Here is a 46,535-nt window from a genome sequence, read left to right as displayed (position 1 = left end):
ACCAGCCTCGTCGGCTCCGGCCTCGGTCTCGTCCGCGCCAGCCTCGGTCTCGTCCGCGCCAGCCTCGGTCTCGTCCGCACCAGCCTCGGTCTCGTCCGCACCAGCCTCGGTCTCGTCCGCGCCAGCCTCGGTCTCGTCCGCGCCAGCCTCGGTCTCGTCCGCACCAGCCTCGTCGGCTCCGGCCTCGGTCTCGTCCGCATCCGCGATCACCGTGACGGTGGTCTCGGCCGGAGCCTGCGACTCCTCGCCGACAGCGGTGACGTCGAGCTCGCCCTCGGGCGTGCCCTCGGGAACCGTGTAGTCGACGGAGAAGCTGCCCTCATCGTCGGTCGTGGCGGTGATCTCGTCGTCGCCGATCGTGATCGTCACCGTCTCGTTCGGCGCGAAGCCCTCACCCTTGATGGTGGTGTCCTCGCCCGCCTGGAGCTCGGCGGGGTCCGCCGTGATCGAGGTGTCGTAGACGACGTCCTGCGCGCGCACGGTCGACGACGCGAGCGACACGTTGGCCACGTTCAGGCCGGGCAGCAGCGCGATACCGATCGCGTTCACCGTGAAGGACTCATCGCCCAGCAGACCCGGGGCGGGCTGCTCGTTGATCGTGACCTGCACGATCTGGTTGAGCCCCTCGAAAACCGGCGAGAGGCCCCTCAGGAGAGCCGAGAGCGGCTTCGAGATGGTCTCCTCGAGGTTGTCGAGGAGCGGCACGATTGCCGTTCCCAGCGTGCTGCCCACGGCGTTCAGCACACCGTTCAGCACCGGCGTCAGCAGGGCGTTGACCAGTCCGTCCAGGCTGATGCCAAGCGCACCCAGCAGCGTGCCGAGAAGTCCGCCCTGCTGCACATCGATCGTGATGAGGTCGGTGTCGAAGTCGTCCGCCGTGCCGAGCAGCTGACCGAGCGGTGCATTGATCGACACGTCCGCGCCCACCGTGGCAACGAGCGGAACGCGGAGCTGAAGACCCAGCTCGATGTCCACCTGCAACGAGTTCACGATGTTCTTGACCGGAACTACGACGCTCGTGACGACGTTGCCCAGCAGGTTGCTGACCGCGTCCGTGATCTGCGTCAGAGTACCGTCGTCGAGCAGCAGCGTGTTCGCCGGGAGACCATTCAGGTCTCCGCCCTGCACGAGCTTCGACAGGTCGATCGTGATGTCGCCGGAGCCCAGGTCGATCGAGAGCAGGCCGTTGTCATCCTCGATCGTGCTGTTCAGCAGCGTGTCGATCTCGTCGAGAGCGGCGTCGAGGCCGTTGACGCCGACAGATCCGGTCTGGACCGTGGTCTGGAGAACACCCAGGTTCACGTCGAGGTCGATGTCGTTGAGTGCGCCGACGAGCGTTCCGTTGGATCCGAGCGCTGCGTTCAGCGCCTGGCCGAGACCGGACGACACGCTTCCGAGCGCCGTGGTGAGGTCTCCCGCGAGCGGGCTGGAGAGGTTGAGCTCGGCACCGGCGACCGTGTAGTCCGAAGTCGTGGTGCCGCTGTTGCGCTCCGCCACAGAGGCAAGCGCCCCGAGGTTGAGCGAAAGCTCATCGATGACCGCGTCGGTCACACCGTCGAGGTTGAGCTGACGCAGCAGGTCGGTGAGGTTCACCGACGCGTAGTCCACGCTGCCCTCGTTGATCGCGTCGAAGTTGATTCCGCCATCTTCGCCGATGACGCCCGCCGCGGCCCGGGCCTGGTTCGCCGACGGCGAGTGGCCGTACGAGTTCACCAGGCCGGCGTTGCCGAGGTCGAGCAGGCCGTTCTCCTGCTCGGGCGTCTTCAGCAGCGGCAGGTTGACCGTGGGGAGCGAGACATTGAGGAGGCCGAGGGCCTCGATGCTGAGGGGGTTGAAGTTCGCCCCTTCGTCACTCGGGTTGCCCGACGTGGTGACACCCACATCGACCAGCTGGCCTCCGGTGAGGTCACCGAGGATGTCATTGAGCAGGTCCGACGAGATGACCTGCGCGAGCGACTCGGAGTCGTCGGTCTCCGCAGCGAACGCGGGTGGCGCGACGAGCGCTGCTCCGGCCATCGCGGCGGCGGTGACGACACCTCCTGCCGCGAAACTCAGTCGGCGGCGAGGAGCCGCCCGATTCGTGTGTACCTTCATGTCTTCTCTCAGTCAGGTGTAGAGGGATACAGCAACCACGCGCATGCGCAGGGACGGCACACCCGTAGCTGGCCCGAGCCTATGTGCGGCATATCGCTTTCCTGCAGGAGTTCCCGTATCACGGAGTTCACACGGAGAGATGACGGATGTCCTATGGAGATATACGGAGATCACACGACCGCAATACTGATATTCTCCTGAGAGATGCGGGAGGCGCCGATGTCTCCCTCGCACGTCGCCGACGCCCCGCCTGCCCCCGAGAGGATCCGCCGATGACCCGCACCCTCCGCGCCGACGACCTCGACCGGATCCGCGCCCTGTGCGACGAGGGCGACGACATCCTCGTACTGGGGCCGACCGGATCCGGAAGCGGGCGCCTCCTGCGCGAGCTCGCCGAGCGGCTGCGCGACGAGCAGGTGCCGTTCGCGGCCGTCAGCTGCGCCGCCGGAGACGCCCTCGACCGTCTCGCGGAGGCCGACCAGCCCCCGCTCCTCCTCGTCGATCGCTTCGAGGACGCCGACCTGCCGTTCCTCGAGGCGATCCTCGATCTCGCCCCGACGCCGACGACCGTGGTCGCCGCGCTCGAGACGAACAGCAGCACGACCCACTACACGGAGTCCCTCCAGCGGCTCCTCGCCGACTCGGCGCGCGCACGCGCTCACCTCCCGACGATCCGCCGCCACCGGCTCGCGCCCCTGTCCCCCGCCGAGATCGAGCGGATCGCCCACACCCGCTCACCCGAGCCGCTCGACGCCCGGACCGTGCACGCGATCCGCCTCCTCTCCTGGGGCCGCCCGGAGTGGGCGCTCGACCTGATCCCGCTCGCGCACGCCGGGGCGATCATCGACGGAGCCCGCATCGGGATCGACCCGCGCGCGATCCCGGAGCTCTCCCTTCCCGCGCTCGCCGACCTCGCCCGCGCGATCGGCCCGCTCAGCCCCGAGGAGGCGGCCGGAGCTCTCGTGCTCGCCGAGGTCGACCCCCTGGATCCCGCCCAGGCCGCCGATCTCGTCGGCGAGGCGACGGCGAGCACCCTGCTGAGCCGCGGCGTCCTGCTGCCGCAGGAGGAGGCCGAGCTGCACACGGTGCCGGCGTTCGCCGCCGCCGCCGTGCACCATCTCGCGACCCCGGAGGCTCTGCGACGAGCCCGCTCCCGCGCCGCCTCGCTCCTCCTCTCGGTCGAGGCGTTCGGCCTGCAGCTCTTCCCCGCGGACACCGCCTTCTGCGCACGCGCGCTCGGGACCGACATCGCGCCGGAGTCCCTCCCCGCCGACCCCGACGTGCGAACCGCCGTGGTGCAGCGCACGACGGCCGACGAGCTGCTCTTCGGATCCGAGGGCTCGCTGCGCGCGCTCCTGCTCCGCACGGCGCACCGCGGGATCGAGGTCGACAGCGCCTTCCGCGCTCGCGCCCTCACCGCGCTCGGCCAGCACCGTCAGGCCCTCGCGGCCCTCGCCCCGGCGCCCGACGCGCGCCCCGCGAGCGGCCCCACCCGGATCTCCATGCTGTTCCTCGCCTCGCTCTGCGCGGCGGAGCTCTCCCTCCCCCTCGCCGACGTCCTCCCCTTCGCCCTCGAGAGCCGCGGCGAGCGCGACGCGCTCACCGTCTTCGAGCAGTGGAACCACGGATCCGTCGCCGACCGCTCCCCCGCCGCGACGAGCGCGAGTCGGCACGCGCTCCCGGAGGTCGCGCTGCTCGCCGAGGTGCTCTCCGGCCTCGAGAGCGCGCGGCACGGGCAGACAGCTCCCGCGGCTCTCCCGAACGAGCGGCGGGCGCTGTTCCTCCGGTCCGGACTCGCGCCGGACCGGTCCCTCGAGGACCTGCTCACGACGGCGGCCGTCGGCTACGGCCTGACGCTCGTGCTCACCGGCGAGATCGGACGCCACCGCGAGGAGCTCGCATCGCTCGTCGCCAGCCTCCCGGCCGCCGCGCACCACGAGCGCTGGCTGCAGCACCTGTGCGCCGCCGGCACCGCGCTCGCCTGCGGCAGCGCGGAGCGCGCATCGCTCGAATGGCGGCGCCTCGAGCAGACGGTGCCGCGCTTCCTCCCCCTGCGCCTCCGCGCCCACCTCCAGGAGGTCGGCGCGCTGCTCGGACGCATCGCGCGGGGCGAGCCGGCGCCCGAACCCGTGGACCTTCCGCCCGAGCCCCGCACGCCGCGCCGCCCCTCGCATCGCGGAGCCGCGCCGCACGGCTCGTCGCACCGCGCGCACGACGCGGGCCCGTCCGGCATCGGGCTCACCCCCACCGAGTGGATCCTGCGCTATCTCTGCGACCGCGAGGATCCGCTGCCCCGGGCGCGCATCGACGCCCGCGAGCGACGGTCGTCGCTGCCGCTGCTCCACGTCGCCGAAGCGCACGAGGCGGCGAGCGCGAGCCAGCACCCCGCCGAGCTGATGCGAGTCGGGCAGCGCCTCGAGGAGCTCGGCATGTGGGCGCGCGCCCTCGACGCCCTCACGGAGGCGGAGCGGATCTTCATGCGCCGTCGCGCCGGAGCCGGCGCGACGCACTGCCGCACCCGGATCCAGCTGGTGCGCGAGCGCCTCGCCGCCGAGGCGCGGTGGCACGAGCCCGACGACGCGGGCGGAGCGGTGCGGGTGCGCCTCACGCCCCGCGAGCGGGAGGCCGCCCAGCACGCCGCGCGCGGGCTCAGCAACCAGCAGATCGCGACGCAGCTCGGATGCGGCGTGCGGACCGCGGAGTCGCACCTCGCGCAGGCCCGCGCCAAGCTCGGGATCGCCCACCGGCGCGATTTCGCCCGGCGACTGCGCGAGATCGGCGAGCTCGACTGACGGCGCGTCCGCCGGGGCGCCCGCGCCGCGCGCCGCGGGGCGGTCAGCGGGACGCGTCGGCGATGACCCGCAGCACCTGCTCTCCGTAGGCCTCGCGCTTCTTGGCCCCGATGCCGGAGATGCCGTCGAGCTGGTCGAGCGTCGCCGGCCGATGCTCGGCGAGGGCGCGCAGCGTCGCGTCGCCGAACACGATGTAGGCGGGCACGCCCTGTTCGCGGGCCTGCTCGGCGCGCCAGGCGCGCAGCGTCTCGAACAGGTCGCGGTCGCCCTCGGCGAGCGTGTCGGCCGCCGTCGTCTTGTGGGGCCGATCGGCGCGGGAGGGGCGGCCGATGACGTCCTTGCGCAGCAGCACGGGCGTCTCGCCCCGCAGCACCCCGGCGGACGCCGGGCTGAGGGCCAGCGTGTTGTACTCGCCCTGCGCGACGAGCAGCCCTCCCGCGAGCAGCTGGCGGATCACGCTGCGCCAGTCCTGCTCGCTGAGGTCGTCGCCGATGCCGAACGTCGACAGCTGATCGTGCCGGAAGCGCGTCATGCGCTCGGTGCTCTTGCCCCGGAGGATGTCGATGAGGTGCCCCGCGCCGAACGACTGGCCGCGCTCGCGCTGCAGTCGGACGATCGTCGACATGAGCTTCTGCGCGGCGACGAGCCCGTCCCACGTCTCCGGCGGCTCGAGGCACGTGTCGCAGTTGCCGCAGGGCCCCGACTCCTGGCCGAAGTAGGCGAGCAGGTTCTGCCGGCGGCACGACACCGTCTCGCAGAGCGCGAGCATCGCATCGAGATGCTGCTGCTGGCGCATCTGGATCGCGCGGTCGCCCTCGCCCTGCGCGATCATGCGCCGCTGCTGCACGACGTCGCCCAGCCCGTAGGCCATCCACGCGACGCTCGGCTCGCCGTCGCGGCCCGCGCGCCCCGTCTCCTGGTAGTAGCCCTCCACCGACTTCGGCAGGTCGACGTGCGCGACGAAGCGCACGTCGGGCTTGTCGATGCCCATGCCGAACGCGATCGTCGCGACGACCACGACGCCGTCCTCCCGCAGGAAGCGGGCCTGGTTCGCCTGACGCGTGGCCGGGTCGAGCCCCGCGTGATAGGGGATCGCGTCGACCCCCTGCCCGGCGAGGAACGTCGCGATCTGCTCGACGGACTTCCGGCTGAGCGCGTAGACGATGCCCGCGGATCCCTCGGGCTGCGAGCGCACGAAGCGCAGCAGCTGACGGCGCGCGTCGGCCTTCGCCTCGATCCGGTACTGGATGTTGGGCCGGTCGAAGCTCGCGACGAAGTGGCGCGCATCGGGCAGCCGCAGGCGCTCGGTGATCTCGCGGTGCGTCTCGCGGGTCGCCGTCGCGGTGAGCGCCACCCGCGGCACGCCGGGGAACAGCTCCCCCAGGTCGCCGAGCGAGAGGTAGTCGGGGCGGAAGTCGTGCCCCCACTGGCTCACACAGTGCGCCTCGTCGATGGCGATGACGCTGAGGCTCCCGCGCGCGATGAGCGCCCGCGTCGCCTCGCCGCTGAGCCGCTCGGGCGCGACGTACAGCAGGTCGAGCTCGCCCGCGACGTAGGCGCGCTCGACCTCCGCGCGCTCGGACGGGGACAGCGCGGACGAGAGGGCGGCCGCCTGCACGCCGTTGGCGCGCAGCGCGTCGACCTGATCCTGCATGAGCGCGATGAGCGGCGAGACGACGAGCCCCGTGCCCTCGCGCACCAGCGCCGGGATCTGATAGCAGAGGCTCTTGCCGCCGCCGGTGGGCATGAGCACGATCGCGTCGCCGCCCGAGACGACCTGGTCGATGATCTCGGCCTGGTCGCCGCGGAACGCCTCGTAGCCGTAGACGACCTCGAGCGCCTCGAGCGGCGACGCGAAGCGCGAGGAGCGCACGGCGGGATCCTCCGAGGGCCGCGATGCGCCGGCCGGGGCCCAGGGGATCTCGCCGCCGTCGTAGTCGGCGTACTCGACGCCCGGCGGCTCCTCCGGGGGGATCCAGCCGTCGTCGAAACCGGGGTCGTACGGCGGAGAGGTCATGTCTCCAGCGTAGGCGCGGCCTCCGACGCTCCGACGCGGGAAACGAACGGCCGGCCTCTCGCAGGACGAAGGGCCGGCCGTTCGGAGCTTCCCGACATGGGGGGTGCCGGGGAGAGCTCGTGTCCTGCTGGATGTGCTGATCCGGACACCTGTCCATTATGCCGTGCCGCCGCCCCTCCCGGCTCCCATTCCGAGCAAGTGCACACCGTGTCGTGACAATCGCGTGAGATCGGTCGTCGCGGCCCGCGGATCCCACGTCGTCCGGAGCGCTTCCCCTGGCGTTCATCGTAGGCTCGTGGGGTGCCCCGCCGCCGCCTGCTCTCGACCCGCGTCCTCCTCGTGTGCGCGGCGATCGGCGTCGCGACGGGCGCCCTCGGCGGCATCGAGGGATGGCTCACCGTGCCGGTGCTCGCCACCGCCCCGTTCCTCTACGGGTTCCTCCTCGGCGTGCACACGCTGCCGGGCATCATCGCCCAGGAGGTCTTCCGCGTGCCGGGCGTCGCGCTGCTCGCGCACGTGCTCGCCGGCCTCGTCGGCTGCGCCATCGCCCCGATCTACATCCCGCAGTTCCTCGGCACCGCGCTGCTGTTCGGCGGGATCCAGGAGGGCGTCGCCGCGCTGTTCCGCTATCGCGCGTGGAGCGGGTGGCGCTACCTCATCTCGGCGCTCGTCATCGGCGCCGCGATCGCCTTCGTCGTGGCGGTCGCCGCGCACATCGACGCGCTGCCCGTCTGGGCGCAGATCGCCTATCTCGCCCTCTCGCTCATCGGCCCCGTCGTCTGGACGCTGATCGGCCTCGCGGTCGGACGCGGGCTCGTGCGCGCCGGCGTGCGCCCCGCCGAGCGGCGTCCGGGCGGCGCGGCCGCCCGATGACGTCGGACCCCGTCCCGCTCGTCGCCCTCGAGCGCGTGAGCGTCGCGCACCTCGACGCCGACCAGCCGACCGTGCGGGATGTGTCCTTCGCGATCGGACGGGGCGAGGCGGTCCTGCTGCTCGGACCGAGCGGCGCGGGCAAGTCGACGCTGACCCTCGCGCTCTCCGGCCTCATCCCCCACTCGCTCGACGCCGAGGTGACGGGCGTCGTGCGCGTCGCGGGCTGTGACGTCGCCTCGTCCTCCCCCGCGGCGCTGAGCGCGCGGATCGGCATGGTGTTCCAGGATCCCGACGCGCAGGTCGTGACCGCGACGGTGCTCGACGAGGTCGCCTTCGCACTCGAGAACCTGCTCGCGCCCGCCGACGAGATCGAGCGGCGCGCAGAGCGCTCCCTGCGCCGTCTGGGCCTCTGGGAGCGGCGCCACGACGACCCCGCGACGCTGTCCGGCGGCGGACGCCAGCGCCTCGCCCTCGCCGCGGCCCTCGCGACCGACGCGCCGCTGCTCGTGCTCGACGAGCCCACCGCGAATCTCGACCCGGACGGCGCGCGCGAGGTATACGCCGCGCTGCATAAACTGGTCGCAGCGGGCGATCGGTCGATCCTCCTCATCGAGCACGACGTCGACGCGGCGCTTCCGCTCGCCACCCGGGTGCTCGTGCTCGACGACGAGGGGCGCCTCGCCTTCGACGGCTCTCCCGCTCGGGTGCTGGGAGAGCACAGGCGGGAGCTGGCGGCGCTCGGCGTCTGGCTGCCCCGATCGGCCTCTCATGCCTCGGAGGGAATGCGCGATGCGCGCCCGGAGGCAGACGCCGGCGAGACCGCCTCTGCCCGCGTCGAGGACCACGCCGCGCGACGCCCCGCGGCGGCCGTTCGGGAGGCGCCCGGTGGGACCCGGGCGCGCGCCTCCCGCGGCGGAGCCGCGGCCTCCGCCGACGCGATCGTCGCCGTCCACGACCTCGTCCTCGCGCGCGGACGGCGCGGCTCCCGGCGCACGGTGCTGCGCGGCGTGTCCCTCGACATCCCCCGCGGATCCTTCACCGCCGTCGTCGGGCCGAACGGCGCGGGGAAGACGACCCTCGCGCAGGCGATCGCCGGCGTGCTGCCCGCTCCCCGCGGATCCGTGCGCGTCGACGGAGACGACCCGGCGCGATCCCGTCGGGGCAGGCGCGTCGGATTCGTGTTCCAGAATCCGGAGCACCAGTTCGTCGCGCACACCGTGCGGGACGAGCTCGCGCACGACCTCCGCGGCCGGGGCCTCACCCGCGACGAGATCGACGGACGCGTGGACGCGATGCTCGGCCGCCTGGGCCTCGCCGCGCACGCCGAGCGGCACCCGTTCCGCCTCTCGGGCGGGCAGAAGCGGCGCCTGTCGGTGGGGACCGCGCTCATCGGAATCGAGCCGGGCGAGCGACGGGTGCTCGTGCTCGACGAGCCGCTGTTCGGCCAGGATCGCGCCCGCGCCTCGGAGATCATCGGGATGCTCGAGGCGCTGCGCGCGGACGGCGTCACGATCATCGTCGTCACCCACGACCCGGCCCTCGTGGACCGCTGCGCGACGCACGTCGTGGAGGTGCGGGACGGACGGGCGGTCATGCGCGCGCATCGCCCCGCGGAGGCGGATCCCGATCCCGGCGAGCGGACGCTCGGACCGACCGAGGTCTCCGCCGCCCCCGTCGTCCTCGACGACTCCTCCGCGGTCCCCCTTCCCGACACCGGTCCGGTGCGCGTCGCCGCCCCGCCGCCCGCCGAACGGCGTCGCGCCCTCGACCGGCGGGACCCGCTCGCGAAGCTCGTCGCCGTGCTCCCCGCGATGATCGCGCTCGTCTTCACCCGCGATCCCGTCGTCCCGGCGATCGTCCTCTCGCTGTCGTACGCCGTGCTTCTCGCCGGATCCCGCCTCACGCGGCGCCTCGCGCTCTGGCTCGGCCTGGTGCTGCCCGCGATCGCGGCGATCCTCAGCGTCGGGTTCTCGCTGTGGACCGACGTCGAGACGGGCATCGCGACGGGACTGCGGCTCGCCGCCCTGCTCGCGACGGCGCTCGTCGGGGGCGTCTCCACCGACGGCGCGGGCTTCGTGCGCTCGCTCACCCAGCACCTGCGCCTCCCGTACCGCCTCGGCGGCACCGCGCTCGCGGCGCTGCGCTTCGTGCCGCGCTTCCGTGACGAGCGCGAGATCATCCGGTCGGCGCACCGGGTGCGCGGTCGCCGCGGACCGCTCGCCGCCATCGGCGTCGGCGCGAGCACCCTCGTCCCGCTGCTCGCGAGCGGCATCCGGCACGCGGAGCGCGTCGCGCTCGCGATGGACGCGCGCGCCTTCGGCGCCCACCCCACCCGCACCGAGCGCCACCCGGCCGTCTGGACGCCCGCCGACACCGCGCTGGTCATCGGCGGATGGCTCCTCACCGTCGCCGCGTTCGTCGGAGCCGCCCTGCTGCCGCCGGGGTGAGCGGCGCCCCCTCCGTCCGCGGGAGAGCACCCGCCGCGCCCCGATCCCGCGCCCCGGAGCGCCGGGGTCCGGATCAGTAGCCGGGTGCCGCGGGGAGCCCGAAGAACTCCTCGAGCGTGTGGAAGCCGCCCTCGTGATAGGCCTGCGCGAGCTCGGGACCCACGTAGCGGAGGTGCCACGGCTCCGGCGCATAGCCGGTCACGCCGCTCTGGTCGCTCTCGTAGCGCACGATCCAGCCCCAGCGCCACGCGTTCTCGCGGATCCACGCGCCCTGCGCCGTGTCGCCCAGCTGGTAGATGGTGCCGCAGGCCCCGCCCTCGCACGCGACGACGTCGGCCGCGAGACCCAGCTGGTGCTCGCTGTACCCCGGCCGCGCCGATGTGAGGTCCGCCTCCGCCTCTCCGTACGCGTCGACCATGGATCCGTACGACTCCTGCTGGGCCGCGTACGAGCGGTAGCCGCTCTCGAGCGCGACGTCGCCCGCGCCGGCGTCGGCCGCCGCGGCGGCCAGGGCGTCGAGCGCCTCGGCGGCCGTCGTGGCGAGCCCCGTCTTCATGTGGTCGGGGCCCCCGTTCGGCGAGGCGATCTCGGGCGCGTAGTCGATCGGATCGATCGGGCGCTGCTTGTTGACGACGACCCACGGCCAGGCGGGGTCTGCGAGGGGCACGCAGTCGGCCTCGCCCGCCGCGATCGCGGCGCGGAACGGCTCGCCGCCGCCCGCGGCCTCGATCGCTCCCGACGCGTCGCCCGCGCCGAGCGCGGCGGTCATCGCCTCGCCGCAGATCTCCGGCTCGGGCGCGTCCTCCTCGGGAGCCTCGGCTGATTCGGCCGGCTCGGTCGGCTCGGGGGTCGGCATGGGCGGCGGCGTTCCCGGAATCCCGGCGGCCAGCTCCTCCGCGTCGCCTCCCGCCGCGCCCGCGCTGCCCGGCGAGCGCACCTCCGCGTTCAGCGGCCCGTGCGTCCCTGCGGCGCTGGGGGCCCAGCCCTCCGGCGCGACCTTGTGGTCGGTCCAGCCCGCCGTCATCGCGGCGCCCGCCACGATCATGATGCTCGCCGCGAAGCTCGCCGCGACCGTGGCGACGGCGCGCCGACGGCGGCGCTGCGCCTCCCGACGCCGCAGCGCACGGCGCGAGGTCGCTCGAGTCTCCGGGGCCACGTGTCTCATCGTCCTCCCGAAGCCCTCATCGGCCGAGCGCCACGCCCCAGGAAGCCGACCACGTCTCCCCCGGCTCCACCCAGCGCAGGCCCTGGCCGGAGTTGAGGGCGTCGGCGGGCATCGTCATCGGCTCGACGGCGACAGCGCGCGACTGCCCTGGGTAGGAGGAGGTCGTGAACACCTGCAGGAAGTCGAACGCCTCGTCCTGCCAGAGCGCGAGAACGCGCCCGTCGGGGGCCGTCAGCGTCGCACGCGCCCGGCCGTCGGCGTCGCGCCGGAGACCGCCGAACGCCGTGTCGAGCTGCGCGTCGCCGACGCGCACGCCGCCGCGCAGATCGACGGATCCGGAGACCGGGCTCTCCGCCACGGGCAGCAGGCGGTCGTCGACCTCGAAGAACGTCTCGGCCGGCACGGCCAGCACGAGGTCCTCGGTCGCGACGCCCTCGATGAAGAGGAACGGATGGGTGCCGACGCCCACCGGAGCGGCATCGGCGCCGATGTTCTCGATCTCGTGCGTCACGCGGATCCCGTCGTCCGCGAGCGCGTAGGTGACGCGCGTGTCGAGTGCGAACGGGTAGCCGCGACGCGGGAGGATCCGCGCGGACAGCGTGACGGATCCGTCGCCCTCGTCGACCTCGTAGGCCGTCCAGCGCAGCAGTCCGTGGATCGCGTTGCGCCGCGGGACCTCGTCGATCGCGAGCTGCTCGTCGTAGGCGCGGCCGTGCGGATCCACGGCTCGCCACCGGCCGTCGCGCACCCGGTTGGGCCACGGGACGAGCACGACGCCCGATCCCGACGGCGCCATGGCGCCCTCCGGGTACGGGGGGACGATGGCCGTTCCGCCCACCGCGAGGCCGCGCAACGCCGCGCCGACCTGCGAGATGTGCGCGGTGACGTCGCCGCGGGTGAGGCGGATCTGCTGTCCGGTGGGGTCGACGGGGGTGCGCGTCATGGGGTCCTTCCGAGGGGCTCGCCCCATTGTCTCGCGTCGGCGGTCGGTTCGCATCCGGGTGCGCGTCATCGACGAGCATCGCGAGCGGGTCGGGGCCGCGGACATCGCGTATGTCGCCACCTGGTGCGCGGGTGACGCGTGTGGCGAGACCCTCGCCGAGGCGATCGACAGCGTCGAGAAGAGCGGATCGATCCGTCAGCCTGGCTCCTGGAGGTCCGTCGACCAGGGAGAGCTCACGACGCTCGAACGGGTGCGCGGTGGGGAGCGACCAGCACCTCCCTGGCGAGCTCCGCATGCGCCCCGCCCGAGGACGCGTCACATGCTGACCCGGATCGGCCCCGCCGCACACGGAAGCCGAGCCCCGGGGCGGTTCATTCGCCTCCCCGTCGGGTGGCGTCGCTGACATGGACGACGGTGATGCGCATGTCCGCGACGACGAGGTGCTGTTCTTCGACGACCGCTCGCACCGCGGCCTGGACCTGTCGGATCGTCTCCACCGCGCCGACGTGCTCGTGGACGCCGATCGCGATGTCGGCCCGCAGGCCTTCGGGTGTCTGCTCGAGACGGATGAGCGGATCGGAATCGTCGCGGATGCCGATCACCCACGCACCGGCCTCGAGCACGTTCGATACGAGCGTCCCGGCGCGGAAGAGCGCGGAGACGCCGGGTATCGCTCGGGTCGCGAGCTCGATGTCGGCCGCGAGAGTGCGCTCCTGCGAGGCGGTCATCGCTCCCCCTCTGTCCGGTTCGGAAGCTGTCTCAGGTCCGAGACCGCGATGTCGATCCCTGTCACGTTCAGCGTCGTGTGCGCGCTCAGACGTGCGCCGATCTCGGAGCGGAGCTGATCGACGAAGCTCGGAATCGGCAGCCCGTAGGGGATGCTGACATCCACGCGGATGAGGATGGGCTCCCCGGGAACAGTGACGTCGCCGTCGAACCGGCACCGGCCGATCAGGACGCCGGGCACCGTGTTCTCCGCTGCGCGGATCACGCCCCGGACGGCGCCTTCGGTGATCCCCGCGTCAGCGCCTGGAGGATCGATGACGAGAGGGATGCGGCGTCCGGCTCGCGCGTCCAGGGCGATGCCGGCGAGGATGCTCTGCACCCAGGTCTCGTCGACTTCGGGCTCGGCTGCCGTGTCGGCCGCGATGAGCTCAGGGGTCAGGGCGCGCAGGCGCTCCAACGCGTCCAGAGCGATCAGACACCCTGCGGATCCGTCGATGGAGGGGTCTGCGGGGGAGCGCCCCGAGTCGAGGTAATCGGAGAGCTCCTCGATGGTGTGCCCATCGAGATCTTCCGGCTCCATACCCAGGGGGTCGGGCGTGTCCTGAGCGTTCATCGCCACTGCTCCATCCGGACAATGATGTCCTTTCGCGCCCGGGCCAACAGGCCCCGCACGGTAGAGGGGGAGACACCGAGATCGTCGGCGATCTCCTGGTACGTGCATCCGCCGATCTCCCGCAGCACCCAGCACTCTCGCTGCGGCGCCGGAAGCGCCTGCAGCGCATCGCTCAACGCGGACACCCCGGCCCGGGCTTCCACCTGCCTGGCAGGAGCGGAGCTGTCCGGAGCCGGAAGATCGACCTCCTCCAGATCGACCCGGGGGCGTGCGGCGCGGATGCGGTCGATGGCTTTGCGGCTCGTGATCCGCATCAGCCAGCTCTTCACCCTGCCCGGGTCGTCGAGCTTCGGCAGCTGCCCCCAGGCGGTGATGAACGCGTCCTGCACCACATCGTCCACATCCGCGGTGCCGGACAGGATCCGACGGGCATACGTGCGCATCATCGGCGTATACCTGCGCACGAGCACCGCGAACGCCGCGGTGTCGCCGTCGGCCGCCCGGCCGGCGACGATCGCGTCGTCTGCGGATTCCAATGGGTCACGGTCGCGACTCATCCTTCGTCCCTCTCACGCGAAGACGCCCTCCCCGACGAGGGCGAGCGCACGGCATGGTCGCCGCACGCTGACCCCATCTTGTCCCCGCAGGTGCAACGATGCCGGTTCGCTTTGTGGGTATCGTCACCTCTTCGTCCGGCGGCCGGTGAGCAGGCCGTAGATCAGCAGCACCAGGATGGATCCGCCGATGGCGAGCAGCCAGGTGGAGAGGTTGAAGAATCCCTGCAGGTTGACGTCGAAGATCATGCCGCCGAGCCATCCGCCGAGCATCGCGCCGATCACGCCGAGCAGAAGGGTCACGAACCATCCGCCGCCCTGCCGGCCGGGAAGGATGAGTTTCGCGAGCGCACCGGCGATCAGGCCGAGAAGCAGAAAACTGAAGAAGCCCATGAGAGCAGTCCTTTCGGGGAATCAGATGAGATTGCGGGGTGGGGCGGGCTGACGCCCGCCCCACGAGGTTGTCACTTCTTGAAGGCGTCCTTGACGTCTTCGACCGTGTCCTTGACCGCCCCCTTGGCCTGGTCGGCCTTGCCCTCGGCGACGAGCTTGTCGTCATCGGTGACCTTTCCGACGGTCTCCTTGACCTGACCCGCGGCCTTGTCGGCGGCGGCCTTGATCTTGTCTCCAGCGCTCATGGCGTTGTTTCCTTTCTTCTGTTCCGTCCTCGTGCGAGGACGAGTCTTTCGCGGAGCGGCTTCTCTGCGCCGACTAGCTGCCGAGAACGGCCTTGCGTGCTCTGCCAGCCGACTTCCGCAGCTTCTTCCTCATCCGTCGCCGTGCTTTCCTCGCGTCCGGGCTCGTCCACAGCCGCTCGATCTGATGACGCAGATCCCCGTAGTTCTTTCCCCGGGACTTCGCCGATTCCACGCCGACCAGGTAGGAGGCGATGACGATCACAGCGAGAATCAGAATGTTCTTACCCATCGTGTTACTCCTTCCCTCTCCCCCAGGAGAGGCCTCAGTCGACTCGCGGCTGGTCGCCTGCGAGTCGGGCTCGGACGCCGGAGCGGATCGAGATGAGCGTCGGCGTCTCGCGGCCTGTCAGGATCGCCAGGTTGTCGACCAGTCGGGTCGCCGTTCCGGCGACGTCGAGCGGTGAGGTGTTCTGTCTCGGCGTGACGCTGACATGCAGCACGTCTGTCCCTCGCACTCTGCTCGCGCTCACCCGGGAGGCGAGGATCTCCCCCCGCGAGGCGAGCGACTGGGTGATCGCGTCAGACGCGAAGCCCTGCCGGATCACCACCGGTCCCTGAACGCCGTCCCCGGCTTCATCCCGGATCACCACGCTGCTCCGCCCGCCTCCCAGCCGGGCGATCACCGTCACCGCTCCCACGATGATGACCAGCAGCACAGCCAGCACGCCGATCGCGAACCCGCTCAAGGTCGTCCCGTCCGAGAGGCGGGACGCTTCGTCCGCGTCCTGCATCCAGGACACCGCGGTCCCCGTCCAGGTGCCCCAGATCCTGGCCGCGACCGGCCACACCGACGCGAGAACCACCGCGCTGCCGGCGGCGACGAGCACCAGCCCGACAAGGAAGAGAACGGCCCGATTCACTCCTCGATTCGTCGCGTTCATGACCCGCCTTCCCTCTCTGCGGGCTGCTGCACTCGCGCCCGGACCTTCAGCCGAGGCGAGGCTCCGTACCCGTCCAATTCGTTCTCCGCGATCGAACGCACGCTCTCCCGGTCGATGACCTGACCGGGCTCCGGGCGCACCGTCACATCCGCGCTGCGGTGACCGATACCCGCGATGACGGCTCCCCTCGGAAGGTCCAGTTCGCGCCGCACCCGCTCGGCCACCGCCGACGCGATCACGCCGTTGTCCACGACCACGGCATGTCCCGACGCGTTCAGCGCATGCCGAGGACGACGGCCGGGAGCCAGCGCGAACCACAGCAGGATCGCCCCGATCACCGCGACCGCTCCGGCTCCGGCGACGACCGCCGCTCGCGGTTCAGACGCGGGCAGCGCCTCCGCCGCCCATGCGAGCGCCGCACCCGGTGCGACCAGCAGCGGCGCCGCCCCCAGCAGATGCAGCACGATCTCGGTCCCCGCATACGCCGCAGCGGCCGCGACGAGGACCAGCACGATCACCGTCATCACCGTGCGCGGAGAGTGCGTCTCACGGCGCACCACGTGCATCAGCACGGGGTTCGTCATCTACCTCACCCTCCTTCGATCCGGAGCCGCCGCACCCGTCACGGTGAACGACACTCGCCGGATGTCCCGCCCGGTCAGCCGGCCGAACTCATCTGCGAGCACCGACTGCATCTCCCGAAGTCGCTCGATCACGCTCGGCGCGGCGCGGACAGCCTCCGCGTCGTCGAGGTCGGGGATCGGCAGCCTCGCCGCGATACGCACGGCGAGGCCGCCACCCCATTCGGACACCTCGACTCCCACGTCCCCTCGCGGGATGCCGATCGTGACCGCAGACGCCTCACGAACGACCTTCTCGATCACTCGCTCCCGCACGTGCACCGAGCCCCGCACCTCGGGAGCGGCCCGCAGGGTCGGCTCGACGGTCAGCGTGCTCATGACGAGGTGCGCCTCCCCGTGAACGCCCCCGCGAGAGCCCGCAGATCCAGCTGACCGGACACCACTCGCCCGACCAGGGCGCCGATCCCCATCAGCACCGCGACCAGCAGGAATCCCCAGAAGCCGAAGATCAGCGCCGCGAAGGCGAGCACCGCCCCGACGAAGGCACCGGTCAGCGTGGTGCTCATGAGACGCGGGACTCGGCGTCGTCGTCAGCGTCATCGCTGGGAAGATGCACGTCGTTCACGTCCACGTTCACCTCCACGACCTGCAGGCCGACCAGGCGAGTGATCGCGCCGGTCACGGCCTGGCGGACGTTCTCCGCCACGTCCTGGATCGGCGCCGGGTAGGCCACCACGATCGAGATGTCGGCCGCAGCCTGGGTCTCGCCGACCTCGACCTTCACGCCCTGCGTGAGGTCCGTCGCGTTCACCGCGTCACGGATCGCGCCCAGAGCGCGAGCTCCTCCACCGCCGAGCGCATGCACACCCGACACCTCACGAGCCGCGATACCCGCGACCTTCGCCACGACGCCGTCCGCGATCGTCGTACGACCAGCCGGCTCAGACTCTCCGCCTGCCGGGATGCGCCCAGCCGAAGGCGCACGATCGACCCGCGACGCGGCAGCCGGAGTCTTCGCTGCCCGAGTCTCCGACACGGTCTCCCCGGAAGCCATCGGGTTCGTCTCATCCGTAGCCATCTGAACTACCTCCACAATCACCTAGGGCGGCGCAGAACCGCGCTTCTCACCGAGCGAAGAAGAACGCTCTACAACCAGAGACGCAGCCACGGGCGCAAACGTCACAAAAATCTGGGAGCGCACCGGATTCGGAGGCAACTGTTTGATCAACGGTGGGATCCTGAGGAGCGAACCTGCCGCCGCTTCGCTCTTCGCGCCCCTCCTTCGATCTTCTTCGGCATGCCGCCTTCCTCACTGGAGAAGATGCGGCATCGCACCTGCAGCGGGTCCCTTCTCTTGAAGAACGAAACTCAGACCAGGACGATTCACGCCGCGGTCTCTGCCCGCACAACGTGAGACACGGATCCCCGGGATCGCGCCGCTCAGCACCGTCCGACAGCACCCACCCGGAGGAGAGCGGCTCGGCCGCGGAGCCCGGACACGCCGCGAGGGCGCGCCCCGGGATGGGGGCGCGCCCTCGCGGGACGGGAGACGTCAGGCGACGGGGCCGGCGATCTCCTCGATCACGGCGTCGCCGGGGGCGGCGTCGCGGAACGGCGCGTCGATCTCGGCGCGCTGCAGCAGCTCGCCCATGCGACGGCGACGCTGACGCGGGATGATCGTCACGACGCGACCGGCGCGGCCGGCGCGGCCCGTGCGGCCCGAGCGGTGCAGGTACGTCTTGTACTCGTCCGGGGCGTCGGCTTGCACGACGAGGTCGACGTCGTCGACGTGGATGCCGCGGGCGGCGACGTCGGTGGCGACGAGCACGCTCGCGCGGCCCTTCGAGAAGCGCTCGATGTTGCGGGTGCGCTTCGCCTGGTTGAGGTCGCCGTGCAGGGCGATCGCCCGGATCTCCGCGTCCTCGAGCTGCTCGACGAGCTGGTCGGCGAACGCGCGGGTGCGGGTGAAGACGATCGTGCGGCCGTCGCGGGCGACGAGCTCCTCGATGACGTCGCGCTTGCGGCGCTGGTCGACGACGATCACCTGGTGGTCGATCGTGCCCGAGTCCTGGTCCTCGCCGGCGACCTCGTACACCGCCGGCTCCTTGAGGAACTCGTCGACGAGCGCGGTGACCTCGCGGTCGAGCGTCGCCGAGAACAGCAGCTTCTGACCGTCGTCCTTCGTGAGGCGCAGGATCCGCTGGACCGGCTCGAGGAAGCCGAGCTCGCACATGTGGTCGGCCTCGTCGAGCACGGCGATGCGCACCTCGCTGAGGTCGAGCTTGCCCTGCTTGTGCAGGTCCTCGATGCGGCCGGGCGTGCCGATGATGATGTCGACGCCCTTCTTCAGCGCACCCACCTGCTTCGCCTGGGGCACGCCGCCGTAGACCTGCGTGGTGAACAGGCCGACGCTGCGGGCGATCGGCTGCACCGTGCGGTCGATCTGCAGCGCGAGCTCGCGCGTGGGCGCCAGGATCAGCGCCTGCGGGGCGCGGCCGTACTCGCGCGTCTTGCCGGCGCGGCCGCGGAGGAGGCTCTCGACGAGGGGAGCGCCGAACGCGATCGTCTTGCCGGAGCCGGTGCGGCCGCGGCCGAGCACGTCCTGGCCCGCGATGATCGGACCGGCGGTCGCGGCCTGGATCGGGAAGGGCGTCGGCGCGCCGAGGTCGGCGAGCGCGCGGCAGATGTTGTCGCCCAGGCCGAGATCCGCGAAGGTCTGGCCCTCGGTCTCCTGCGCCTGCACGGCCTCCGCCTCGAGGCGCTCGTGCACGATGTCGATGCGCTGCTCCTGCTGGGCGGTGCGCTCGGGGCGCTGCTCGCGGTTCTCCTGCCACTTCCGCTCGCCGTCGAAGGCGGCGCGGGGCGCGCGCTCCTCGCGGGCGGGGCGGTCGTCGCGGCGGGGACGGTCGTCGCGGTTCTGGCGGAAGCCGCCATCGCGGTCGTCACGACGCGGACCCCGGTCGCCGCGGTCCTCGAAACGACGCGGACGGTCATCGCGGTCGAAGCGACGCTCGCCACGCTGGCCGCGGTCGTCGAAGCGACGCTCGCCGCGGTCATCGCGACGCGGGGCGCGGTCGTCGAAACGACGGGGGCGCTCATCGCGGTTCTGACGGAAGCCGCCATCGCGGTCATCACGACGCGGACCCCGGTCACCACGGTCCTCGAAACGACGCGGACGATCGTCACGCTCGAAGCGACGCTCCCCGCGCTGGCCGCGGTCGTCGAAGCGACGCCCACCGCGGTCGTCGCGGTTCTGGCGGAAGCCGCCATCGCGGTCGTCACGACGCGGGCCCCGGTCGCCGCGGTCCTCGAAACGACGCGGACGGTCATCCCGGTCGAAGCGACGCTCCCCACGCTGACCGCGGTCGTCGAGACGACGCTCGCCGCGGTCGTCACGCCGCGGGCCGCGGTCGTCGAAACGACTCGGACGGTCGTCGCGGTTCTGACGGAAACCGCCATCGCGGTCGTCGCGACGCGGACCCCGGTCACCGCGATCCTCGAAGCGACGCGGACGGTCATCCCGGTCGAAGCGACGCTCGCCGCGGTCCTCGCGACGCGGGCCGCGCGATGCGTCGCGATCATCGCGGCTCCAGCGGGGCTTGCGGCCCTCGTCGTCGCGTCCGTGTCCGCGGAACGGGCCGCGGGAGTTCTTGTTCGCGTAGCGGGGGTCGAAGTTCTTCGACGGACGCCCGCCCGCGGGCTTCTTGCTCTTGGGCATGCTGAGTAAGCACCTTCCAGGTGTTCATGCGGCCACAACAGGACACATCAACACCCGCGCATACGACGCGGTATCCCTCAAGCCGACGTTCCACAGTACCGACCCGCCCTGGGAAACCGCCTGGCTGGATCGGGGAGACTCCTCCGCACCGTCCTCCCCGGCTCGCGAGCGGCGCAGGAACTCGCGAGTGGCGCAGGAATCCGGCCGGATATCTGCGCCGCTCGCGATTATCTGCGCCACTCGCGAGCAGGCAGGCAGGCAGGCAGGCAGGCAGGCAGGCAGGCAACAAGCAAACCAACAAGCAGGAAAGCCAGCGAGCAAGAAAGCAAACAAGCAAACCCGCACATGAGAAGCGACCCGCCCCGGATCGGGGAGGCGGGCCGCTTCTGGGTGCGCGGGCCGGCGTGCGGTCCGGCGTCGCGCGGAACGAGGAGCCGAGTGCGGTCAGCCCCTCGCGGTCTCGAGGCGCTCGCGCAGCGCGGCGAGCTGCTCGCGCAGCTCCGCCGGCACGCGGTCGCCGAACGTGTCGAAGAACTCCTCCGTGAGCCGCGCCTCGTCGAGCCAGCTCGCGGGATCCACCCGGAACAGCTCCTCGAGGTCGGCGTCGCGCACGTCGAGCCCGTCGAGGTCGAGCGAGCCCGCGGCGGGCACGCGGCCCACCGGCGTCTCGATCGCCTCGGCCTCGCCCGCCACGCGACGGGCGATCCAGTCGATGACGCGCGCGTTCTCGCCGAACCCGGGCCACAGGAAGCGCCCATCGTCGCCCTTCCGGAACCAGTTGACCTGGAACACGGCGGGCAGGCGCGAGGCCCGGGCGCCGACGCGGATCCAGTGGGCGAAGTAGTCGGCCATGTTGTAGCCGCAGAACGGCATCATCGCGAACGGGTCGCGGCGCAGCTCGCCGACCGTGCCCTCGGCCGCGGCGGTGCGCTCGGACGAGATCGTCGCGCCCATGAACACCCCGTGCTCCCAGCTCGAGGCCTCGACCACGAGCGGCACGTTCGTGGCCCGGCGCCCGCCGAAGAGGATCGCGTCGAGCGGCACCGCATCCTCCCAGTCGGGGGAGATCGTCGGCGACTGGCTCGCGGCGACCGTGAAGCGCGAGTTGGGGTGCGCGGCGGGCCGCCCGCTGTCGGGGGTCCAGTCGTCGCCCCTCCAGTCGATGAGCCGCTCGGGCGTCTCGTCGGTGAGCCCCTCCCACCAGACGTCGCCGTCGGGCGTGAGGGCGACGTTCGTGAAGATCACGTTCTCGCGCAGCGCCTCGACGGCGGCGGCGTTGGTCGACTCACCGGTTCCGGGGGCGACGCCGAAGAACCCGGCCTCGGGGTTGATCGCCCAGAGCCGTCCGTCCTCACCCGGGCGGATCCAGGCGATGTCGTCGCCGATCGTCTCGACCCTCCAGCCGGGGAGCGTCGGGCGCAGCATCGCGAGGTTGGTCTTCCCGCAGGCCGACGGGAACGCTGCGGCGATGTGGAACGCGCGCCCCTCGGGGCTGACCGCCCGGATGAGCAGCATGTGCTCGGCGAGCCACCCCTCGTCGCGGCCGATGACCGACGCGATGCGCAGGGCGAAGCACTTCTTGGCGAGGATCGCGTTGCCGCCGTAGCCGGATCCGAACGACCACACCTCGAGGGTGTCGGGGAAGTGCACGATGTGCTTGTCGGGGTTCGAGGGCCAGACCACGTCGGCCTCGCCCTCGGCGAGCGGGGCGCCGACCGAGTGGACCGTGCGCACCCACGGGGCGCCCTCGGCGATGAGCTGGGCGACCTCGTCGCCCACACGGGTCATGACGCCCATCGAGGCGACGGCGTAGGGGCTGTCGGTGAGCTGCACGCCGATGTGGGAGAGGGGTCCGCCCGTGCGGCCCATCGAGAACGGCACGACGAACAGCGTGCGGCCGCGCATGGATCCGCGGAACAGGCCGGCGAGGGTCCCGCGCATCTCGGACGGGTCGCGCCAGTTGTTGGTCGGCCCCGCGTCCTCCTCGCGCTCGGAGCAGATGAACGTGCGCGATTCGAGCCGCGCCACGTCGTCCTCGGTGGAGCGGGCGAGGAAGCTGTTCGGCCGCTTCTCGTCGTTCAGCCGGATGAGCGTGCCCTGCGCGACCATGCTCTCGAGCAGCGCCGCGGTCTCGTCGGGCGAGCCGCTCACCCAGTGCACGCGGTCGGGCTGCATGAGCGCGGCGATCTCGTCGACCCAGTCGACGAGCCTGGCGAAGGCGACGCCGGAGAGCGCAGGACGCGCGCCGTATGCGGAGAGACCGGTCGTCTGCGTGTCGTTCTGTGCGTCGATCATCACCATCGTGCTCTCCTTCGGGCGATTCTCCGGTGCGCGGCGGGTGCCGCACACCCAGATTCCTTCATGGTCGGGATTCCTTTCGTCCATATCGGCCTGAAAGAAGAGGCGTTCTTTCGTTAATATGAAGGAATGAGCAACGGCGCCTCCGATCACATCGAACTCGCGACCCTCGGCCACCGGATCCGGCACTTCCGCACCCAGCGCGGGCTGACCCTCGACGACCTCGGCGGGATCGTGGGCGTGGCCGGCAGCCAGCTGAGCCTCATCGAGAACGGCAAGAGGGAGCCGAAGCTCACCCTCCTGCAGCGGATCGCCGAGGGCGTGGGCGCCTCGGTGACCGACCTGCTCTCCCTCGAGCCCCCGAACCGGCGCGCGGCGCTCGAGATCGCCCTCGACCGCGCCCAGCAGCGCGACACGTTCCGCCGCCTCGGCCTGCCTCCCGTCCGCGCCTCGAAGGGCCTCAGCGACGAGGCGATCGAGACGATCCTCGGCCTCCACGAGGAGCTCCAGCGCCGCGACCGGGAAGCGAACGCCACCCCGGAGGAGGCGCGCCGCGCCAACACCGAGCTGCGCCTGCGCATGCGGGAGCTCGACAACTACCTGCCCGACATCGAGAAGCTCGCCGAGGATCAGCTCGCGGCGGCGGGCCACACGCGGGGCGCCCTCACCCACCGCACGGTGAGCCTCATGGCGCAGCGGCTGGGGTTCGAGCTCATCTACGTCAACGACCTGCCGCCGTCGACCCGGTCGATCACCGACCTCGAGAACGGCCGCATCTACCTGCCGCCCGCATCGATCCCCGGCGGCCACGGGCTGCGCTCCATGGCGCTGCAGGCGATGGCGCACCTGCTGCTCGAGCACCAGCCGCCGACGTCCTACGCCGACTTCCTGCAGCAGCGGCTCGAGATCAACTACTTCGCCGCCTGCTGCCTCATCCCCGAGACCGCGGGCACCGCCTTCCTGCGCGAGGCGAAGGCCGACCGCAACCTCGCCGTCGAGGACTTCCGCGACGCGTTCGGCGTCACCCACGAGGCCGCGAGCATGCGCATGACGAACCTCATGACGCGCCACCTCGACATGCGCCTGCACTTCCTGCGCGTCGGCGGGAGCGGACAGATCGAGCGCGTCTACGAGAACGACGGCCTCCCTCTCCCCCAGGACGTCACGGGCGCCGTCGAGGGCCAGATCGTGTGCCGCCGCTTCTCCGCTCGCCAGGCGTTCGAGCAGCAGAACCGCACGACCGAGCACTACCAGTACACCGACACGTCCGCCGGGACCTTCTGGTGCGCGACCCAGACCGGCACGACCGAGAACGGCGAGTTCTCCATCACCGTCGGGGTGCCCTTCGACGACGCCCGCTTCTGGCGCGGCCGCGAGACCCCCATGCGCGCGCAGTCGACCTGCCCCGCCGAGGCGTGCTGCCGTCGGCCGGATCCCGAAGTGGCCGACAAATGGGCCGGACGCGCCTGGCCGAGCGCCCGCGTGCACACGCACATCTTCAGCCCGCTCCCCCGCGGCAGCTTCCCCGGCGTCTCCGAGAGCGACGTGCTCGATTTCCTCGAGAAGCACTCCGGGTGAGGGGCGTCGGGCTCTACGCCGCCCGCTCCGTCTCGTCGGCACCGCGGTCGATCCCCACCGGGTCGACGTAGAAGCGCCCGGGTCGCATCGCGGCCAGCTCGGGGACGTCCTCGCCGTGCAGCAGCTCACGGGCGGCCACCCACCCCCAGAGCGGGCCCCACCCGATGCCGCCGTGCGACACCGTGACGTAGAAGTTGGGCAGCCAGGGAACGGCCCCGACGATCGGGCCGCCCGGAGGCATCGGGCGGATCCCGACGCGGGATCCCGCAGGCTCCATCCCCGCGAATGCGGGAAGGGTCCGCGCGACCTCCGCCATGAGCGCGGCGCCGGACGCGATGTTGCTGCCGTGGTGCGCCGTCTGCGAGTGGCCTCGCCAGTGCACCGCGTACCCGCCGGAGGGGTCGGGGCGGCCGCACCACGACGGCGTGTTGATGACCCTGGTCGGCCCCTCGCCCCGCGGAAGGGGCGGCGTGTAGAACACGCGGCCGGGAACGAGATCGACGGGGATCGCGAGGTCGGCCATCGCCGAGATGTGCGACGCCCAGCTTCCCGCGGCGTTGACGACGGCATCCACGCCGATCGCGCTGCCGTCGCCGAGGTGGACGGCCGTGACGCGCTCCCCCACCCTGTCGAAGCCCACGACGGGAGCCCCCGTGCGCAGGACGCCTCCCGCGGCGGTGAAGACGTCGACGAGCGCGGCGATCATGGCGGGCCCGTCGATCCAGCCGGACCCCTCCTCCCAGAAGACCACCTCGTCGTCGTCGATCCGAACGCCGGGCTCGAGGGCCCGCGCGGCGTCGGCGTCGAGGATCTCGACCCCGACGCCCCGATCGCGGGCGACGTGCGCGTGTCGCGTGAACTCCTCGCGCTCGGACGCATCGCCCCAGAGCAGCGTGCCCGACCAGCGCAGCCAGTCGCCGGGGACCTCGCGCTGCAGCTCGTGGAAGAGCAGGTCGATCCGCGGGCGGAGAGCGGCCTTGCCCGCTTCCTCCCCCCACGCGCGCTGCGGGAACGACGAGAGCCACGCGATCGAGGTCGCCGACGTCCCGCTGCCGGGCGTCGTCGCCTCGATCAGCACGACCTCCGCGCCCTGCTGCTGCAGCCGGTAGGCGACGTGGGCGCCGACGGCGCCGGCGCCGATCACGGCGATCTTCATCCGCTCCCCCTTCCGTCAGGCGTCGACGACGACGGGGGTGCGGGCGAGCTCCGCGGCCGGTTCGCCGAGAACGCTGCGGGCGATCGCGTCGCCGAGGAGCGGCCCCATCGTGAGCCCGGCGGCGCCGTAGCCGCCGACCATCCACAGTCCGTCCGCTCCGGGCACGGCTCCCGCCTGAGGGATCCCGGTGTCGCTCATCGGGCGGATCCCCACGCGCGTCTCGAGGAACGTCGCGTCGCGCAGCCCCGGCGCGACGCCCAGCGCCTTCCGCAGCACGTCGAACTGGCCGCCGGCCGTCACCCGCGCGTCGAAGCCGCTGCCGGTCTCGCGCGTCGCCCCCACCGCGATCCGACCGCCGTCGAACGGCGTCATGTAGTGGTCGGAGAGGGGGTGGATCGTCGGCCACGGCGACGTGTTCACGCCGCGGAGAGCGAGGTGGATGATCTGGCCGCGCTGCGGGCTGATCCCGACCCGGACGCCGAGGCGCGACAGCAGGTCGACGATGCGCGCACCGGCCGCCACCACGACCGCGTCGGCGTCGAGATGCGTACGGAGGGTGGTGACCCGCCATCCTCCACCCGCGCGCTGCTCGACGGACACGACCGCGTCCGTCACCGTCGTCGCGCCGCGCATCCGCGCTCCGGTCACGGAGGCGTCGCGCAGAGTCCGCCCGTCGACCCGGCCTCCCCCCGTCACCAGCACACCGGAGAGGTCTTCGGCGAGCGCGGGGAACAGCTCTCGGGCGCTCGCCGCGTCGAGACGCCGGACCTCCCCTGCCACGTCGCCCGCCTCCCGCACCCGTGCCGTCACGCGATCCGCGGTGCGATCGAGCTGCGCGTCGTCGTCCGCGACCACGAGCGCGCCCGAGCGCCGGTACCCGAGCTCCGGGATCCCGAGACCGCTCAGCCTCGACAGGTACTCCGGGTAGAAGCCGCCGCCCGCGGCGTACACGTCGTAGAACGGCCCCTCGACCGACGAGACCCACGGCGCGATGATGCCGGCGCTCGCGGCCGTGGCCTGTCCCGCGCCACCGTCGTCGACGAGAGCGACGTCCGCTCCGCGTCGCGCCAGCGAGAATGCCGTCGTCGCTCCGGCGATCCCGCCGCCGATGACGACGACCGATGCGCTGCTCATCCCTGACCTCATCTCCTTGTTCGCTCCTCGTAGGTGAGAGGGACGGATCCCGTCGTGCGACAGGATCCGTCCGCTCCCCGGGTTCCTGCTACTGCTGTTCGGCGTCGTCGGCGTGGCGGCCGACTTGCGAGGGGTTCAGATAGAACCGCTCCGGACGCATCGCCGAGAGCTCTTCGACGCGCTCGCCCCTGAGGAGCTCGCGCGCGACCATCCACCCCCACATCGGCCCCCAGCCGATGCCGCCGTGCGAGAGCGTGTGATAGAAGTTCGGCGCCCACGGCAGCGCGCCGAGAATCGGCCCGCCCGGCGGGATCGGGCGGATGCCGACCGACTGCCGCGCGGGCAGCGTGTCGGCGAGCGCGGGGATCACCGCCGCGACGTCGGCCATCATCTGCGCGGGATCGTCGATGTTCTCCCCGTGGCGCGCGGTCTGCGAGTGGCCCCTCCAGTGGATCGCGAGCCCGCCCGACGGGTCGGGGCGGCCGCACCAGGCCGGCGTGTTGATGATCCGCTGCGGCGCCTGACCGGCCTCGAACGGCTGGGTGTAGACGATGACGCCGGGGATGAGGTCGAGGGCGATCGCCTGCCCCGCCATCTGGGCGATGTGCGAGCCCCAGCTGCCGGCCGCGTTGACGAACGCGTCGGCGTCGATCCGCTCGCCCGAGTCGAGCGTGACGCTCGCGATTCGGTCGTCCGTCCGGCCGATCGCGACGACGCGAGCGCCCTGCAGGAGGGTTCCGCCCAGCTCGACGAACCGGGCGTTGAGCGCGCGGACGATGCCGGGGCCGTCGACCCATCCGGAGTTGTTCTCCAGGTAGACGGTGCCGCTCTCGGCGAAGACCACGCCGGGCTCGAGCTCCCTGGCCCTGGCGGGGGTGATCGCCTCGACCTCGACGCCGCGCGACGTGGCGACCTCGGCGAGGTCGCGGAACTCCTTCTCCTCGGCCTCCGAGACCCACATGAGCGAGCCGCTCAGGTGCAGGTAGTCGCCGGGGACCTCCTCGGCGAGCTGGTGGAACAGGTCGTGGATCTCGGTGCGCAGCTTCGCCTTGCCCGCTTCCTCGGGCCAGGCCCTCTGGGGGAAGTCGTTCAGCATGGCGATCGACGAGGAGGTGGTGCCCATGCCGGGCGCGGACGCGTCGAGGAGGGTGACCTCGGCCCCCTGCTCCTGCAGACGATAGGCGACGTGAGATCCGACAGAGCCGGCGCCGATGACGACGATCTTCACGGGTGTTCTCCCTTTCCGTTTCGTGGTGTGGCCGGACGGCGGCGCCGTCCGCCGAGCGGCGGCCGTCGAGGGCCCCCGCCGCCCGCCGCGGGGGTCAATCGAGCGTGATGTCGTCGAAGTAGGTGCGGTCGTCGAGCCGGGGCTCGAACGTCACCCGATCCGAGACGCCGTACGCGCTCATCTGCTGCAGGAGGAAGACGTGCGGGCGGTCCTCTGCGACGATCGCTAGCGCCTCCTGATAGAGCTCTTCGCGGCGGTCCTGATCCATGTTCGAGTCGGCATCGTTGATCAGCGAGGAGACCTCTTCGCTGTGGTACGCGGCGCGGCCCTCGTTCTGGCTGTTGCCCATCAGGTAGTGCGTCATCGAGTAGGAGGCGTCGAAGAGACCGTCGGCGAGGCCGATGATGGCCGCCTCCTTCTGCTCCTTGTTGCCCCATTTCTCGCTGAAGGTCACGCCGTCGAGGATCTCGGTCTCGACCTGGATGCCCGCCTCTTCGAGCATGCCGACGACCATCTCGGTCATGTCGGCGTCGAGCGGATAGCGGTCCCTGGGCGCCATGATGTTGAGGGTGACGGGCTCGCCGTTCTCCTCCTCGACCTCGGCGATCAGCTCCTTGGCGCGGTCCGGGTCGTAGACGAACGTGTCCTGCAGATCGGGGTTCGCGCCGAAGATGCCGACGGGAACGCGCGAGCGGATCGGCATCGCCCTTCCGTCGAACAGGCCCTCGGTGATCGCCTCGTTGTCGATCGCGAGGTCGACGGCCTCCCGCACCCGCTTGTCCGACGTGATCCACGGCTCGTCGTTGCGGAACACCATCATCATGACGCGGGTGGTCTCCCCGAAGAGGACGTCCGCGCCGTCCTCGGCGTCCATGCGGTCCCAGTCGACGGGCGGGACGTCCGTGATGATGTCGACGCCGCCGGTGAGGAGCTCGCTCACGCGCGTGGACGCCTCGGGGATGACGCGGTACTCGACCTCGTCCCACTTCGGGGCATCGCCGTAGTACTCCTCGTTCGGGGAGAGGAGGACCCGGTCGTCCCGCTGCCAGGTGTCGATCTTGTAGGGACCCGACCCGATGGGCGCCTTGAGGAACTCGTCGATGCCGATGTCGTCGATCAGGTCGGCCGGCAGGATGTCGCCGCCGCTCTTGGCCAGCAGGCGCAGCATCGCGGGCATGGCGCCGTCGGTCGTGACCTCGACGGTGTAGTCGTCCGTCGCGGTCGCCTCCTGGACCCTGTTCCAGAACGGGTATTCGAGGGTGGTCTCGTCGCTGCTCACCCGGTTCAGGGAGAACGCCACGTCCTCGGCGTCCAGCGGCTCGCCGTCGCTGAACACGACGTCGTCGCGGATCTGGAAGACCCAGGTCTCGTCGTCGGGCTGCTCGTAGTCGGTGACGAGCTCGGGCACGGGATCCATCGCCTCATCGAGCGAGAAGAGCCGGCTGTAGACGTTCGCGAACACCCGCTCGGCCGGCGTCTCGGCGCTGTTGTGCGGGTCGAGCGGCTTGAAGTCGCTGCTCTGCGCGAGCACCAGCTTCTCCGCCCCCTCCCCGCTGCCCTCGGCGCTGTCGTCGCTCGGCAGGCAGGCGGTGAGCGCTATGCTCGCGAGGCCGGCGGCCGCCGTGACGGCGACGCCCCTCCTCGTTCCGCGTTTCATGTTCATGGGTGTTCCTTCTGTGCTGATGGTGTGGGGATCAGAGGTACTTGAACGGGATGATGTCGCGACTCACCGCGACGAGCTTCTGGGTGTACGGATCAACGGGCTCCTGGAGAACCTGCGCCGTGGCCCCGCGTTCGACGACGGTGCCGGCGTTCATCACCATGACGTCGTCGCAGATGCGCTCGACGGCGTTCAGCCCGTGCGCGATGAACACGATCGAGAGGCCGAGTCTCGATCGCAGATCGGCGAGCAGGTCGAGGATCTGCGCCTGGATGGAGACGTCGAGCGCCGACACCGCCTCGTCGCAGACCAGGAGCTTCGGCTCCAGCGCCAGGGCGCGGGCGATGGCGATGCGCTGGCGCTGCCCGCCGGAGAACTCGTGCGGGTGCTTCTCCAGGGCGCTCTCGGGAAGGCCCACCATCTCCAGGAGCGAGGCGCAGCGCGTCCGGCGCTCCTCGGCGCTCGCGAACGGCACGCCCCGCAGCGGCTCCCGCAGCAGCGTGTAGACGTCCATGCGCGGGTTCAGCGACGAGTACGGATCCTGGAACACCACCTGGATGTCCCTGGCGATCGCCGCCCGCGCGCGCCGCGACCCCATGTCGATCTCCGCGCCGTCGAAGACCATCGTCCCGTCGTCCGGCGTCTCGAGACCCATCACGATGTTCGCGAGAGTGGACTTCCCCGAGCCGGATTCGCCGATGACGCCGAGCACTGCGCCTCGCGGGAGCAGCAGGTCGACGTCGTCGAGCGCGACGACCGACGAACGACGCAGCCCCTTGCGCACGTGGAAGGTCTTTCGGATCCCCTGCATGTGCAGGATGAGGTCGCTCATCGCTCGCCCTCCTCGTCCTCGGTCAGCACGAGCGTCCGCGCCGTGGCCACGGAGGAGGCGGCGAGGAGACGCTTCGTGTACGGATGCTCCGGTGTCTGCAGCACGGCTGCCGTCTCGCCTTCTTCGACGATCTCGCCGCGGTACATGACGATCACGCGGTCGGCGAGCCGTGCGACGACCCCGAGGTCGTGCGTGACGAACAGGAGCGCCGTGTCCATTTCGTGCGTGAGGTCGTACATGAGCTTCAGCACCTGATACTCGATCGTCACGTCGAGGGCCGTCGTCGGCTCGTCCGCGATGAGCAGCCGCGGCTTCCTGATCATCGCCATCGCGATCATCGCGCGCTGCCGCATGCCTCCCGAGAGCTCGTGCGGCATCGCCCTGACGACCCGTGCGGGGTCCCGCATGCCGACCTGCTCAAGGATCCGGATCACGTCCGCATCCCTGACGCGGGGAACGCCCTCGCGGATCTGACGCCCGATCGGCATGAGCGGGTTCAGCGCCGTGAGCGGCTCCTGATAGACCATCGACATCTCGGTCCGCAGCAGCCGGCGGTGCTGCGCGCCGCTCATCCCGAGAACGCTGTCTCCCTCCCATCGGATGTCGCCGCCCATCACCTGGAGCGTCGGGTCGAGCAGGCCCATGACCGAGAAGCAGGTCAGGCTCTTTCCCGAACCCGATTCCCCGACGATCGCGACGCGCTCGCCGGAGTCGACGGTGAACGAGACGTCGTCGACGAGGCGCAGGTCGGGGTTCCGCTTCGGACCGATGACGAGGTTCCGCACGCTGAGCAGAGGTGTCTTCTCCATGTCTCTTCCTCCCTCAGGTCGCGGGCTTCAGCCGCGGGTCGAGCCGCTCGCGCAGCCAGTCGCCGACGAACAGGATGCAGAGGACGGTTGTCGTGATGCACAGCCCGGGGAAGGTGCTCACCCACCAGGCGGTGGCGATGTAGTCGCGGCCGCCGGTGAGCATGAGCCCCCAAGAGATGTCGGGCGGCTGGATCCCGAGCCCGAGGAAGCTCATCGACGACTCGGTCACGATGAGCGTCGCGACGCTGAGCGTCGACAGCACCACGAACGTCGGGATCACGTTGACGAGAACGTGCCTGATCATGATGAAGAGGTGCCCCGACCCGAAGGTGCGCGCGGCCTTGACGAAGAGGCGCTCCCGGATCTCGAGCACCTGATTGCGCACCTGGCGCGCGTAGATCACCCAGGTCGTGAGCCCGAGCACGATGATCAGGGTCGTCACACCGGGATCGAGGATCGCGAGGAGAGCCAGGATGAGCACGATCGACGGGATCGAGAGGAAGGCGTCGACGATGCGCATGAGCACGGCATCGACCCACCCGCCGAAGTACCCGGCGAGGATCCCCGCGGTCACGCCGATCGCGCCGGCGACGACGACGCCCAGCAGGCCGACGAGGATGGAGATCCGCGCGCCGATGATCAGCCGCGAGAAGATGTCCCGCCCCAGGTTGTCGGTTCCGAGCAGGTAGAAGCCCGGGTCGGTGGTGAGCGGCGGCAGGAGCGAGACCGTCGGGTCGATCGCCGCGGGGTCGTGCGGCACGATCCACCGGCCGAAGAGGGAGGCCAGGCAGATGATCAGCAGCACGGTCAGGGAGACGCGCGCCGTCCAGTTCATCGATGCCCAGAGGGACGGCCGACGACGATCGGCGGTCCGGATGTCGTGTGTCGTAGTCATGTCGCGTCCGTCCTCCTTCAGAAGCGGATCCGTCGATCGGACAGGCGGAAGACGATGTCGCCGCAGACGTTCACGATGATGATCATCAGAGCGATCACGAACACGCCCGCCTGGACGACGGGGAGATCCTTGTTCGAGACCGCGTTGACCAGCAGCTGTCCGAGGCCGGGCCAGCTGAAGACCGTCTCGACGATGATGGTGCCGCCAACGAGGTTGGCGAACTGCAGCAGAACGATGCTCGCGACCGGGACGAACGCGTTGCGCAGGGCGTGCCTCCGGAGGATGGTCCCCTCCGTCAGGCCCTTCCCGCGCGCGGTGCGCACGTAGTCGTTGCCGAGCTCCTCGATGACGCTCGTGCGCACGAGCATGGCGATCTCGGCGGCGACGCCGGTGGCGATCGCGATGCTCGGGAGGATGACGCTCGTCCATCCCCCGGCGCCGGATACGGGAAGCATCCTCAACTGCACCGCGAAGAGGAGGATCAGCATGATGCCGAGCCAGAAGTTCGGCATCGCCTTGCCGAGCACCGCGATCGCGGAGAGCACGCGGTCGAGGATGCCCCCGCGCCGGACGGCGGCGACGACGCCGGCGGGAACCGCGAAGGCGATGGCGATGGCGATGCCGGTGATCGCAAGGGTCAGCGTCACGGGCAGCCGCCCGATCACGAGGGCGAGAGCCGACTCGCCGAAACGGTAGGAGTCGCCGAAGTCGCCGCGGACGACGCTCCCGACGTAGTCGGCGTACTGGACGACGATCGGCCTGTCCAGCCCCAGCGAGTGCTGAACCGCCGCGATCTGCTCGGGAGTCGCGTCATCGCCGAGCATGCTCGCGACCGGGTCTCCCGCGACGTTGACGAGCAGGAAGACCGCGGAGACGAGGATGAACAGGACGGGGACGACTTCGAGGACCCGCTTGACCAGATAGGCGATCATTGCGCTCCGAGAGTCGCCAGGACCTCGTCGAGCGAGCGGACGCGGCCGATCTGCGGGAAGATCTCGCGCACGGCGAAGGCGTGGTTCTCGGCCTTGTTGGTCGCCATCGCCTCTTCGACGAAGACGACGTCGTAGTAGTGCTCGTATGCCGCGCGGGCGGTTCCCTCGACTCCGAAGTTCGTCGAGATGCCCGCCATGATGACCGTCTTCACCCCGTGGCGCCGCAGCTGCAGGTCGAGGTCGGAGCCGTGGAACGCGTTCCAGCTGCGCTTGATGACGACCGGCTCGGTCGGGAGGGGACGCGTCTCGGGGACGAGCTGGTCCCATCCCTCGGGGCGGTGGGGGTGCGCGGGCCGCATCGTCTCGATGACGACGGGCTGCAGCGAGTCGGATTCGTCCGGCAGGAAGCTCGTCCGCACGAAGACCACGAGGCCGCCCGCTCGACGCTGCGCCTCGACCAGCCGCGCGGCGCGGCCGACGACCTCGTCGGCGCTATAGGGCTCCGCGGCGTGGGTCGCGACCGCGCCCTGCATGTCGATGAGAACGAGTGCGCTCGTGGTGGGGTCGAACAGTGACATGGGTGTCCTCTCAGGAAGGGGGTGCTCAGCCGCCGATGAAACGACGAAGGAGCCGGACGAAGATCTCCGAGGTGCCGACGGATCCGCTCTTGCTCGCGACGCCGAGCCGGTCGAAGGGCCCGCCGGAGAGGCGGACGAGGGGGCACAGCGGCTCGAGCTCGTTGCCCGGCAGCAGCCGGTCGGCCTCGAGGGCGACGATGACCTCGCTCGTGGTCAGCCCGCCGCTGGTGACGACCCCGAGACAGGCGTGCGAGCCGGTGAGCGAGACGTCGAGCAGCCGTCGCACGGCCGCCCCGATGTCGGCGGCGACCGCGGCGGCCACGTCCTGCTCCCTGTCGCGCGCCTGCACGATCACGATGCGATGACGGGCGAACAGCCGCAGCAGGTGCTCGGGGGAGCTCGAGCGCGCTTCCTCGGCCGACAGCGAGATGGCGTGGCTGGCGTAGGCATCCGCGACGCGGGAGAGCTGCAGGCGGTCGACGGGGGTCGTTCCCGCGGCCGCGAGCAGGGCGAACCCGTCGCGTCCGAGGTCGGGGAAGAATCTCAGCCAGGCGCCGCCGGAGACCGAGACGAGGCCGACGCCGTCGCGGATCTCCTCGGCCGCGGCCTCGGCGATCGTCTCGAGATGACGCTCGGTCGTTGCGTCGAAGACGAAGGCGTCCGCGCCCTCCGAGGCGTGGGCGGCGACCGCCGCCCGCACCGCCGCGGTGCCGGCCGTCACGGTCTCGAGCGGAACGACGACCGCGTCGTCGATCGCGAGAGCGCCCCGCACGTCGAGGTCACCAGCGGCTCCGCTCGCGTCCGTGAACATCAGCCGACCGTCCAGCGCCGAGCGGCCGGCCGAGGGGTAGGCCGGAACGACCCACAGCGGGGATCCCGAACCGACCGTCAGCCGCGTCCCTCGCGTCATCTCGGCTGGGCTCCCGTGCAGCAGCGGGTCGATCCGCACGTCGATCTGACGGATCCCGAGGGAGAGGAGCCAGCGCGCCCACTCCTCGGCGACGAGCTGCGGATCCTCGAGCCTGCGACGCAGAGCGATGTCGACGATCACCGCGTCGACCTCGCCGATGGGGTCCTGTCTCGACGCCACGACCGCGACGCGCAGGCCCCGCTGCAGCAGCCTGCTCGAGACCGCGAGCGCGCCCTGGAGGTCTTCCGCGAGCACGCCGAGGGACGGGCCGGACGCGGTGTCCTCTCGGTGGTCAGCGGTCACAGCATCTCCTCAGGTCGTCTGATGCCACAACGCTAGGGAGATCCCCGCCCCGTGTCGTTCGACATCTGTCCAAACCCGCGGAGGAGGCAGGTTGGATAGGGTCGATCGGTATGAGGTGGAGCGCGACGCGGCTGCGTCACCTCTACGACCTCGCCGACGCACTGAGCTCGCATTTCGCGGTCCCGATCGAGATCACGGACAGCGCGTTCTCCCGGATCCTCCTGGCCGATCGCGACGCGTCGGGCGCACCGGTCGGCCGGCGGATCGCGACGCCGGCCTCGCTGGCGGGTCAGAACGGACAGCACTTCGCCACGCGCGACATCGTGCGCGACGCGGGGGTCGATGTGCTCGGGATCCCGGGGTTCACCGTCATCCCCCTCGTCACCGCCGGCTCGCGGGACCCGGAAGCCTACCTCTGGCTCATCGAGGTGAATCTGCCGCTGCCGGACGCGCACGTGGAGCACATCCGCACGGTGGCGATGCGCACGTTCGAGGCGGTCGGCTCCCTCCCCGTCGACGACGAGGACGACGGCACCACCACGGAGTCGACCCTGCTGCTCGAGACCGACACGTCGGAGTTCATGCGCAGGCTCGAGCAGACGGCGATCGCGAAGCGGATGCCCGTCGGGACGCCGGTCTTCGCCATCAGCGTGCTGGTCGAGCCGCGAGACGCGCACTACGAGACGTCGGAGCAGCTGCGCACCGCCGTGCGGAAGCTGATCGAGCGGATACGCGGAACCGGCGGCCCCCGCCGAGCGATCCTCGCGGCGGCCGCGGTGGAGGCGGTCGCTCTCGTCACGACCCTCGAGGGCGAGGCCGAGAACGACGCCGAGCGGATCATCTCCTCCGTTCAGGACGAGCTGTTCCGGCTGCGCGCGAAGTCGCTGACGCACGACTGGTCCATCGGCGTCTCGAACCTCGTGCATCCCTGGGAGGACGCGTACGCCGCCGTCTGGCAGGCACGGCAGGCTGCGGTCGTGGGCGCCCGAGTCCAGTGGCGAGACGCGCGGATCGACTGGCGAGACGCCGCGCCGTACCGCGGAGTGTCCTCCGTGTCGCCCTCCCTGCTGCGCACCTCGTTCCTGACCCCGCGGCTGGAGAGGTTCCTCACCAACGCGGAGGACGAAGACCTCGTCGGCACGCTGCGCAGCTACCTGCGGCACGCGGGCAACGTGCAGGCCGTCGCCGCCGAGCAGTTTCTGCACCGCGGCACCGTCTACTACCGGCTGCGCCGCGTCGAGACGCTGCTCGGCGTGGATCTGACCGACGGGAACTCCCGCCTGGCGATCCACCTCGGGCTGCTCTCCTGGAATCTCGTCGCCGATGCCGCGGGCCAGGCGCGGGAGCAGTCCGCGTGACGGCGCAACACCCGGTCACAGGGTTTCGCGCGCGGGCGCGCGGCGACGGACAATGAGAGACGACCCGCACCCGTCTCCGTCCGGAGGATCCATGTCCCGCCCCGCCCGCCGCGGCCTCGCCGTCGCCAGCTCCTCCGCCGCCCTCCTCCTCGCGCTCGCCGCCTGCGGATCGGGCGTATCCGACGACGCCGAGGGAGCCGCCGAGCAGGTGGGGCCGGGATACGTTACGGAGGGGAAGCTGACGGTCGGCACGGCGCAGCCCGCCTACTTCCCGTGGGCGATCGACGACGACCCGACCACGGGCGAGGGCTTCGAGCCGGCCGTCGCCTATGCGGTCGCGGAGCAGCTGGGCTTCGACTCCGATGATGTCGAGTGGGTGCGCACGACGTTCGACGAGGCGATCGCGCCCGGCCCGAAGACCTTCGACATCAACCTCCAGCAGTTCTCGATCACGCCCGAGCGCGAGAACGCCGTCGACTTCTCGTCTCCCTACTACGAGAGCGCGCAGGTCGTCGTGACCACGGGATCCTCGTCCGTCGCCGATGCCGCGTCGCTCGCCGACCTCGAGGACGCGCTCATCGGCGCGCAGACGGGGACGACGAGCTTCATCGCGGCCGAGCAGACCATCGCCCCCGCGCAGGGCGTGCAGGCCTTCTCGTCGAACGACGACGCGAAGCTCGCCCTCGAGAACGGACAGGTCGACGCCATCGTCGTCGACCTCCCCACCGCGTTCTACATCTCGGGCGCCGAGCTCGACGACGGCGTCATCGTCGGCCAGCTCCCCGAGGCCGAGGGCCAGCACGGCGACGCGTTCGGCATCGTGCTGCCGAAGGGATCCGCCCTGACCGGCGACGTGACGGACGCGGTCGACGCGCTCCGCGAGGACGGCACGCTCGACGCGCTCGCCGAGGAGTGGCTCGGCGGCGACGCGGCGCCGCAGCTGCAGTGACGCCGCGGCCCGCGCGGCCGGTCAGCGACGTCGAGCTCGCCCGGCAGGCCCACCGACGCCGGCACGGCATGCGATCGGTGCTCATCAGCATCGCCTCCACGATCGTGCTCGCGGCGCTCGTCTGGATCCTCCTCCTGTCCACGCCCGGGTGGGCGCGCGTGCAGGAGTCGTTCTTCGACGGCGAGGTGCTGCTCGCCGCCCTCCCGCGCGTGTGGAGCGGGTTCCTCCTCAACCTGCGGGTCCTCGGGGTGACGATCGTCCTCGTCCTCGTCATCGCCCTACTCCTCGCCACCCTGCGCACCCTGCGCGGCCCCGTCTGGCTGCCGCTGCGCGCCCTCGCGACCGTCTACACCGACGTGTTCCGCGGCACGCCGCTCATCATCGTGCTGTACCTCGTGGGATTCGGGATCCCCGGGCTCGAGCTGATCCCCGTGCGCCTCCCCTACGAGTTCTGGGGCACGATCGCCCTCACCCTCACGTACTCGGCCTACGTCTCGGAGGTGTTCCGCGCCGGCATCGAGGCCGTGCACCCGTCGCAGAGGCAGGCGGCGCGCTCGCTGGGCCTCACCCACGCGAAGACCATGCGCCTCGTCGTCGTGCCGCAGGCGGTGCGGAAGGTGACGCCCGCGCTCATGAACGACTTCGTCGCCCTGCAGAAGGACGTCGGCCTCGTGTCGGTGCTCGGCGCGGTCGACGCCGTGCGCGCCGCGCAGATCGAGACCGCCGCGTTCTTCAACTTCACGCCCTACGTGCTCGCGGGCCTGCTGTTCATCGTGCTCGCCATCCCCACCATCCGGTTCACCGACTGGTACGCCGCGCGCGTGCGTCGGCGCGAGCAGATCGGAGGGATCGTATGAGCGAGGCTCTTCTCACGATGCGCGACGTCTGGAAGTCGTACGACGACCGCGAGGTGCTGCGCGGCATCGATCTCGACGTCGCGCCGGGCGAGGTCGTGGCGCTCATCGGGCCCAGCGGATCCGGCAAGTCGACGCTGCTGCGCACGATCAACCTGCTCGAGCCGATCGACGACGGGCAGATCTGGCTCGGCGATCTCGACATCAGCGACCCGCGCGTGGATGCCGACGCCGTGCGCGCCCGCATCGGCGTCGTGTTCCAGCAGTACAACCTCTTCCCCCATCTCAGCGCGCGCGACAACATCGCCCTCGCCCTGCGGCACGTGCACGGGATGTCGACGCGCCAGGCGCGCGCGGAGGCGGTCGCGGCGCTCGAGCGCGTGGGCCTCGGCGACAAGGCCCGCTCTCACCCCGACCGGCTCTCCGGCGGCCAGCAGCAGCGCGTCGCGCTCGCACGCGCCGTCGTGACGGGCGCCGAGCTGCTGCTGCTCGACGAGATCACCTCCGCCCTCGATCCCGAGCTCGTCGGCGAGGTGCTCGCCCTCGTCGGCGAGCTCGCGGCGGGCGGCGCGACGATCGTCATGGCGACGCACGAGATGGCGTTCGCGCGCGATGTCGCGCACCGGGTCGTCTTCCTCGACGGGGGCGCGATCGTCGAGGAGGGCCCGCCGTCCGAGATCTTCACCGCACCCCGCGCCCCGCGCACGCGCGACTTCCTCGCGCGGATGCTCGGCTGATCCCGCCCGCGGGCCGGGTGCGAGCCCCGCATGTCCGAAGGAGCATGTCTCGATTCGGGTGGGAATGCCGAACACATTCCCGCACGAATCGGGACACGGGCACCGCCCGCGCGCCAGGCCCCGCTCCCTCGCCGTGCGGAGCGGGAACGCCGACGCGGCGCGGCCCCCGGCAGGGGATCCGCGCCGCGCCGACGTGGGGACGGCTCAGGAGATCGAGCGCTCGGCCGCCTCCACCACATTGGTCATGAGCAGCGCGACCGTCATCGGGCCGACTCCGCCGGGGTTCGGGGAGAGGAAGCCCGCGACCTCGGCGACGCCCGGGTGCACGTCGCCGAACACCCTCTGCTTGCCGGTCTCGGGATCCTCCTCGCGCGTGACGCCCACGTCGAGCACCGCCGCGCCGGGCTTCACGTCCTCGGCGGTGACGAGGTGCTTCGCGCCCGCGGAGGCGACGATGACGTCCGCCTGACGCAGGTGGTGGCGCAGGTCGGTCGTGCCGGTGTGCGTCAGCGTCACGGTCGCGTTGATCTCGCGCCGCGTGAGCAGCAGGCCGATCGAGCGGCCGATGGTGATGCCGCGGCCCACGACGACGACGTGCTTTCCCCGCAGGTCGTAGTCGCTGCGCAGCAGCAGCTCGATGACGCCGCGCGGCGTGCACGGCAGGGGCGTCGAGATGGGCGCGCTGGTGTTGAGCACGAGGCGCCCGAGGTTCGTGGGGTGCAGGCCGTCGGCGTCCTTGGCCGGGTCGATCCGCTCGAGCACGCGGTCGGTGTCGATGTGCTTCGGCAGCGGCAGCTGCACGATGTAGCCGTGGCACGACGGATCCGCGTTCAGCTCGTCGATGAGGTCCTCGACCTGTTGCTGCGTCGCGTCGGCGGGCAGCTCACGCTGGATCGAGTTCATGCCGACCGCCTCGGAGCGCCGGTGCTTCATGCCGACGTACAGCTGCGATGCGGGGTCGGCGCCGACGAGCACCGTGGCGATGCCGGGGATGACGCCCCTCTCCTTCAGCGCGGCGACGCGCTCCGTCAGCTCCTGCGTGATCGCCGCCGATGCGGCCCTGCCGTCGAGAACCTTCGCGGTCATCTCTCGTCTCCTCGTGTGTCGCTCGTGGCGGAACGGACGCGCCCCGCGCCGCGGGAGGGCGGCGCGGGGCGCGGGCCGGGTCAGACGCCGGCGTAGCCCTGCGGGGCGTGCTCGACGTCGGGGTAGAGCGGGAACTGCGCCGTGAGCGCCTCGACGCGGGCGCGCAGGGCGGGGATGTCGGCTCCCGGCTGCAGCGCGAGGGCGATCACGTCGGCGACCTCGGTGAACTCCGCGTCGCCGAAGCCCCGCGTCGCGAGGGCCGGCGTGCCGATGCGCAGGCCCGACGTGACCATCGGCGGACGCGGGTCGTTCGGCACCGCGTTGCGGTTCACAGTGATGCGGATCTCGTGGAGGAGGTCTTCGGCCTGCTTGCCGTCGATCGCGGCGTCGCGCAGGTCGACGAGCACGAGGTGCACGTCGGTGCCGCCCGAGCGCACGGCGATTCCGGCGTCCGCGACGTCATGCTGCGAGAGGCGCTCGGCGAGGATCGCGGCGCCGCGCACCGTGCGCTCCTGGCGGTCGCGGAACGCGTCGGTGCCCGCGAGCCTGAACGCGGTCGCCTTCGCGGCGATCACGTGCATGAGCGGGCCGCCCTGCTGGCCAGGGAACACGGCCGAGTTGATCTTCTTCGCGAGGTCGGCGTCGTTCGTGAGGATGAAGCCGGAGCGGGGCCCGCCGATGGTCTTGTGCACGGTCGAGGAGACGACGTGCGCGTGGGGCACGGGGCTCGGGTGCACGCCAGCGGCGACGAGGCCCGCGAAGTGCGCCATGTCGACCCACAGGTAGGCGCCCACCTCGTCGGCGATCTCGCGGAACGCCGCGAAGTCGAGGTGGCGGGGGTAGGCCGACCACCCGGCGATGATGACCTTCGGCTTGTGCTCGTGAGCGAGGCGTCGCACCTCGTCCATGTCGACGAGCGAGGTCTCGGGGTCGACGCCGTAGGCGACGACGTCGTAGAGCCGGCCGGAGAAGTTGATCTTCATGCCGTGCGTGAGGTGGCCGCCGTGGTCGAGGGAGAGGCCGAGGATCGTGTCGCCCGCGCGCGCGATGGCGTGCAGGACGGCCGCGTTCGCGGTGGCGCCGGAGTGGGGCTGCACGTTCGCGTACGCGGAGCCGAAGAGCTCCTTGGCGCGCTCGATCGCGAGGCTCTCGGCGACGTCGACCTCCTCGCATCCGCCGTAGTAGCGGCGACCGGGGTAGCCCTCCGCGTACTTGTTGGTGAGGACGGATCCCTGCGCCTGCAGGACCGAGACGGGGACGAAGTTCTCGGATGCGATCATCTCGAGGAAGCCCCGCTGGCGGTCGAGCTCGCGCTGGAGGACCTGCGCGATCTCGGGGTCGATCTCGGTGAGGGGGGCGTTGAACGAAGGCTCAGTCATGTGTGCTCCAGAACGACAGGCAGCGGTCGGTGTCATCGCTTCGACCCAGGCGTGCGGTCGAATGCCGTTCGGTGGATGCCGCTTCCCGGTGGTGCACCACCTCAACGCCAGTCGCGACATGACGATCATACCGACTGGCCGCACACCGTGCGGACGTGTTGCGCCGCATGTCCGGCCAGGGAACGCCGAAGGCGGGGCGGCCCCCGAAGGGCTCACCCCGCCTCAGCGGTTGCTCGATGCGCGTCAGAGGCTCGCGGCCGCCTTGCGCATACGGGCGATGAGGAAGGCCGATCCGGCCGCGACGAGCAGCAGCGCGCCGCCCGTCAGCGGGAGGAGCAGCGAGCCGTCCTCGGCGCCGGTGGGAGCGAGACCGTTGTCGTCGCCGCCCTCGCCGTTGTCGCCGGCCTCGGCCGCGTCGTCGGACGAGCCCTCGTCGCCGGCCTCGGCGCCGGTGTCGTCACCGGACTCCGTGCCGTTGTCGGTGGAGTCGTCGGCGTTCTCGCCGCCGCCGCCACCGTTCTCGCCGGCCTCGTCGTCACCCGGCTCCTCGACCGCGGTGACCTCGAACGAGACGTAGGCCTCGTTGCTGGCCGTGTCGCCGATGTCGACGAACGCGTAGAGCTCGTGCTGGCCGACCTGCGGAGCCTCGGAGAGCTCGACCGACCAGGTGCCGTCCTCGGCGACGACCGTCTCGAGAGTGACCCACTCGTCGGTGTAGTCGTTGGCGTAGTCGACGACGAGCGTCTCACCGGCGTACTTCGAGGTGCCCTCGATGACCGTGGGAGCGTCGCCCTCTTCGAAGGTGGCGCCGTCCTCGATCGACGTGATGACCGGAGCCTCGGCCACGACGTGGAACTCGACCGTCGCGGTCTCCCCGGCGGTCTCGCCCTCGTACTCCTGGGCGGCCGTCACCGTGTGGCTGCCGAAGCCGAGCTCGGCGTCGACGGTCCAGGTGCCGTCCTCGGCGACCTCGGCGGTGCCCTCGACGGCGCCCGTCAGCGTGACGGTCGCGCCGGCCACGCCGGTGCCCGAGATCTCGGTGACCTCGTCGACGATGCGCTCGCCGTCGGTCGGCGACTCGATCGTGGGCGCGCCGAGCACGACCTCGATCTCGCCCGTGACGACGTCGGAGCGGTCGTAGCCCTGGACGGCCTGCAGGGTCACCTCGTGGGTGCCCGGGGCGACGCCCTCGGCCGAGATCGAGAACTCGCCGTTCTCGTCGGCCTCGACCTGGCCGAGCTCCTCGCCGTCGACCGTGACGGTGACGGTCGAGCCGGCCGGAGCGGTGCCCGTGATGGCGCCGCCGATGTTCACCGTGGTGCTCGCGAGCTCGGGCTCGGCGATGTCGAGCGCGACCGTGTACTCGCCGACGTTCTCCGCGACGACCTCGAGGCCGTGCTCGAGATCGGTCGACCACATGAAGGTCTCGCCGGTCTCGAGCTCGCCGCCGCCGGAGACGACGCCGACAGCGGTCTCGCCCTGGTAGACGGTGCCGCCCGAGTCGCCGGGCGCGCCCTCGATGATCGAGCCGAAGCCGTAGACCCAGCGGTCCTCGATGCGCAGGTAGCCGTCGAGCTCGACGACCTCTCCCACGGTGTTGCCGGTGGTGCGGCCGCTCTTGCGGACCTCGCCGAGCTCGGCCGTGCCGACGCTCGAGATCGGGGTCGTCGACGCCGCGAGGTCGTCGTCGTCGGCCGTGGTCCAGTCGGTGACCTCGGGAAGCAGGGTCAGCGCGTCGTTGGCGACGTCGATGACCGTGATGTCGGTCTCGCCGCCCTCCGCCTCGGGAGTCGCCGAGTGGCCGGGGCCGCCGAACTGCGAGAACACGACCTCGCCGAGCACGTCGAGCAGGTCGATGTACTCGCTGTCGTTGCCGCTGGCGTCGTCGAGCGACGGGACGGTCAGCGCGACGTACGGCGCCGAGTCGTCGCCCGTGCAGTGCCCGGCGGTGATGACCGCGGGCTCGCCCTCGGGCGTCCAGGCGCTGAAGCCGACCGAGCAGGTGCCGCCCTGACCCGAGAAGTCGGGGTTGCCGCTGAGGAAGATGCCGGCTCCGCCGACCACCTCGTCCTGGTCCCAGGCCTTGACGCCGTCGACGAAGTTCCACTTGCTCGGAACGACCTCGACGTTGCCGTAGTCCTCTGCGACGTCCTCGGCGGTCACGCCGCCGGACTGCGCGCCGACCTCGGCCTCGGAGACCTGCACCTCGATGGCGCCGTTCTCACCCTGCGTGATGAGCTGCACATCCTCGGCGTCCGAGAACGCCTGAACCGCTGCCTTCAGCGACTCGAGGTTCTCCGCCTCGTTCTCCGTGGCGACGGCGGGCGTCACCATCAGTCCGCCGGCGACCAGCGCGCCTGCGGCACCGAGCGCGCTCAGCCGCGCGCCTCGTCCAATCGAAAAGCTCAAAGCTCTTCCCCCAGATTGTTATGGCGACGGCGTCGCCTGATCAGTGGTCTCGCGCGCCCCTCTGCGGCAGTCAGCACTTCCCAGCTGGGGCACACCGCGCTCTACAATACATCACAGCGGTATAACGCCGCACACGCCGACCATCCGAGGAGGCTGGCATGACGAATCGTTACCCGCTCATCGCGGCAGGAGCCCTCGCCATCGGGCTCGCTCTCACGGGATGCGCGACCGACACGACCGACGACACCACGACCCCGGGAGAAGACGTGCAGGCACCCGAACTCAGCGGCACGCGCTGGACGATCGACGACAGCGACACCGCCTATCTCGAATTCGAGGAGGGCGAGGCCGTCAAGGGCAACGACGGCTGCAACGGCTTCGGGGGCTCCTACTCCGTGGCCGACGACGAGACGATCAGCCTCACCGGCATTGTCAGCACGCTCAAGGGATGCCCTGGCATGAAGCCGTGGCTCGCGCAGACGCGCACGATCGAGGTCGCCGGCGACGACCTCGTCGCCTACGACGCCGACGGCGAGGAGCTGGGCACCCTGCACCGCGCGGAGTGAACCGCCCCCGCAGAACGAGAAGAGCGGTTCTCGGATCCCCTCCCCCGAGTTGATCCGAGAATCGCTCTGTTCGCGCGCCTCGCGGCGGCGCGATGTGCTCGGATCCGGCTCCCCCGCCGGGGCCGAGCATCGTTCTCTCTCGGTCATGAGACCCGGTGCCTCGCGTTTCATGACGCGAGTTCGCAGAAAAATCTTCGGACCGCGGAGAACCGCGCCGAATCCGCGGAGCATCCGCTGAAAAACGACGGCCCCTGTTGGCAGGGACGGGGTCGGCGAGGCACAATCGTCGTTGGCCTACGACCCGAGGAGACCCATGCCCGAGCACGATGACGCGCGCGTCGCCGACGTCCCGGCGACGTCCGACGCGGATCTCGTGCTCCGCACCCGCTCCGGCGACACCGACGCGTTCGGCGAGCTGTGGAGCCGGCACTACCGGTCGGGCATCACCGCCGCGCGCAGCATCACCACGTCGATCGACGCCGACGACCTGGTGCAGGAGGCTTTCGCCAAGATCTTCCAGACCGTCCGCCGCGGGGGCGGCCCCACCGGCTCGTTCCGCGCCTATCTCTTCACCGCGATCCGCAACACGGCGGCGACGTGGGGGCGCGCTCGGAACGAGATCGCGATCGACGGCTTCGAAGACCTCATCGAGGATCCCGAGAGCACCGACGAAGCCGCCGAGGCGGCTCTCGACCGCGGCCTCACGCATCAGGCCTTCCGCAGCCTCCCCACGCGCTGGCAGGAGGTGCTCTGGTACTCCGAGATCGAGCAGATGAAGCCGCGCGAGATCGCGCCGCTGTTCGGGATGAAGGCGTCGGCCGTGTCCCAGCTCGCCGCGCGGGCGCGCGAAGGGCTGCGCGAGGCGTGGATCCAGGCGCACCTCGCCTCCGTGGAGGACGGCTCGGAGCACCAGTGGGTCATCGAGCGTCTCGCCGCGCACACCCGCGGCAGCCTCGGAGCTCGCGACCGCCGCAAGGTCGATGCTCACCTCGCGGACTGCGCGCGCTGCGCGATCGTGGCTGCGGAGGCGCGCCAGGTCGGCAGCCGGCTCGCGCTGATCCTCCTGCCCCTCGCTCTCGGCGTGCCCGCGGCCGGCGGCTACCTCGCGGCGGTCCAGCGCGGCGAGGAGGCGCTCGTCGCCCTGGCCGCCATGCCCTCCGAGGTCGTCGGCGGTGCGGTCGTCGCCGGGGGCGCCGCAGCAGGCGGGGCGGGAGCTGCGGCGGGATCGTCGCAGGCCGGAGGCGCCGGCGCGGCCGGAGGCAGCGCCGCGTGGACGGTCGGCGGGGTGCTCACGGCGACGCTCGCGACCGCGGCCGTCGCCGGAGCCGTGATCATCGCCTCGATCGCGCAGAATCCGTCCCTGCCCTCCGCCGCATCCAACTCGTTCGCGGACGGATCCCTTCCGTCGAGCGCGCAGGTCGAGCCCTCGGACGACCTCGCCGATCAGGAGGCGCCGGACGAGACGGCGCCCGACGAGGACGAGGACGACGATCTGCGCACCGCGATCGGCGTGGCGGGTGCGCAGGTCCTCGACGCCGATGCGCGCACGGTCGCCGTCGACGTGACGGGCGAGCCCGGTTCCCGGGTGCTGCTGCGCACCGACGAGGGCGTGCACGCGCTCGGCGGTAGCGGATCGACGGGAGACCCGGCGATGTCGGCCCGCCCCGCGGCCGCCGGATCGGCCGTGTCCGACGCCACCGTCTCCCGCGGTGGATCCGCTCGGCTCGTCATCGCGCTCACCGCGCAGCAGGTGCGCGACGACGCCCGCCTCTCCGTCGTCTACGCCGACGAGGCCGATGCCCCCGTGCGGGCCTCGCTCTCGCAGCTCGGGGTGCGCCCCGCGCTGCTCGCCGCTCTCGGCGTGGAGCGCGACGAGCCCGAGGCCGACGAGGCGGTCGATGAGGACGAGGTCCGGGTCGCCGCGCCCGATCAGCGGGATTCCAGCGAGGACCCGGTCCCGGGCGACGAGCGACCGCGCCCCGGAGCCCCCGACGGCGCGGCCGAGGACGACGCGTCGGACGCCGACGCGCGACCGGCGGACGAGATCGAGGATGAGGATCCCGCTCCCGGCGAGGACGACGGCTCCGAGAGCGGCGAGTCGACGGCGGACGCGGGCGACGATGGCGCGGGCGAGGACTCCGATGCCGGCGGCGAGAGCGCGGACGACGCCGAGGCCCCGAGCCCCGAGCCGGTCGCTCCCGCAGCTCCCGAGCCCGTCGCCGTGTCTGCGGCCGACGGCGGCGTGAGGATCGAGTGGGTCGCCGTCGACGACGCGGAGACCTACCGCGTCTGGCGCGAGGACCCCTCCGGCGAGGTCGTCGCGCTCGGCGAGACGGCCGAGACCGTCTGGGTCGACGAGACCGACCTCGAGCCCGGCGTCTACAGCTACCTCGTCTCCGCCGTCGCCTCGGGGCTCGAGAGCGAGCGCACGACGGTCGGCGCGATCGAGATCGCGGACGCCGCGCCGGAGGTGACTCACGCGGACAAGAATCACTATGGCGGTTACACCCTGACGATCGTCGGCGAGCCCGGTGCGCGCGTGCGCGTGTCCTTCGGCCTGTTCGGATGGACTACGGACGAGACGCTGGTCGACGGGACGGCGATCGTCGAAACCGCGTCGCTGCTCCCCGGGACCCCGGTCCGCGTCGCCTACTTGTACGAGGACGACCGTCCCGGCAAGGCGAGGGAGTACTCGCGCGCCGACCTCGACGCTCTGAGCTGACCGACGCACCACGCGACCCCCTGACGAGCGGAGCGGTGTCGGATCCGCGGACGCTGGCTC

Annotated in this window: 40 protein-coding genes and 1 riboswitch; of the genes, 10 read left to right on the top strand and 30 right to left on the bottom strand. The window is 71.4% G+C overall.

Going from position 1 to position 46,535, the window contains the following annotated elements:
• A partial coding sequence (locus NHL53_RS12840; RefSeq protein ID WP_433777265.1) for a choice-of-anchor G family protein occupies positions 1-2,016 on the bottom strand: 2,016 nt, incomplete at its 3' end.
• A 350-nt stretch (positions 2,017-2,366) separates the two neighbouring features.
• Between NHL53_RS12840 and NHL53_RS12835 the strand changes: the two genes are divergently transcribed.
• The gene (locus NHL53_RS12835) at positions 2,367-4,886 is read left to right on the top strand and encodes a LuxR C-terminal-related transcriptional regulator (protein WP_433777264.1); all 2,520 of its coding nucleotides are present in this window, start codon (positions 2,367-2,369) and stop codon (positions 4,884-4,886) included.
• Between the two features lie 43 nt (positions 4,887-4,929).
• Here the strand turns inward: NHL53_RS12835 and recQ are convergent, their stop codons facing one another.
• Positions 4,930-6,903 carry a DNA helicase RecQ gene (gene recQ / locus NHL53_RS12830; protein WP_433777263.1) on the bottom strand — a complete coding sequence of 658 codons (1,974 nt, stop codon included), beginning with the start codon at positions 6,901-6,903 and terminating at the stop codon, positions 4,930-4,932.
• Positions 6,904-7,203: 300 nt separating this feature from the next.
• On the opposite strand from recQ, the gene NHL53_RS12825 reads away from it, so the two are divergent.
• Together NHL53_RS12825 and NHL53_RS12820 are read left to right on the top strand one after the other, a co-directional pair.
• Positions 7,204-7,776: an ECF transporter S component gene (locus NHL53_RS12825; protein ID WP_433777262.1), complete on the top strand. Its 573-nt coding sequence runs from the start codon at positions 7,204-7,206 to the stop codon at positions 7,774-7,776.
• Positions 7,773-10,223 carry an ATP-binding cassette domain-containing protein gene (locus tag NHL53_RS12820; protein WP_433777261.1) on the top strand — a complete coding sequence of 817 codons (2,451 nt, stop codon included), beginning with the start codon at positions 7,773-7,775 and terminating at the stop codon, positions 10,221-10,223. The genes NHL53_RS12825 and NHL53_RS12820 overlap by 4 nt, the downstream gene beginning before the upstream one ends.
• A 73-nt stretch (positions 10,224-10,296) precedes the next feature.
• Here NHL53_RS12820 and NHL53_RS12815 read toward each other — a convergent pair whose 3' ends face one another.
• The 15 genes from NHL53_RS12815 to NHL53_RS12745 all read right to left on the bottom strand — a co-directional run bounded on the left by NHL53_RS12815 (position 10,297) and on the right by NHL53_RS12745 (position 22,397).
• Entirely contained in the window at positions 10,297-11,379 is a 1,083-nt protein-coding gene (locus NHL53_RS12815; RefSeq protein ID WP_433777260.1) for a M15 family metallopeptidase, read from the bottom strand.
• 25 nt (positions 11,380-11,404) lie between these two features.
• Complete coding sequence (locus NHL53_RS12810) at positions 11,405-12,331, bottom strand: aldose 1-epimerase family protein (RefSeq protein WP_433777259.1); 927 nt, start codon at positions 12,329-12,331, stop codon at positions 11,405-11,407.
• Positions 12,332-12,702: 371 nt separating this feature from the next.
• Positions 12,703-13,059, bottom strand: coding sequence for a hypothetical protein (locus tag NHL53_RS12805; RefSeq protein ID WP_433777258.1), 357 nt, complete (start codon positions 13,057-13,059; stop codon positions 12,703-12,705).
• Positions 13,056-13,514, bottom strand: coding sequence for a hypothetical protein (locus tag NHL53_RS12800; RefSeq protein ID WP_433777257.1), 459 nt, complete (start codon positions 13,512-13,514; stop codon positions 13,056-13,058). The genes NHL53_RS12805 and NHL53_RS12800 overlap by 4 nt, the downstream gene beginning before the upstream one ends.
• 152 nt (positions 13,515-13,666) lie before the next feature.
• The gene (locus NHL53_RS12795) at positions 13,667-14,227 is read right to left on the bottom strand and encodes an RNA polymerase sigma factor (protein ID WP_433777256.1); all 561 of its coding nucleotides are present in this window, start codon (positions 14,225-14,227) and stop codon (positions 13,667-13,669) included.
• A gap of 123 nt (positions 14,228-14,350) precedes the next feature.
• On the bottom strand, positions 14,351-14,617 hold the full coding sequence (locus NHL53_RS12790) for a GlsB/YeaQ/YmgE family stress response membrane protein (protein ID WP_433777255.1): 267 nt from the start codon (positions 14,615-14,617) through the stop codon (positions 14,351-14,353).
• Between the two features lie 71 nt (positions 14,618-14,688).
• Positions 14,689-14,862, bottom strand: a complete 174-nt coding sequence (locus tag NHL53_RS12785) for a CsbD family protein (protein WP_433777254.1) — start codon at positions 14,860-14,862, stop codon at positions 14,689-14,691.
• 73 nt (positions 14,863-14,935) lie between these two features.
• A complete protein-coding gene (locus NHL53_RS12780) occupies positions 14,936-15,151 on the bottom strand; it encodes a hypothetical protein (protein ID WP_433777253.1) in 216 nt (71 codons plus the stop codon).
• Between the two features lie 34 nt (positions 15,152-15,185).
• Positions 15,186-15,803, bottom strand: coding sequence for a hypothetical protein (locus NHL53_RS12775; RefSeq protein WP_433777252.1), 618 nt, complete (start codon positions 15,801-15,803; stop codon positions 15,186-15,188).
• The gene (locus NHL53_RS12770; RefSeq protein WP_433777251.1) at positions 15,800-16,387 is read right to left on the bottom strand and encodes a DUF6286 domain-containing protein; all 588 of its coding nucleotides are present in this window, start codon (positions 16,385-16,387) and stop codon (positions 15,800-15,802) included. Before NHL53_RS12770 ends, NHL53_RS12775 begins: the two co-directional genes overlap by 4 nt.
• Positions 16,388-16,687: an NTP pyrophosphohydrolase gene (locus NHL53_RS12765; RefSeq protein WP_433777250.1), complete on the bottom strand. Its 300-nt coding sequence runs from the start codon at positions 16,685-16,687 to the stop codon at positions 16,388-16,390.
• 71 nt (positions 16,688-16,758) lie between these two features.
• Entirely contained in the window at positions 16,759-16,950 is a 192-nt protein-coding gene (locus tag NHL53_RS12760) for a DUF2273 domain-containing protein (protein WP_433777249.1), read from the bottom strand.
• Positions 16,947-17,438, bottom strand: coding sequence for an Asp23/Gls24 family envelope stress response protein (locus NHL53_RS12755; protein ID WP_433777267.1), 492 nt, complete (start codon positions 17,436-17,438; stop codon positions 16,947-16,949). The genes NHL53_RS12760 and NHL53_RS12755 overlap by 4 nt, the downstream gene beginning before the upstream one ends.
• A 498-nt stretch (positions 17,439-17,936) precedes the next feature.
• A complete protein-coding gene (locus NHL53_RS12750; RefSeq protein ID WP_433777248.1) occupies positions 17,937-20,102 on the bottom strand; it encodes a DEAD/DEAH box helicase in 2,166 nt (721 codons plus the stop codon).
• A gap of 444 nt (positions 20,103-20,546) precedes the next feature.
• Positions 20,547-22,397, bottom strand: a complete 1,851-nt coding sequence (locus tag NHL53_RS12745) for a phosphoenolpyruvate carboxykinase (GTP) (protein WP_433777247.1) — start codon at positions 22,395-22,397, stop codon at positions 20,547-20,549.
• A 132-nt stretch (positions 22,398-22,529) separates the two neighbouring features.
• Here NHL53_RS12745 and NHL53_RS12740 point away from each other — a divergent pair, with 132 nt between their 5' ends.
• On the top strand, positions 22,530-23,978 hold the full coding sequence (locus tag NHL53_RS12740) for a helix-turn-helix domain-containing protein (RefSeq protein WP_433777246.1): 1,449 nt from the start codon (positions 22,530-22,532) through the stop codon (positions 23,976-23,978).
• A 13-nt stretch (positions 23,979-23,991) separates the two neighbouring features.
• Here NHL53_RS12740 and NHL53_RS12735 read toward each other — a convergent pair whose 3' ends face one another.
• From NHL53_RS12735 to NHL53_RS12690, 10 genes are all read right to left on the bottom strand, one after another.
• The gene (locus tag NHL53_RS12735) at positions 23,992-25,134 is read right to left on the bottom strand and encodes an NAD(P)/FAD-dependent oxidoreductase (protein WP_433777245.1); all 1,143 of its coding nucleotides are present in this window, start codon (positions 25,132-25,134) and stop codon (positions 23,992-23,994) included.
• Between the two features lie 15 nt (positions 25,135-25,149).
• Entirely contained in the window at positions 25,150-26,268 is a 1,119-nt protein-coding gene (locus tag NHL53_RS12730) for an NAD(P)/FAD-dependent oxidoreductase (protein ID WP_433777244.1), read from the bottom strand.
• An 88-nt stretch (positions 26,269-26,356) separates the two neighbouring features.
• On the bottom strand, positions 26,357-27,496 hold the full coding sequence (locus NHL53_RS12725; RefSeq protein WP_433777243.1) for an NAD(P)/FAD-dependent oxidoreductase: 1,140 nt from the start codon (positions 27,494-27,496) through the stop codon (positions 26,357-26,359).
• A gap of 94 nt (positions 27,497-27,590) precedes the next feature.
• Positions 27,591-29,159, bottom strand: a complete 1,569-nt coding sequence (locus tag NHL53_RS12720) for an ABC transporter substrate-binding protein (protein WP_433777242.1) — start codon at positions 29,157-29,159, stop codon at positions 27,591-27,593.
• Between the two features lie 31 nt (positions 29,160-29,190).
• Complete coding sequence (locus NHL53_RS12715) at positions 29,191-29,988, bottom strand: ATP-binding cassette domain-containing protein (protein WP_433777241.1); 798 nt, start codon at positions 29,986-29,988, stop codon at positions 29,191-29,193.
• Entirely contained in the window at positions 29,985-30,797 is an 813-nt protein-coding gene (locus tag NHL53_RS12710) for an ABC transporter ATP-binding protein (protein WP_433777240.1), read from the bottom strand. The genes NHL53_RS12715 and NHL53_RS12710 overlap by 4 nt, the downstream gene beginning before the upstream one ends.
• A 13-nt stretch (positions 30,798-30,810) precedes the next feature.
• Positions 30,811-31,692 (bottom strand): ABC transporter permease, encoded by an 882-nt coding sequence (locus NHL53_RS12705; protein WP_433777239.1) that lies wholly within the window; start codon positions 31,690-31,692, stop codon positions 30,811-30,813.
• 17 nt (positions 31,693-31,709) lie between these two features.
• Positions 31,710-32,624, bottom strand: a complete 915-nt coding sequence (locus NHL53_RS12700) for an ABC transporter permease (protein WP_433777238.1) — start codon at positions 32,622-32,624, stop codon at positions 31,710-31,712.
• Positions 32,621-33,202 (bottom strand): isochorismatase family protein, encoded by a 582-nt coding sequence (locus NHL53_RS12695; protein WP_433777237.1) that lies wholly within the window; start codon positions 33,200-33,202, stop codon positions 32,621-32,623. The genes NHL53_RS12700 and NHL53_RS12695 overlap by 4 nt, the downstream gene beginning before the upstream one ends.
• Positions 33,203-33,227: 25 nt before the next feature.
• On the bottom strand, positions 33,228-34,415 hold the full coding sequence (locus NHL53_RS12690; RefSeq protein ID WP_433777236.1) for a four-carbon acid sugar kinase family protein: 1,188 nt from the start codon (positions 34,413-34,415) through the stop codon (positions 33,228-33,230).
• 110 nt (positions 34,416-34,525) lie between these two features.
• Between NHL53_RS12690 and NHL53_RS12685 the strand changes: the two genes are divergently transcribed.
• The 4 genes from NHL53_RS12685 to NHL53_RS12670 all read left to right on the top strand — a co-directional run bounded on the left by NHL53_RS12685 (position 34,526) and on the right by NHL53_RS12670 (position 38,313).
• Complete coding sequence (locus tag NHL53_RS12685; RefSeq protein WP_433777235.1) at positions 34,526-35,773, top strand: PucR family transcriptional regulator; 1,248 nt, start codon at positions 34,526-34,528, stop codon at positions 35,771-35,773.
• Between the two features lie 91 nt (positions 35,774-35,864).
• A complete protein-coding gene (locus NHL53_RS12680) occupies positions 35,865-36,722 on the top strand; it encodes an ABC transporter substrate-binding protein (protein ID WP_433777234.1) in 858 nt (285 codons plus the stop codon).
• A 68-nt stretch (positions 36,723-36,790) separates the two neighbouring features.
• Positions 36,791-37,579: an amino acid ABC transporter permease gene (locus NHL53_RS12675; RefSeq protein ID WP_433777266.1), complete on the top strand. Its 789-nt coding sequence runs from the start codon at positions 36,791-36,793 to the stop codon at positions 37,577-37,579.
• Complete coding sequence (locus NHL53_RS12670; protein WP_433777233.1) at positions 37,576-38,313, top strand: amino acid ABC transporter ATP-binding protein; 738 nt, start codon at positions 37,576-37,578, stop codon at positions 38,311-38,313. Before NHL53_RS12675 ends, NHL53_RS12670 begins: the two co-directional genes overlap by 4 nt.
• A gap of 204 nt (positions 38,314-38,517) precedes the next feature.
• On the opposite strand, the gene NHL53_RS12665 is transcribed toward NHL53_RS12670, so the two are convergent.
• The 3 genes from NHL53_RS12665 to NHL53_RS12655 all read right to left on the bottom strand — a co-directional run bounded on the left by NHL53_RS12665 (position 38,518) and on the right by NHL53_RS12655 (position 43,187).
• Positions 38,518-39,399: a bifunctional methylenetetrahydrofolate dehydrogenase/methenyltetrahydrofolate cyclohydrolase gene (locus NHL53_RS12665; protein ID WP_433777232.1), complete on the bottom strand. Its 882-nt coding sequence runs from the start codon at positions 39,397-39,399 to the stop codon at positions 38,518-38,520.
• An 80-nt stretch (positions 39,400-39,479) separates the two neighbouring features.
• A complete protein-coding gene (gene glyA, locus NHL53_RS12660) occupies positions 39,480-40,778 on the bottom strand; it encodes a serine hydroxymethyltransferase (RefSeq protein ID WP_433777231.1) in 1,299 nt (432 codons plus the stop codon).
• A gap of 36 nt (positions 40,779-40,814) precedes the next feature.
• Positions 40,815-40,903: riboswitch (ZMP/ZTP riboswitch) on the bottom strand.
• Positions 40,904-41,021: 118 nt separating this feature from the next.
• On the bottom strand, positions 41,022-43,187 hold the full coding sequence (locus NHL53_RS12655) for a trypsin-like serine protease (RefSeq protein WP_433777230.1): 2,166 nt from the start codon (positions 43,185-43,187) through the stop codon (positions 41,022-41,024).
• A gap of 158 nt (positions 43,188-43,345) precedes the next feature.
• Between NHL53_RS12655 and NHL53_RS12650 the strand changes: the two genes are divergently transcribed.
• Together NHL53_RS12650 and NHL53_RS12645 are read left to right on the top strand one after the other, a co-directional pair.
• Positions 43,346-43,753 carry an META domain-containing protein gene (locus NHL53_RS12650; RefSeq protein ID WP_433777229.1) on the top strand — a complete coding sequence of 136 codons (408 nt, stop codon included), beginning with the start codon at positions 43,346-43,348 and terminating at the stop codon, positions 43,751-43,753.
• A 313-nt stretch (positions 43,754-44,066) separates the two neighbouring features.
• Positions 44,067-46,475: a sigma-70 family RNA polymerase sigma factor gene (locus NHL53_RS12645; RefSeq protein ID WP_433777228.1), complete on the top strand. Its 2,409-nt coding sequence runs from the start codon at positions 44,067-44,069 to the stop codon at positions 46,473-46,475.
• Positions 46,476-46,535 lie beyond the last annotated feature (60 nt).

This window comes from Microbacterium sp. gxy059, from assembly GCF_050958665.1.
GTDB lineage: Bacteria > Actinomycetota > Actinomycetes > Actinomycetales > Microbacteriaceae > Microbacterium.
The sequence above is the reverse complement of the archived record's forward strand: the minus strand, read 5'-3'. Positions and strand labels throughout refer to the sequence as shown.

Bases quoted from the DNA above. Each gene is read 5' to 3' on its own strand.
- NHL53_RS12730 (WP_433777244.1), bottom strand. From the start codon at position 26,268: ATGAGCAGCGCATCGGTCGTCGTCATCGGCGGCGGGATCGCCGGAGCG.
- NHL53_RS12685 (WP_433777235.1), top strand. From the start codon at position 34,526: ATGAGGTGGAGCGCGACGCGGCTGCGTCACCTCTACGACCTCGCCGAC.
- NHL53_RS12770 (WP_433777251.1), bottom strand. From the start codon at position 16,387: ATGACGAACCCCGTGCTGATGCACGTGGTGCGCCGTGAGACGCACTCT.
- NHL53_RS12760 (WP_433777249.1), bottom strand. From the start codon at position 16,950: ATGAGCACCACGCTGACCGGTGCCTTCGTCGGGGCGGTGCTCGCCTTC.
- NHL53_RS12810 (WP_433777259.1), bottom strand. From the start codon at position 12,331: ATGACGCGCACCCCCGTCGACCCCACCGGACAGCAGATCCGCCTCACC.
- NHL53_RS12695 (WP_433777237.1), bottom strand. From the start codon at position 33,202: ATGTCACTGTTCGACCCCACCACGAGCGCACTCGTTCTCATCGACATG.
- NHL53_RS12775 (WP_433777252.1), bottom strand. From the start codon at position 15,803: ATGAACGCGACGAATCGAGGAGTGAATCGGGCCGTTCTCTTCCTTGTC.
- NHL53_RS12750 (WP_433777248.1), bottom strand. From the start codon at position 20,102: ATGCCCAAGAGCAAGAAGCCCGCGGGCGGGCGTCCGTCGAAGAACTTC.
- NHL53_RS12795 (WP_433777256.1), bottom strand. From the start codon at position 14,227: ATGAGTCGCGACCGTGACCCATTGGAATCCGCAGACGACGCGATCGTC.
- NHL53_RS12650 (WP_433777229.1), top strand. From the start codon at position 43,346: ATGACGAATCGTTACCCGCTCATCGCGGCAGGAGCCCTCGCCATCGGG.
- NHL53_RS12675 (WP_433777266.1), top strand. From the start codon at position 36,791: ATGCGATCGGTGCTCATCAGCATCGCCTCCACGATCGTGCTCGCGGCG.
- NHL53_RS12755 (WP_433777267.1), bottom strand. From the start codon at position 17,438: ATGGCTTCCGGGGAGACCGTGTCGGAGACTCGGGCAGCGAAGACTCCG.
- NHL53_RS12665 (WP_433777232.1), bottom strand. From the start codon at position 39,399: ATGACCGCGAAGGTTCTCGACGGCAGGGCCGCATCGGCGGCGATCACG.
- NHL53_RS12805 (WP_433777258.1), bottom strand. From the start codon at position 13,059: ATGACCGCCTCGCAGGAGCGCACTCTCGCGGCCGACATCGAGCTCGCG.
- NHL53_RS12680 (WP_433777234.1), top strand. From the start codon at position 35,865: ATGTCCCGCCCCGCCCGCCGCGGCCTCGCCGTCGCCAGCTCCTCCGCC.
- NHL53_RS12645 (WP_433777228.1), top strand. From the start codon at position 44,067: ATGCCCGAGCACGATGACGCGCGCGTCGCCGACGTCCCGGCGACGTCC.
- NHL53_RS12745 (WP_433777247.1), bottom strand. From the start codon at position 22,397: ATGATCGACGCACAGAACGACACGCAGACGACCGGTCTCTCCGCATAC.
- NHL53_RS12835 (WP_433777264.1), top strand. From the start codon at position 2,367: ATGACCCGCACCCTCCGCGCCGACGACCTCGACCGGATCCGCGCCCTG.
- recQ (WP_433777263.1), bottom strand. From the start codon at position 6,903: ATGACCTCTCCGCCGTACGACCCCGGTTTCGACGACGGCTGGATCCCC.
- NHL53_RS12780 (WP_433777253.1), bottom strand. From the start codon at position 15,151: ATGGGTAAGAACATTCTGATTCTCGCTGTGATCGTCATCGCCTCCTAC.
- NHL53_RS12705 (WP_433777239.1), bottom strand. From the start codon at position 31,692: ATGACTACGACACACGACATCCGGACCGCCGATCGTCGTCGGCCGTCC.
- NHL53_RS12720 (WP_433777242.1), bottom strand. From the start codon at position 29,159: ATGAACATGAAACGCGGAACGAGGAGGGGCGTCGCCGTCACGGCGGCC.
- NHL53_RS12700 (WP_433777238.1), bottom strand. From the start codon at position 32,624: ATGATCGCCTATCTGGTCAAGCGGGTCCTCGAAGTCGTCCCCGTCCTG.
- NHL53_RS12785 (WP_433777254.1), bottom strand. From the start codon at position 14,862: ATGAGCGCTGGAGACAAGATCAAGGCCGCCGCCGACAAGGCCGCGGGT.
- NHL53_RS12710 (WP_433777240.1), bottom strand. From the start codon at position 30,797: ATGGAGAAGACACCTCTGCTCAGCGTGCGGAACCTCGTCATCGGTCCG.
- NHL53_RS12715 (WP_433777241.1), bottom strand. From the start codon at position 29,988: ATGAGCGACCTCATCCTGCACATGCAGGGGATCCGAAAGACCTTCCAC.
- glyA (WP_433777231.1), bottom strand. From the start codon at position 40,778: ATGACTGAGCCTTCGTTCAACGCCCCCCTCACCGAGATCGACCCCGAG.
- NHL53_RS12790 (WP_433777255.1), bottom strand. From the start codon at position 14,617: ATGGGCTTCTTCAGTTTTCTGCTTCTCGGCCTGATCGCCGGTGCGCTC.
- NHL53_RS12820 (WP_433777261.1), top strand. From the start codon at position 7,773: ATGACGTCGGACCCCGTCCCGCTCGTCGCCCTCGAGCGCGTGAGCGTC.
- NHL53_RS12670 (WP_433777233.1), top strand. From the start codon at position 37,576: ATGAGCGAGGCTCTTCTCACGATGCGCGACGTCTGGAAGTCGTACGAC.
- NHL53_RS12740 (WP_433777246.1), top strand. From the start codon at position 22,530: ATGAGCAACGGCGCCTCCGATCACATCGAACTCGCGACCCTCGGCCAC.
- NHL53_RS12735 (WP_433777245.1), bottom strand. From the start codon at position 25,134: ATGAAGATCGCCGTGATCGGCGCCGGCGCCGTCGGCGCCCACGTCGCC.